The organism is Streptomyces sp. NPDC052064 (assembly GCF_055585925.1).
Genome location: NZ_JBVJJE010000006.1, coordinates 55,643 through 113,313, shown reverse-complemented (window position 1 = coordinate 113,313; position 57,671 = coordinate 55,643). Strand labels below are relative to the sequence as shown.

The following is a 57,671-nucleotide window of genomic DNA, read 5'->3' as shown; positions in this document are numbered from 1 at the left end:
GATGGCTGACGCCGGGATCGCCCTGGACGACATCCGTGACGCCTTTACCACCGGCACGGCTTCCGCCGGTGCGGACAGCGGAGACGGTATCGCGGGCATCCTGGAGCGGCTGGAGGAAACCCTCGCCGAGCAGGAGGCGGAATTGCGGCGGCAGCGGACCGCCGTGCAGCGGATGCGCACCGAAGGCAGCCGGATGGGCTTGCTCTCCGACTTCGTCACCGAACGCCTCAAGAGCCTGACTGAGGGCTCCCTGCGTCAGGCGGACCTGGACAGTCTGCTGGTCACTGAGCGGATCTTCGGCCCGCTCGGCGCGGCCGTCCAGGCCACCCGCTTCGTCGTCCTGGCCACGCATCCCACTCTGCGGGAGGATTCCGACCGCATCGATGACGCCGAGGAGGCACTCGATGACAGCGTCGCCGTCGATGATCCACGGGTGGCTCAATTGGCCGTCGAGCGGCACGCCTTCGAAAGCGCCCTGCAGGCCGTCATCGAGGAGTCCGGCCTAGGGAAGGACGACGATGCCCTCCTCGACGCCTGGGACACTTTGCACCCTGCTACCGCCGATGACGGCGAGGACGAGGCCGACCTCGGCTCTGGCAGGCGGGAGGCTGACTCCATGAGCGTGTTCGAAGCCATCGGCAAGATGCCCTACGACTTCTCCCCAGCCCGCCTGCGCTGTATGGAACTGGCCGAAGAACTATCCGCCCAAGAGCCACCCGCTACCTAAACACGGCCTAGTGGCTCTGTGCCGCGCTGCACCTTTGACCCCGGGCTCCCTTGACCCTAGAGGACGACCGCGGGCTGGCCCTCCGTTTTGTCATGCTCCTTGGGCATGGCGGAGAGGGGAAATGACACGGAAGCGCTCGGTCGTGCGGGAGAGGAGCGTGCTGGTCGGCCCTGGTCCTGTACCTACCGCCGCTGGCCCCAGTTCGCAACTTTGGCCCTGGGACTTTCGACTTGCCTGATGGCTCATCAGGTAAGTCAGCATCCAATCAGCATTGGACCGGGGCAGTCTTTCGTACATGCTCCCGGTTGACGGCTTCGCGGCAGCCTGCTTTGCGCAGATCGCGCAGATGAGAAGCCTGCTCGCCACGGCGCACGATGTTCCTAGGAGTCTTCGAGTCGAAGACATGCCGATGTACAGTGAAGGACGCCCCCGACCTGCAGAAAGCCGGCGGGGAGCCGTCTTCTAGGATCCAAGATCTAGCGTTTGGGTGTTTCCGCAGGTCAGAGCCCTGATTTTGGCATCCGGGTCAGCAAATGGTCAGCATCAAGCCGGACGGTGTCCGGCTCTCTGCGGTACGGGGTTCGGGGCGGGGGCGAGGCGAGGAGATCGTGCTGCACGCGCTGGAGCCGCTGGTGTAGAAGCCGGATCCGCTCCAGATGGCGGACACGGGGGAGTGGCGCCTGAAGTCGAAGGCTCTGCTTCTCGTCTGAGGGTTGCGGACATCGCGATGGGCCGGGCTGCGTTCCGGTGGCGGCATGCCCTTACCTGGCGGACCGCCTGATCGAGGCGTGGGGAGGCTGAGGGCCGCGCGGACGCGACGGCGTACCGGGCAGCCGGGCCGTGGACGCGGTGACGGCTGCGGACGCGGAGCAGGATTCGGTGGTCGTTGATGCACGGCGCCAGACCATTGAGCACTGCCTGGACCCCGGGCGGCCGTTCACGTTCCTGGAAGACCGGTTGGTTGCGGGTGATTCGCTACTGGGTGTGCGCAACTTGGAGCAGATCCAGTCCGTTCAGATGAAGCCGGGGCAGCAGGCCGACATTCCGCCGACATCAAGCGCGCCCGCGAGATCCTCGCCGAGGCCCGCCGCCAGCGCAACGACGCCGGCCGTACCGCCGCCACGTCGGTCCAGGCCGCACTCGCCCACGCACCCGCAGAACCGCCCGCCCTGGACCGCCTCCGGGCCAACGCCGAGGACGGGTACGTGGCGGTCAACACCGAGATCCTCCACGTCGCTGGTGGTGTGGTCAAAGGCGGGGCGGGCCTGGTCAACTTCGCCCGAGGGCTCAACCCCCTCGACGGGTACAACATCACCCACCCCGCCCAGTATCTCCAGAACGTCAGCATGACGCTTTCCGGTCTTGTCTCCACTGCCGCGCATCCCGAGCGCGTGGTGAAGTCCGCGTGGGAGGGCTTCAAGAAGGATCCGTCCGAGGGTATCGGCCGCCTGATCCCCGAGCTGATCGGCACCAAGGGCCTGGGGCTGGCGAGGGGCGGGCTGCGGAACGCGGTGAGGGAGGGGATGGAGGGGGCAGCGAGCCGAGAAGCCAAGGGCGCGGCGGACGCCGCCAGAAAGCACCCGGAGCAGCACGACACCCCGAACCCGCGGGAGAAGGCCGAGCGCGATCCCACAGACCCGGTCGACCTCACCACCGGCAAGATGTACCTGCCGCAGACCGACGTGGCGTTGCCCGGCGCCCTCCCCGTCGTCTTCAAACGGCGGGTGGAGTCGGGGTACCACTACGGCCGGTGGTTCGGCCCCTCCTGGTCTTCCACGCTCGACCAGCGTCTGGAAATCGACTCCGAGGGCGTCGTCCTCGTCACCGAGGACGGCCTACTCCTCGTCTACCCGCACCCGGCACCGGGCTTGCCCACCCTCCCCACGCACGGCCCGCGCTGGCCCCTGGAGCGCGAGGAGAGCGGCTACACGGTCACCGACCCCGCCACCCACCGCGTCTGGCACTTCGCCGACCGCACCGGCGACCTGGCGGTCCTGGAACAGATCGACGACGGCAACGGCAACTGGATCACGTTCGAGTACGACGCCGAAGGCACCCCTCTGGCCGTGATCTCCAGCGGCGGATACCACCTCCGGATCACCACAGAGGCGGGCCGCGTGACGGCCCTCCACCTCGCCGCCACGGGCGAGGAGCTGAAGCGCTACGCCTACACGGACGGCCACCTCACCGAAGTCATCAACTCCTCGGGCCGACCTCTCCGTTCACCTACGACGAGTTCGGCCGCATCACCTCCTGGACGGACACGAACAACCGCGGCTACACGTACGAGTACGACGACCAGGACCGCTGCGTCGCCGAGGGCGGCACGCACGGCCACATGACCCTGCGCCTGTCCTATGACGACAGGGACCCGGACACCGGCCTGCGTATGACGACCACGACCACCACCGAAGGTCACACCCGGCGCTACGTCGTCAACGACGCCTGCCAGATCGTCGCCGAGACCGACCCCCTCGGCCACCGCACCACATTCCACTACGACGAGTCGGGCAACCTCCTTACCCTGACCCGCCCCGACGGCCGAGGGGCAAGAGCCGAGTACAACGAGCTCGGCCTCCCGGTAAAGGTGGTGAACGCGGACGGCACGGTGGTCCGCCAGACGTACGACGACCGGGGCAACCGCACGTCGGTGACCGCCCCGTCGGGCCGGACCACGTACTTCACCCACGACGAGGCGGGCCATGTCACCTCCGTGACCGACCCGCTGGGCCACACGACCACTATCGTGTGCGACCGCGCGGGCCTCCCCCTGGAGATCACGGACCCGCTCGGCGCGACCACCCGCTACGAACGCGACGCCTTCGGCCGCCCGGTCACCGTCACCGACCCCACGGGCGCCGTGACCCGCCTGGAGTGGACGGTGGAGGGCCACCTGGCCCGCCGTACGGCAGCAGACGGCTCGACCGAGTCATGGACGTACGACGGCGAGGGCAACTGCACCACCCACACGGACCCGATCGGCGGGGTCTCCCGCTTCGAGTACACACATTTCGACCTGCTGACCGCCCGCACGGGTCCGGACGGCGTGCGCTACGAGTTCGACCACGACCTTGAACTGCGGCTGACGAGGGTCACCAACCCACAAGGCCTGATGTGGGACTATGAGTACGACGCGGCCGGACGCCTCATCACGGAGACGGACTTCGACGACCGCACACTCACCTACACGTATGACCCGGCCGACCGCCTGACCTCCCGGAGGAACGCGCTCGGCGAGGAGACGCGGTTCGAGCGCAACGAGCTGGGCCTGGTGATCCGCAAGGACGCGGCGGGCCGGATCACGACGTACGCGTACGACATGACGGACCAACTGGCGGAGGCCATAGGCCCGGACGACATACGTCTGACCCTCCTGCGCGACCGCTTCGGCCGCCTGTGCTCGGAGACGGTCGACGGCCGCACGCTGACCTACACCTACGACGAGATGGGCCGCCGCACGGGCCGTACGACTCCGACCGGCGCGACGACGACATGGTCGTACGACGCCGCGGGCCGCCGCACCGGCATGGTGGCCTCAGGCCGCTCGATCGACATCACCTACGACCCGGCAGGCCGCGAACTGACCCGCCGCATCGGCGAGACGGTCACCCTGGAGCACACCTTCGACCCCCTGGGCCGTCTGACCACCCAGTCGGTGACGGGCACCGGCGACCGTGCCGTGCAACACCGCTCATACACCTACGGTGCCGACGGCAACCTGATCGGCATCGACGACCGCCTCTCGGGCTCCCGCCGCTTCGACCTGGACGCGACGGGCCGGGTGACGGCGGTTTACGCGGCGAACTGGTCGGAGACGTACGCGTACGACGCGGCTGGCAACCAGACGACGGCACACTGGCCGTCCTCACACCCCGGCGCGGACGCAACCGGCCCCCGCGACTACGTGGGCACCCGCATCACTCGAGCCGGCAACGTCCGGTACGAACACGACGCCCTCGGCCGCATCATCCTGCGCCAGAAGACCCGCCTGTCCCGCAAGCCGGACACGTGGCGCTACGAATGGGACGCGGAGGATCGCCTCACGTCGGTGACGACTCCGGACGGCACGCGCTGGCGCTACACGTACGACCCCCTGGGCCGCCGCACGGCGAAACTCCGCCTGGGGCAGGACGGCGAAACGGTCGTCGAGCGCGTGGACTTCACCTGGGACGTCACGACCCTGTGCGAACAGACCACCACGTCCATCGACCTACCCAACCCAGTCACCCTGACGTGGGACCACCGGGGCCTGCACCCCGTCGCCCAGACCGAGCGCATCACGGCCGCAGACGCACCACAGGAGGAGATCGACTCTCGCTTCTTCTCCATCGTCACCGATCTGATCGGCACGCCGACCGAGCTGGTCGACGAACACGGAGACTTGGCTTGGCGAACACGCAGCACTCTGTGGGGCACCACCTCATGGTCCGCGAACAGCACCACCTACACACCCCTCCGCTTCCCCGGCCAGTACTACGACCCGGAAACGGGCCTGCACTACAACTACTTCCGCCACTACGACCCCGAAAGCGCCCGGTACCTTACCCCCGATCCGCTCGGGCTCGTCCCAGCGCCCAACCCAACCACCTACGTTCGTAATCCACACGGACAATCTGATTCACTCGGACTTGCTCCCGAATGTCCTCGTGGCAAGAATGGGCGCGGGACTTACGACTTCAGGGAGCCGAACCCGAACCATCCGCCCGACGAAGGAGCGGTCGCAGCCATGAGGTCTGCTCCGATTGGTGGAAATATCGACTGTTCGGAAATTGCAGAGTACATCCTAAGAGAAGGTGGAGGGCGAGGGAATATCATCAATTTCACGATGCGTGAAAGTTCAGCCATTAACATTCCTGAAGATGCAGGTCGCATTGTGACGGAATATCGCTATCATGATGTTTATACGGACGGGCGATACGTGTACGATCCCGCGATGAGCTCGAAACCGATTCCATACGGTGACTATGAGCGAGCCATTCGTTTGGAGAATCCGGGAAAGAAACTTATCGTCCAAGATGGGGGATACTCCGGCCCTCTCTGGTGACGAATGAATGGATGATTGTGTCGAGTCGTGGCGAGCAGGCAGTGCAGGCGTTGAGCAGGTTTGGAGAACTTGCATGGTTCAAACTGCCCACGGAATTCAATGCTGCATATGGCTACGCTCAGGTTCCTTACATGGGGTGGCGCTACGCGTTCCCCGAAGAAGGGGTGGCGCAGCTCATTGAAGCTGCCGTAAGGGATCTGCCGACGCAAGTTGACTGGGAAATCGACAGAACGCGCAGAAACTGGGTTCTGGTACCGACGCGGGTCATGCGTGAGGCGCACGGGCTCGCCGACCCCAGCTTCAGAGACGTTGTTCACTCTATCAACGTTCAAGATCAAGAATTTTGCCTCAAAGCGCTGTCGGATTTCGAAATCATCATCCAGCATCTGCTGCAGGTGCGCATCTCGGAAGACTGACGCAGTAAGCTTTCCCGATCTCATTTTGGGCTGGTCAGTTGCAAGGACAGCACCGCTCGGGGTGAGGTCGTGTCTGTGCGGGAAGCCGCCAGTACTTGCAGGGCCTTGCGCCCGAAGGCGCGCTGTCCCCAAAACCGGACACCAGGCGCTACGAGTGGGATGCGGAAGACCGCATCGTTGGGATGACGACACCGGACGGCACGTGCTGGCGCTAGGTACGGCCCGCTTGGTGCCGCACGGCGAGACGCACAGACCTCCGGACGTCAGGAGGTCGTCCATGGTGAGCAGCCCGTGCAGGAAGGAAGCGAACGGGTCGGCGGGCTTCGCGGGCGGCTGCCGGCCTCCGGCTGGACGTTGTTGCACTCGGCGATGCGCATGACCGCCGTGCCTGCCTCGGCGGAGGAGAGTTCGCCGCCGAGATGCATGAAGCCGTACGACTGTCCGGGCTCGCTGATCGGCCAGAGTGTGTAACTGGCGGGTGCGTAGCCCCTTGAGGACGGGCTGCAACACGATCATCCGCGAATGGTGCGGCACGCCCTTCCCACTCCGCGCCCCGCATGACGCGACGGCAGCCCGCGCATCCGCTGCGGACGTGAGGCCATCTGCTCCAGTGAGTAGCCGATGGCATCCCCGAGCTGCTGCTGGTTCAACCGGCCCACGTCCGCAGGTACTGCAAGAGCACTGCAGACGCCGACCACACGCCCGACAGAATCGGGCCCCGGTCTTCGCGCTCCGCCCCGTCCGTGCCCCGTACCGTCCTCACAGTCCCACGCCCTTCCCATCCCGCTCCGCGCCCGCCCACGGCCGCGCTCGCCACCGGTCCATGTCCAACGCGACGCGGGAAACGGGACACGCGCCGGACCCGTACAACGCCCGTACGCCCAAGCACACAGCCGACCATTCAAGCCGTACGACGAGGGCGACGTGCGGTCCGCCCGGCGGGAGTGGGGCGCCGTGCTTCTTCAGCAGGTCGGCCGCGCGGAGTTCGGCGACCGCGAACGGGCCCATCTGGAGCTCGAAACCGTACGGTCAGCCGCTGCGCTGGCGGAGGCTGTCGTCGAAGACGGAAAGGGACGACTCGTAGAGGCGGAGGTAGGCGTCCCGGTTGCCCTGCCGGTGGGTCTCCCAGTCGACGGCCGCCACGGTACGGGCGAGGCGGTTCAAGGTCACTTCGAATGTTTCCGTACGGCCTCGCGCAGCAGGCGACACTGCGGAGCGATGTGCTGGGCGAGGACCGAAACACGACGGATCTCCGACGGTTCACAGCAGAGCATGCTTCCAGGGGGAAGCATCTCGCCCTATGCCCCTGATGCGCCTGATGTGTCGTTAGGTAAGTCAGCAATTGGTCAGCGTCAACCCCGAGACACTCCGAGAAGGCTGCCCGAGCAGATGCCTGGTGGGTGGCGTCACAACGGGCCTGGTGCCTGCGGAAATGCAGGCAGGGAGCCTTTTTAGGGTGAAGCGATGTTCCTCACAATCTTCGAGTCCGGCGCGTGCCAGTTGTAGAGTGAAGACCGCCCTTGACCTGCACAAAGCAGGCAGGGAGCCGTCTTCCAGGAGTCCAAAGTGCTGCGTACTCTGTTCAAGTCCAAGATCTAGGGGTTTGGTGTTTCCGCAGGTCAGAGACCTGATCACCGCCTTCGGGTCAGCAAATGGTCAGCATCGGATCGGACGGTGTCCGGCCTGCTGACCTGCACTGAGGCAAAGGGCCTGCTGCCTCGCCCGGCGCTTCACTCGGAAGCCTTGCTGCGTGGCTCGACAGCTTGCCCGTGGGATGGGGTCGTTCTTCAAGGAGTGCGGTTGTTCCAAGCCCACGTATGCCCGCACCCGTACACGATTCGGTTCAGGGATGCTCTCGGTATAGAGCGTGAGGAGGCTGGTTTCGGCACGCAGGACGATGCGATCGAGCGCCTGACGCAGATCTGCGCGGAGAAAAGGAAGCTGGCCTCGTCCGTTGCCGAGGTCCGCCGGGAACTCGGTCAGCAGACGGTCGCGGAATACGCGAAGCAGTGGCGCCCCGGGCGGCGCAGGATGACGGAGCTACTCCACGGGCTGGCATGTGGATGGGTCACAAGTCCATTGAGGAGTGTCGCACTACCGCCATCTGATGCCGGGAAGCGTCGCCAAGGCGGCACGCATCCTGGACGCCGCCTTGTAAGGCATGCCATCCGGAGCGGTGGGAGCGGGACGCGTGGGACATCGAGCCCGACTCGATCAATCTCGCTCTGCGCTCCCTCAGTCCGCGGACCACGGGTGTGATCATCAGGGGGGCCTTCTACGGCACCCGCCGCTTCGACGACTTCGAGCGCCACTGCGGCATCAGCGCGAGCGTGCTGTCCGCCCGCCTCCGGGCCCTCGTGGCCGACGGCATCCTGGAGAAGACCCGGTATCGGGCTCCCGGTGCGCGCGGGCGCGACTAGTACCGCCTCGCCGACAAGGGCTGCAGCCTGGTGCCCATCCTGATCGCCCTGAACGACTGGGCCGAGCGCTGGATCGTCCCGGTCGGCGGCGCCACGATCTCCTTGCTCCACCGGGACTGCGGCAGCGCGGTCGGGACGGTGGTGACCTGCTCCTCCGGGCACGAGATCACCACTCCGAGTCAGGTCGCGGCGGTCCCGGGCCCGGGAGCGAAGCCCGCGTCCGCGTCTGACTGACGTCAGTTGCGAGCCGGGGCTCTGAGGAGCAACTGTCACGGACGTCGCCTGCGTTCCACGCTGTGACGGCTCGCCCGTCCTCCGGTACCTGGGGATATCCGTTTGTTCCGTGATGTAGGCGTCAGCGAGCAGCCCACCGCCCGCCCACGAAACATCGGCCCACTCCAGCCCGAACAACCGGCCCTGCTGAAGCCGTAAGCGGTGTCTGGGCAGCGTATGGCTGGAGTCGACCTGGACGCCCTCTCGCTCGAACAGAGGGCATCGTTGTTCACCGGCGGTGCCATCTGGTCCACAGGGGCCATTCCCCCGTCCAGCACGCTCCGCCCCGGCACAGCTGACACTCACACGCCTCACGACCGTATTCCCTTGTTCTCAAGGAGTGTGTGCCTGCCGCGATGGCCCTTGCGCAGCGCAGATGCCGACGCTCTCCCACGCCGACGTCCCGCGCAAGGACCGTTCGCGGGAGACCTTGCGTCGGAGATACGCCTGGCACCGCACTCGCTACGCGACGGAGTTCAACGGAGTTCAACGGCCCTGTCCGGCGCCCGTCGGCTCGGGGTCCGCGCTCTCCTGCAGCTCACGAAGTATGCGGGCCTTGTCGGCCCGGTAGCGCTCGACGTTCGCGAGTTTGACGCCTTCGTATCCGCGAACGGCATCCGGCAGCTCCGCGAGTCGGCGGACCTCGGCCAGGTTTCTTTCGTTCAAGAGCCCGAGCGCGGCGTTGATCGACTCGCGGTACTCGTCGACGAGCTGACGCTCGATCCGTCGCATGTGCTGAAGTCCGAACACATCAAGGGGGGTCCCTCGAACGCGCCGCAGTGCTCGCAGCAGGCTGAGGATCGGACGGAACCAGCTCCCCAGAGCGACTTTCCTCTTCATGCCCGCGGCGCGCAGAACAGGCGGATGCAGCCGGTAGGAGCGTCGGCTCGCGCTTCCGAATGTTGCGGTGATGTGGTCGTCCACGACGGGATCGAGGGCGAGCCGTGCCACCTCGTACTCGTCCTTGTACGCCATGAGCTTGTGGAGATGACGGGCGACCGCCTCTGTCAACTCGGTGGAACCACGGACGGCAGCGTGTTCCGCGACCGCCACCGCCTTGACGAAGTCGACGTACGTGCGGGCGTAGCGCCTGTCCTGGTAGTCGATGAGGTCGGCCACGCGCACGGTGAGGAGACGATGCAGCTCCGACTCCTCGTCATCGGTGACCGAGGCCACGAGCTCGGTGGTTCCGGCGGCGAGTCGTGGCCCCGCCTCCGGGAATGCCGAGCCCGTCAGCGCGGCACGCAGCGCTTCCGGGTCGGCAACCGCCTGGCGGCCCCGCCGGAAGGCCTGCACGTTGCGGTCGACGGCGACGCCGTTCAGTGCGATGGCCTCTTCGATGGCCGAACCCGACATCGGCAGCAGCCCGGTCTGGTACGCGGCTCCCACCAGCAGCATGTTGGCGTACTGCTCGTCGTCGAAGAGCTGGCTGGCCAGTGAGCCGGAGTCCAGAGCCACGAGCTGGCGCGTCGCACCGCCGACGGCATGGCGCACGGCATCGGGAGCCGGAAAGCTGACTGCCGTGTCGACCACCATCTCCCCGGTGGGTATCTCGGTCGTGGTCATGACGGCGACGGTGCGGTCCGGGGCGGCGACGGACAGGTGCTTCCGATCGGCCGCGACGAGCGGGTCGCACGCGAGGTAGAGGTCGCACTGCCCCTCGCCGATCTTGGCCCCTTGCTCCACGACACCCTCTGTGATCTTGATGTCGGAGACGACGGCTCCGCCCTTCTGGGCGAGACCGGTCTGGTCGAGGCTGCGCGCGTGGCGGCCGTCGATCACGGCCGCGGTGGCCAGCACCTGGGAGACGGTGACGATGCCCGTTCCCCCGATCCCGGTGATCCGCATGCCGAAGGAGCCGGCACCGGCCGTGCGGGCCGGCTCGGCCACATCGGTGGCATCGAGGGCGGGAGGTTCCGCGTGCTTCGGCTTGCCGGCGGGCGTGATGGTCATGAACGCCGGGCAGTCGCCGTCGAGGCACGAGTAGTCCAGGTTGCACGAGGACTGGTCGATCCTGGTCTTGCGGCCGAACTCGGTCGGGACCGGGTGAACCGACAGACAGTTCGACTTGCGGCCGCAGTCACCGCAGCCCTCGCAGATACGCTCGTTGATCCAGACTCGCGTCGTCGGGGCCTGGGCCTTGCCGCGCCGACGGGCACGCCGCTTCTCGGCGGCACATTCCTGGTCGTGGATGAGGACCGTGACACCGGCGGTGGCCTTGAGCTCCGCCAGTGCGTCCTCGATCGCGGCCCGGTCGAGAACCTTCACCGACTTCGGAAGCCGGGCCCGCGGGATGCGGGCCCGGTCCTCGGTCGTGATGATCACCTTGGTGACGCCTTCGTCGAGGAGCGTGGCGGCGAGCCGGTCGACCGGCAGGGCGCCGGCGGCGTCCTGGCCGCCGGTCATGGCGACCGTCCCGTTGTAGAGCAGCTTGAACGTGACGTTCACCCCCGCGGCGATCGCCGCCCGGACGGCCAGGCTGCCCGAATGCACGAAAGTGCCATCCCCGATGTTCTGCACGAAGTGGTCTGCGTCGACGAACGGCTCCATCCCGATCCACTGAGCTCCTTCCCCGCCCATCTGAGTCATGCCGACGACCGGGCCGACCTGTTCGGGATCCATGAACACGACCATGGAGTGGCAGCCGATCCCCGCGCCGACCAGCGAGTCCCCGCCGGCGGTGGTCGAGGTGTTGTGCGGGCACCCCGAGCAGTAGTACGGGCTGCGGGCCAGGAGCGGCAGCGCCGACGCCGTACGGGCCTTGGGCCGCTGACGCCATGCGCGGGCGGCTTCGACACCGAGCTGCGCGAGCACCCTGGACAGCCCGGCGGCGATGCTGTCCGCGTCGAGCTCTCCCGAGCGACTGAACAGCGACCGCCCGTCCTTGTCCTGTTTGCCGTGGACGAACGGGGCATGGGGGCGGCCGAAGAGGGTCTCCTTGACGGCGGCTTCGAGAAACGGCCGCTTCTCCTCGACGACCACCACCTGGTCAAGGCCGTCCGCGAACTCGATGACGGCGTCACGTTCGAGTGGGAAGATCATGCCGAGTTTGAGGATCCTGATCCCGTACCGTGCGAGGTCCTCGTCGGTGAGACCGATGATGCGGAGGGCCTCGCGGACGTCGAGGTAGGTCTTGCCGGACGTCAGGATGCCGATCCTGTCCGACGGCCCGCGCTGGACCAGGCGGTTGAGGCGGTTGAGCCGGGCGTACTCCACGGCGCGGGGGAGCCGGATGTCGTGCAGGCTGCGCTCGAGCGCCATGAGATCGGAGCCCAGGAGCATCGAACTCGGCTTGTGCGGGCCGGCGCCCATGTCGCCCTCCACGACCGAGATCCGGTCGCGCGCCACAACGGCTGTGGACGCCGCGTCCGCGACCGCGGTGGTGATCTTCAGGCCCGACCACAGGCCGCTGACCCGGGAGAGGAACTGCGCGTGCAGCCCGAAGTCGAGGACGTCCTGCGCATCGGCCGGGTACAGCGTCGGGATCGCCAGGTCCGCGAGCGTCGCCTCGCTGGCGCACGGCACGCTGGACGACTTGGCTCCCGGATCGTCGCCGACCAGCGCGACAGCGCCGCCTGAGGGGCCTGTGCCCACCAGGTTCGCGTGGCGCAGGGCATCGGAGGCGCGGTCGAGGCCGGGGGACTTGCCGTACCAGATGCCCACGACGCCGTCGCACCGTGAGGTTCCGATCTGGCCGGCCAACTGGCTGCCCATGACGGCGGTCGCGGCGAGTTCCTCGTTGAGCCCAGGTTTGTGGATGATGTCGTGCTCGTGCAGCAACGCCTCGCGCCGTGCCAACTCGATGTCGTACCCGGCGAGTGGTGATCCCTCGTACCCGGATACGAACGTCGCGGTGTGCAGTCCGTTCAGACGGTCATGCCTGGATCGGTCCAGGAGGACGCGGACGAGGGCCTGGATCCCGGAGAGGTGCAGGACGCCTTCTTCACGCAGGTAGCGGTCTTCCAGGCGGAAGCGTCGGCCGCCCGGCTGCTTCGCCTCGGTGATGGATGCGGTCATCGTCCTCTTCCTGACAACGATTCGAGGCCGCTGCCGGCCCTCTGACGGCCGGTGAACGGCGAGTTCCGCCGGCTGCCTCAGGGCCGGGCAGGGCCGGGATCTGCAACGGAGTTCCTCACCGGGGCACCGGTTCGGTCAGCCGCGCAGTCGCCCAGCCGAGCAGCGCGCCGCGGAACGCCGATACCAGTCGGTGCGTGATCTGCGCGGGCGACAGAGCGAGCGTGTCTCGGAGATCGAAGATCTCCCGGGGGTCGAAGAGGACGTTCCACAGGAAGGCGGCCTCGTCCTCGACGCCGACGAGCTCGCCGACCCCGAGAATCGCCACTAGTTCGCGGATGGGGCGGGCGAGGGCCTCCGCCTGGCCTTCCAGGTACGGCTCATCGGCCTTGTACCGCGCGAGGAACCCTTCCGACGACCGGCGGTGCACCAGCGCCGCGCCTTCGGCGAGGATGAGATCCACCCAGAAGCCGCACACACTCTCGAGCAGGGCCAGACCGTTGCTCGGCTGCTCGAGACTGTGATCGCGGAACTTGCTCACGATGTCCCGTCGGTAGGCACTGAGGGCGTCGTCCGCGGACTCGAAGTGCCGGTAAGCCGTCGCGACCGACACATCCGCCTGCCGAGCGATGTCGGCGAGGCTGATCGGCTGCTCGCAACGCTCGAAAAGCTCTGCGGCGGCCTGGATCAGCTTGGCGTTGTTCATCCGCTGATCCCTGCGCATGCGCGTCCTCTTCATGTACGCGGCTCATTTCGTGGGCGCTTGCTGGGCCTGCGTGCGCATGCCCTGCTCGGATTCCGCGATCTGCGTCAGCTCGGCGGCGATGTCGTACGCCTTCTTCAGGGGCACGGCGACGATGCCGTCGGCGTCGGCCACGACCACGTCACCGGGGTTGACGACGACACCGCCGATGGCGACGGGCGTCCCGACGGCTCCCGGGCCGTGTTTCCACGGCCCTGCCGGCGTGACCGAACGCGACCACACGGGGAATTGCTGCTGCCGGATCTCGTCGCGGTCCCTGACCGCTCCGTCGACGATCGCTCCCACGGCTCCCCGCGAGGAGAAGTACTGGGTGAGGATGTCGCCCATCACCGCCCGGCCCGGGTAGCCGAATCCGTTGATGACGAGGAAGTCGCCGGGTTCGATGTGCGCGACGGCGTCGATCACGGCCAGATCGTCTCCGGCGACCGTCAGCACCGTCAGGGCGCTGCCCACGGCACGGCAGCCGTCCCAGAGGGGTGTGATGCCACCGTCGGGCATGCCGAGGCGCCCGAGTGCGTCACCGATGTTCGCGACCGAGTGCCGCTGGAACTGCGCGAGCAACTCCCCGTCAGGACGCTGCCACTTCGGGCCGACCTCGATGTTGGGCGAGCCGGCCGATGTCGGCGCGTAGGTCATTTCTGTCCTTCCCCTGTCACGTGATGAGTGGGTGCCTGGACGACGTCGATCTCGAGGGAGGCGTCCGGAAGTCCGTGCGCCCGGGCTGTGACGGTGATCCGTCCCGTTTCCCCGGTGGCCCGGACGATCGCCAGGGCACGCCCCTTGAACGAAGTGGCGGAATCGTCGAGGAAGCTCTCCTCGGTGAACGGAGCTCCCGTCCCGAATCCTTGGAGGACCCCGGGACCGTCGACCTGGATCGTGATCTTTGTGTCCCGGTTCGGGTTGAGCACACCGTTGTCGTCGATCAGGGTGATGTCGATGTGGACCAACCGCTGCGGATCGGCGCGGAGTTCGGTGCGGTCCGTCTCCAGGCTCAGGTGCGTGGGTTCGCCGGCAGTGCGCAGCGCCGAGCGTCCCACCTCCGCCCCGTCGCGGTACGCCACGACCTCCAGGACACCGGGCTCGTAGGGTACGTCGGCTTCGGCGACGAAGTTCCGCTCGGTGCCGACGGGCACGGTCGCGACGGTGGTGCCGTTGAGCCGGAACTCGACCTCCTCCGCCGCCGCGTAGGCCTCGACATGGAGCGGCGAGCCGACAGGAACGTCGAAGGTCCAGCTGGGGAAGACATCGGTCCAGGTCCATGCCCTGGGCTTGATGACATAGCCGTCCTCGCGGGGGCGTCTCACGGCGAGGTAGGGCGTCTGTGTGAGCCCGTAGACGATCTCGCGGTAGAACGAGATCGGGTGACGCTGCCCGATGATGTCGATGTCCCCGCACTCGGCGGTGAGCCACGGGTAGGGGGCGCGGTGCACCTGCTGGTCCTCGGGATAGACGTGCCGGCCGGTTCCCACCTCGCCGAGGAAGTCCCATGCGGTCCAGGTGAAGTCGCCGATGACGTGGGAGTTCTCGGTGACGAGCTGCCACAGCCGGTCGATCTTCGTCGGGAACGTCTCCGAGCCCACGACCACGCGGTTGGGGTGGGCCTCCTTGTCCAGCACGTACCGGCTCTCGCCGTAGTTGAGACCCACGACGTCGAGAACCGAGGCGGGTTCGGTGAGCCGCTCACCGACGACTGGCGAGGCCATCAGGGCGTCGATCAGATGCGTCACCTGGCCCAGGTAGTCGTTCAGACCCCGGACAGGGGCGGCGTCCTGCCCCAGTTCCGCCTTCAGCGCGGGGATCTTGTCTCGGGCGATGTACATGCCCTGGAGGGCATGGGTGACCAGGCGGGTGGGGTCCTGCGCGCGTACCCGGTCGGCGATGCGGCGGCCCAGGCGCGTACCGTGCGGGGTTCCGGCTTCGATGATCTCGTTGCCGATCGAGTACATGATCACGCTGGGGTGGTTGAAGTCCTTCGCCACGAGCGAGTCCACGTCGCGTTCCCACCACTGCGGGAATCTGCGCGAGTAGTCGTCACCGGACTTCGCGACCGTCCACACGTCGAACAGCTCGTCCATGACGAGCATGCCGAGACGGTCGCACGCGTCGAGTAGGGCGACGCTCATCGGGTTGTGCGCGGAGCGTACGGCGTTGAAGCCCGCGGCCTTGAGCATCCGCACCCGCCGCTCGGCGGCGTCGGCGAAGTCGGCGGCGCCGAGGATGCCGTTGTCGTGGTGGATCGCACCGCCACGGAGCTTGACGGTCTCGCCGTTGATCCGCAGGCCGCGGATCGGGTCGGCGGTGACGGTGCGGATACCGAAGTGTGTGGCTGCCTCGTCGAGCGGACCGCTGTCGTCGTGGAGGCGCACGGACGCGTGGTAAAGGTGGGGCGATTCGACGCTCCACAGTGACGGCCGCTGGACGTAGGCCCGCTGATGGGTGGTGATCGTGTCGCCGGCCGGCAGCGTGACCCGGGACCGGTCGGATGCCACGACCTCGCCCGCGGTGTCCTGGATCTCGAGAAGCACCTCCACCACATGGGCCGAGACGTCCTCGTTGACGATCTCGGTCGCCGCCACCACGGTGGCGAGATCGGCGTCGATGTCCGGTGTGGTCACTCGCAGGCCGGTCGGCGTGACGTGGACGAGATCGCCGACGAGGATGCTGACGGGACGATGGAGGCCGCCCCCCGAGTACCAGCGGGAGTCCTGGTGTGCCTGTGCGTCCACCCGGACGGTGTTGGCCTGGCCGTACTTCAGGAACGGGTCCGCGCTGACGTGGAAGCGGGAGTATCCGCCTGCCCACTGTCCGGCGAGAGCACCGTTGAGATAGACCATCGCATCGCGGTAGACACCTTCGAACTCGAAGGTGACTCGCTTCGTCGCCCATTCCTCCGGAACGTCGAACTGCTTCTCGTAGGTCCACTTTCCGTCGCGGAAGTAGCCCGTCTGCGGTCCACCGGAGTTCTCCGCGGACCGCCCTCCCCCCAGCATGGCGTCGTGCGGCAGGGTGACTTCTTCCTCACCGGCACCGGCGACCACGATCGCCTCGTGAACGGACACGAGAGGGCCGACGCGCCACGCGTCGTTGAACGGGATGCGGATCATTGAAACTTCCTTGCTCGATCGTTCTAGAGGGTCGCGGCAGTGGGGTCCCAGTTCTCGTCCAGGGGGGCCGGCGATGCCACGGTGGATTCGAGGGTCAGCGGTGTCCCGGCCCGTGCCGCCTCCTCTATGGCGAGGAGCACGTCGAGAACGTGGCAGGCGAGAGCGCCGGAGGCGCGTTCCGGTACGTCGTCGCGTATCGAGCGAGCGAGTTCCAGCACCCCCACTCCCCGGCCCCACGTGGACCCGACAGCGGGTACGTCCTCCGGTTCCGCATGGAGAGGGACGAACCTGCCTGTTCCAGCGAAGCGGTTGGGGCCCGGGACCTCGAGTGAGGCTTCCGTGCCGTGTAGTTCGAGGAGGTCGCGGCGGATGCCCGAATCGAAGCTCGTGACGAGCGTCGCCCTTGCGCCGGAGGCGAACTCCAGCAGGGCCATGTGCTGACTCCGTACGCGCACGTCGAACTCGGTCCCGGCGCCCGCGCCGACGAGGACGCGCCTGACGGCTCGTGCGGTTGAGGAAACCGAGCTCACGCGCCGGACGGCACCCATGGTCTGCACGAGCGCGGTGACGTGGTACGGCCCCATGTCCAGCAGCGGGCCGGCTCCCTGGTCGTAGTAGAAAGCGGGATTCGGGTGGCTGCCTTCCGGCCCCGGGGACTGCATGATCGCCAGCGCGCTCTTCGGTTCGCCGATGCGGCCCGCGAGGACCGCTCGCTGTGCCGTCTGCAGGGCACCACCGAGGAACGTGTCGGGCGCGCAGGCCACGCGAAGTCCTCGCCGACCGGCCTTGTCCAGCAGCAACCGTGCGTCGCGGCGGCTGATGGCGAAGGGCTTCTCACTCCAGACGTGCTTGCCGCTCGCGAGGATCCGGGCCGACACGTCGAAGTGGGCGGCGGGGACGGTGAGGTTCAGCACGATCTCGATGTCGTCGTGGGCCAGGAGCTCGTGGACGAGCAGGTGCCGCAACCCGAACTCCCGCGCACGAGCACGGGCGCGCTCCTGGTCGAGGTCCGCTATCGCGACCACGTTCAGATCAGGGAACCGCGTCAGGTTCTCGAGGTAGTGGCTGCTGATGACGCCGGCACCGATCACCCCGACACCCACCCGCTTCGAGCTCATCGGTCGACCTCCACCAGGTGACGCAGGCTCTGCTGCACGGCTTCGAACGGGTCGCCCGCGTAGTCGTCCAGTTCCACGATGCGGACCGCGTCCGGTGCGGCCTTCAGGATGTCCGCCACCGGCATCGCACCCTGGCCGACCGGCTGCTGCTCCAGGAGGGTCGTGGTGTACGGGCCGTCCTTGAGGTGCAGGAACCTGACGCGCGCCCCGAGCCGGGAGATCAACTCCACGGCGGAAGCGCCACCGACCTCGGCCCAGAAGGTGTCGAGTTCCAGGACGACGTCCTCGTCCAGCGCCTCCGCGAAGACTTCGAGGCCGGTCCTGCCGCCGAAGTCCTGACGGACCTCGTGGTCATGGTTGTGGTATCCGATGGTGACGCCTTCGTCCCGGGCGAGCCTCGCGACGGCGTTCAGACTCGCAGCTGCCGCTTCGATGTCCGCCCGCGTGGTCCAGCGCTGAGCGACGATGTTCGGTTCGATGAGCGTGCCGATTCCGAGCCCTGCTGCCACGCGGACAGCTGCGGAAGCATTCCCATCGACAAGGCTCGCGTGCGCGCTGAGCGGACACAGCGGTGTCTCGGCCAGCGCACGCCGGTACGCGTCCCGGTACTGCTCGAACCTCCACAGCTCCACGTTCTCGAATCCCATCGCGGCAACACGCGCGAGCGTCCCCGGAAGGTCGGTCTCGATGGCGTTGCGCAGCGTATAGAGCTGTACTGAGTACAGGCGCTCCGTCATTCGCGTTCTCCCTGGTCCAGCGCGAGTTCTCCCGCATGAGCCGTTGTCACCGTCTCGGCCAGGGCGGCGAGCGCGTGGTCCACCGGTTCAACTGAGGAGGGCAGGTTCAGGAAGCCGTGCAGTACGCCGGGCACCGTGACGTGCCGCTCGGGTACGCCCGCCTCCACGAGAGCGGCCGCGAACGCCTCGCTGCTCGCGCGCAGATCGTCGTACTCGGCGTCGAGCAGCAAGGTGGGGCAGAGGCCGTCGAGGACGCCGTTGGCGGGGAGGGCGTAGCCGTGCGGATCCGGCGTGCCGCCCAGGTAGTTGCCCGTCATCTCGGCCACGTCCTCGGGCAGGATCCGGACCATGCGCGGCAACCGCGCAAACGCTTCGGTCAGCGGCGGGGACAGGGGCGGCAGGACGGAGTGCATGGCTGCATAGGCCAGTACCAGGGCGGCGGGCAGCCAGTTGTCGTCGTCTCGCAGGCGGAGTACGGCTCCTGAGGCGAGGTTCGCGCCCGCGCTCGCGCCGCCGACGGTGATCCGGCCGGGGTCGATCCCGAGCACCGCGGCGTTGTCGCGCACCCATCGGACGGCCGCCACGACGTCGTCGTGCGGCACCGGATAGGTCACGCCGTCGACCGCGAGCCGGTAGTCCACGCTCACGACCACGGCGTCGGCCCTGGCGCACACCTCGCGGGCGGTCCAGTCGGCCTCGTGCATGTCGAGATTGCCGAAGACCCATCCGCCGCCGTGCACCCACACCAGGCCAGGGCGAGGCCGCTGCGGTGCTGACGGCGGCCGGTAGACGCGGACGGGAATCGGGCCGTGCGGGCCGGAAATGATCTCGTCGCTGATTCCGACGGAGGGCAGTGCCGGTGCCGCCTTCCAGCTCCGGTATTCGTGGAGGCGCAGTTGCACAGCCGGATCGGCGAGTGCCTCGCGCCAGGACGGGAGGTCCTCGATCAGGCTGAGCCGGGCGGAAATGCTGGGATGCAGGGCCATCAGATCAGGTCTCCAAGGGAGAGGGGGAAGCGGGTTGTAGCGCGCGTAGGCGGGAGGCGGCGGGGGATGTCCGCTCCGCTCAGCCGCGTGGCCGGCCGGAATGCCGGGCGGGCAGGCCTACTTCACGCTCCCGGCGGCCAGTCCGGAGCGCCAGAACCGCTGCAGGACGAGAAACGCGACGATCAGAGGGATCACCGAGAGGAACGCGCCGGTGATGGTGATGTTGTAGGGGATGCCTTGGTTCACCCCTTCTCTCCAGTTGGCCAGCCCGACGGTGACCGGCTGAAGTTCGTCGCTGTTGAGCATGAGCAGGGGCAGCAGGTAGTTGTTCCAGATGCTGACGAACTGGAACAGGAAGATGGTGACCAGTGCGGGGGACATGATCGGCATGGCGACCCGCCAGAAGATCCGGGCCTCGCCGGCACCGTCGAGTCGCGCGGCTTCGATCAGTTCGTCCGGTACCGACGCTCCGGCGTAGATGCGCGACAGGTAGACCCCGAACGGGCTGACGATGCTGGGCAGGAAGACGGCCCAGTAGGTGTTGACGAGGTGGACCTGGCTGAACATCAGGTACAGGGGCAGCGCGAACATGACGTCCGGGATCAGGACGGCTCCGAGGATGACGTTGAAGGTCAGGTCGCGACCGCGGAAGGAGTACTTGGCCAGCGCGTACCCGGCCATGGCCGACAGCGTTGTGCTCACCGCCGCGCCGCCGATGCTGTAGAGGGCGCTGTTCAGCAGCCACCGGGCGAAGATGCCGTCCTGTTCCTGGAAGACGTCACGGATGTTGGTCCACAGGTCGAAGTGGGAGAACCACAGCCCGTTCGTGGTGAACAGGTAGCCCTTGTTCTTCGTCGCGGTGACCAGCAGCCACCAGACCGGGATGAGCGTGTACAGGGCGAAGAGCGCCATGACCGCGAACACGCCCACCCGGCCGGTCAGCGATGACGTACGCAGTCGCCCGGGAGGCCCGGCGGCGGTACGTGCTGCTGAGGGAGTGACGGTCGTCATGCGAAGGTGCCCTTCCGCTGGGTGAACTTGAGGAAGCCGAACGACAGCACGAAGGTCAGCAGGGCGAGGATGACCGACTGGGTGGCCGCGTAGTTGTAGTTGTTGATGTCCGCCGACTGCTGTGTGGCCAGGATCGGCGTGTAGGTCGGGGAGACGGTCGGGGCGACCTGACTCAGAACCGCGGGCTCGTTGAACAGCTGGGCGGTGCCGATGATGGAGAACACCGTGGTGAGGATCAGTGCCGGCCGTACCGCGGGAATCTTCACGTGCCAGGCGACCCGCCACCCGGAACAGCCGTCCATCACAGCGGCTTCGGTGAGTTCGCCGGGGATCGCCTGCAAGGCCGAGTAGATGATCAGCATGTTGAAGCCGGTCCAGGCCCACGTCATCATGTTGCCGATCGAGGCGAGCACGAGGTCGTCGGACAGGAAGTTCACTTCGAGCCCGACGTGCCGCAGGGCAGCGGTGTACGGGCTGACGCTCGGTGCGTACAGGAACGACCACATGATCGCGGCGATCACGCCCGGTAGCGCGTAGGGCAGGAAGTAGATCTGCCGGAAGACCTTCTTGAACACGGCGCCACGCGAGTCCAGCAGCAGCGCCAGGAGGAGCGCCAGGCCCAGCATCACCGGCACCTGCACGATGCCGAGCGTGAACACCCGCAGGAACGACGACATGAACCGGCTGTCGTGCAGAGCCGTCACGTAGTTGTCGAACCCGGCGAAGACAGTCGTCGACGGTCCCAGTCCGAGGCCGCTGCGGTGCATCCTGAAGAAGCTCTGGTACACCGCGTAGCCGATCGGTGCGAGCAACATCGCCGTGAACAGCAGCCCGAACGGTGCCAGGAAGAGCACCGCGGAACGAGTGTGGCCACGGCCGTGGATACGCTTCGCTGCCGAGCCGGCGATGGGGTGGGCGAGAGCGTCGCGCGTTCTTGTCGCCATGCCTGCTCCTTGCTCGTGAAGTGGTCCCGTGAAGTGAGGGACCGGCTGGTCATTGGTGCTGGTCGGGCTGGTCGTCGCCCTGCGGGGGCGCGGGCGGTGGCACGGGGGAGGACGGGCCCCTGCATGTCGGGGCCGAGGGAGCGAAGCCGCGGCGCCGACGCCCGGCAGGTCAGGAAGGCCGCCGGGCGCCAGCCGTCGTTCTCCGCGCGCGTCACTTCCCGACGCTCAGCCCCTGGCCCTTCATGGCCGCGACGGTGCTGTCCTGGACGGAGGCCACGGCCTTCGGGATGGTGCCCTGCCCGGCTCCGGCCTTCTTGAGCCCGTCCTTCATGTCGGACTGAACCTGGCTCATCGTCGGGCCCCACACCCAGCCCGTGCTCGTGTTCGCGGCCGCTGTCTTGAACACGTCGTAGATGTTCTGTCCGCCGAAGTACTTCGACGGCTGGTCCACGGCAGGCAGCTGCTGTCCGCTCGTCGCGGCCGGGTAGATGCCCGTGTTCTTGATCAGATTGGTGACACTGTCGCTGTCGGTGCTCATCCAGGTCGCGAACTCCGTGGCTTCCTTCGGGTGCTCGCAGCCCTTGAGCACCACGGTCGCCGAGCCTCCGCGGTTACCGGCCGCCTGCTGCCCGGCGGACCACTGGGGCATGGGCGCCACGGCCCACTTGCCGGACAGCTCGGGCAGATTCTTGGAGATCAGCGGAGCCGCCCACACGGCGCTGACGAGTGACAGCAGCTGCCCGTCCTGCACCTTCTTGAACCAGGCCGTGTCCAGCATCGGGTCGCTGGTGACCAGCTTCTTGTCCAGCAGGCCCTGCCAGTACTGCGCGACCTTGCTCGTCTGCGGGTTGTCGATGGTCACCTGCCACCGGTCGTTGGCGGTACCGAACCACTTGCCTCCGGCCTGCCAGGTCAGCGCCCCCAGGTCATAGGCGTCCTGCGGCGTGGTCGTCAGGTAGGCCGAGGGGTTGGCGCTGTGCACCTTCTTCGCGGCCGCGGCGAAATCGTCCCAGGTCTTCGGTGGCGAGATCTTGTACTTCTTGAACAGGTCGGTGCGGTAGTACATCGCCATGGGCCCGGTGTCGACCGGGATGCCGAACACCTGGTCGCCGACGCTGGACATCTGCCAGGTCCACGGCACGAACTTGTCCTTGCTGGCATCGGCGTACTCGTGGATGTCCTCCAGCGCGCCGGTGGCGATGAAGTTCGACAGGGTGTCGTAGCCCACCTGACCGAGACAGGGTGCGTTGCCGGCCTTCACCGCGTTCTGCATCTTGGCGTAGCCACCGATGCTGCCCGCCGGGATCTGGCTGTACTTGACCTTGATGTCCTTGTGCGTCTTGTTGAACAGCGCCACGGACTTGTCGAGGCCGACCGCCGCCCCCCAGAACTCCACCGTCACCGGCTTGCCGCCGGAACTCGAACCGCCCGAGTCGCCGGAACCGCTACAGGCGCTGAGCGTGACGAGCGAGGCAACGGCCAACATGACCCCAGCCTCCTTCACCCACCGTGAAGCCATGGGAACTCCTTCCGTCGGCCGTCCGCCTTGCGGAGCCTGCCGGTTGATCTGCGAGCGGCGTGTCGCGCACGGAGTCGTTGAGAGCTTCCCGTCATCGGGGACTCATCCCTACGAACACTGCCGAACGGCTTGCGATTGGGGTTTCACTTGAGGTGTGCGCCAGCCCTTGTTGGCCCGTCTGGCCTACGTGATGCGCCGGCCCCGCTGAGCAGCGTCCGAGGCTCGGAGTGCTTGCGCTCGAACCGAGCGGCTCACTCTGAAGTGCGAAGCGAATCTCAGTTGCGTCGACTATGGGGTCGGGTGTGCCGCCTGTCAACGCTTTCTCGTCGACTTTTGGTAAAAAGCTTGGCTCTTCACTGAAAGGGTCGCTGGGCATCACGGACTTCGGGACCTCTGTGACGCACTCGAGATCTCCGGGGTCCATGTGTATACGCGCTGTCGGCCGAGCCGATATGTGATCCAAATCGAGGGGGCAGTGCTAAAGCGCGTTGATGACGTGCGTAAAGCGGCGCAGACCCTCTTCGAGTGCCGTCTCGTCCGTGGCGAAGGAAAGGCGTACGTGTCCCTCGCCCGACGGGCCGAATTCGGACCCGGCGCGCACGAGCACGCCTCCGTCGGCGAACAGTTGCACGAGTTCGACGGAGGACAGGGCGCTGTCGATACGGGGGAATGCGTAGAACGCTCCAAGAGGCCGAACGACGCTCACTCCATCGAGACCGTCGAGGTGCCGCATGACCAGATCACGGCGGCGCTGGAAGCGCGCCGAGAGTGCGTGCAGATCTTTGTCGGGAATGCGCAGCGCCTCGACGGCCGCGTCCTGGACGAAGGTGTTCAAAGGCCCGTTGATCGTCCGGTGAACGAGGTTGATCTTCTCGGCGACCGCGGCGGCGGCGCAGATGAAACCGATGCGCCAACCGGTCATCGAGTACGACTTGGAGAACGTGCCGGAGAGCACCACCCGGTCCCGCACGGAGATCAGTTCAGCTGCGGAGGTGAACGCGATCTCGTCGAAGACGATGTCGCTGTATGCCTCGTCCGACAGGAGGTAGAGGTCGGGGTGATCGCGGAGAATGGCGCCGACTCCTTCGATATCGGCCTTGGAGAACACCATTCCGGTGGGGTTCACGGGATTGCACAGGATGAGCATGCGAGCACCCGCTGCGGCCGCCGCGAGTTTGTGCAGGTCGATCGAGCCGTCCGGCCGAGTGGAGATCCACTCGACCTTGGCCCCTGCCATGGCCGCGTGGTCCGCGTACAGGGAGTAGGTCGGTTCGGGGAGCAGCACTCGATCGCCCGGGTTCAGCAAAGCGAGGACGGTGGCTGCGAGGCCGGCGCTGCCTCCGTGAGTGACGACGACATTCGCCGGTTCGGCCTTGGTGCCCTGGAAACGCGCCAGGTGGGAGGCGATCTCCTGGCGGAGATCCGGAGACCCCGTGATCTGCGAGTAACGAGTGCGACCGGCGCGCAACGCCCGGACGGCAGCCTCCACCACTGGCTGCGGCGTGTTGCTGTCTGGTTCACCCATGGCCAGAGAGACGGCGCCCGGCACCGCACCGCCCAGCGTTGCGGGCCGCCTCGACGCTGCTCTGATGCGTTCCGGGAGAGAACCGGCCGTTCGGGAGGGGAGGGCGCTCATCCGATCTCCATGGGGTCACGACGGATGTAAAGTGCGAGCACATTCTCACATCGGGATGAGCGGTTCAAGGGTGGGGGCGCGGCTGGATCGGCCGGAGGCAGGTGGTTGCACATGCCCGAGCGGGTGCGCGGTGGGCGCGCTGTGGTCCGGTGGGCATGCCTGAAGCCCACCGCAGACGCCGTGGGTGGTTGGTTCCTGGTGCTGAGCCAAGGCCCCCGCAGGGAGCCGCCCCTCACCGGCTGCCGGTCGTGTGCCTCAGGCGCCGGCCCAGCCCTGGAGAGCCCCGTAGTAGGCCGCCGTCAAACGGCTGATCGCTTCCTCCTCCGGGAGGCCGGTGCTGATCAGGTCCAGGATCTCGCGTGGATCGAACATGGCGTTGTACAGGAACAACGCGTGATCGAAATGATCGTCCGGCACGTCCAGGTGCCGCATCACACTGCGAATGGGGCGCTCCCAGGCGTCCCGGACCGGGGTGATCACCTCGTCGTTGTCGCGCAGGCGGGTGAGGAAGCCCGTGCGCGACCGGATCTGGACCATGGCAGGGCCGTAGCTGCGGACCAGGCGAGCCCACTCGCGGACGACCTCCTCGAACAGGTCCGGGCCGGTCTTCAGGCAGTCATGGCTGTAATTGCGCAGCTGGACGATAACGCCGAGCAGGTAGGCCTTGAGGAGCTCCTCGACCGACGGGAAGTACCGGTAGGCCGTGGCCAGCGACAGGTTGGCTCGCTCCGCGACGACCGCCATGGTCATCGCGCCGGGCTCGGTCCTGAGCGCTTCCCCCACGGCCTCCAGGAGCTTGCGCCGGTTGCGGACCGCGTCGCGGCGCATACCGCGCCCAGCACCCTGTTCCTCGTTCTTGACCGTCAGGGGGAGCCTCCCGGGATGCCTCATCGGAGAGAGGTGTCTCACCTCTGGGCAAGACGATAGTGACGTCTGTCCGAGTCGCTCAAGCGGCCGGGCCTTGCCCGATGCCGCGATCTGCATGTATGGCTCTGCCGAGCTGGTACCAAGGCTGCACCATTCGGACTGTCATCGCCTCGGAGGAGCTGGTACGAGCCTGACCCGGCGCGGCGGGTGGTCCGTCGTGCGGGGCGACTGCCCGAGCGCGATCTCCCGCCGTCTTCCTCGGTGTCCGTCCGGGCCTCTGACCCGAGGGCTGGGCGAGCGGATCTCAACGCGGGAGGATCGTCACCTCGGCCCGGTTGAAGCGGGAGCTGTTACCCATGGCGTGGAACGGCACGTCGTCAGGGCTGGGGCCCGTACTCGACGTCTCGGCCTGCGGCGAGTACTGCTGGTACGGGTTGCCGGGGCCCAGCGCGAGGGGAATCGTCAAGCGCCCCTGGGCGTCGGCGGTGGCCGACCGCGCTGAAGCGCCCTCGTGGTCGCGGACGGTGACGTGATACCGCGTGCCCGGGCGAGCCAGCGAGGGCGTCCGTACCGTGGCCGAGCCGTTCCCGACCACCGTGAAGCGGCGCTGGCGCGCAACGTTCAGCGCACTGAACTCGGTGACGTCCCGCCGCATCCGTACGGTCCAGCCGTAGGCGCTGTACTGCTGCCTGATCGACGAGAAGGTGAACGACCGGGGAGTGGCGCGGTGCTGCGCGTGGCGGGCGAAGTAGGACTTCAGGTGCGGTATCCAGGCCCGGAGGTCGGCCTGCCAGTAGGGCCATGTGTGGCTGCCGGGTCCGTAGTCGTGCCAGCGGTGCCGGATGCCGAGATCCAGCAGGCGCTCGTGGAAGGACACGTTCTCCTGCCGGATTCTTTGTTCCGTGGGGTCCACGGTCTCGCCGTCGTGCCGGGGCCGGCCGTTGCCCGTGTACAGGGACACGTCCGTGTGGGCCAGATTGGCTGCCAGGTCCCAGGGGTTGTCCCCGCGCCAGCGGACTTCCTGCGTCGCCCACGGGCCCCAGAGGGAGGGGTGGAGCTGCTCGATGATGGTGCGCATCTGGACGTTCTGGTGGTCGACGTCTCCGGAGAACGAGCCGACGGCACCGAAGAGGTCGGGGTGCCGGGCGGAGTACGAGACGGCCCCGAACCCGCCCATCGACAGTCCGGCTGCGGCCCGGGCCCCGCGCTCGGGGATCGTGCGGTAGTGCTCGTCCACCCAGGGGAGGAGCCTGTTGATGTGGAAGGTCTCCCACATCGGCCGGCCGTGGTGGCCGTTGTTCCACCAGTCGGCGTACCACTCCGTGGAGCCGGCGTCCGGCATCACCACGATCGCGGGCAGGCCGGCCGTGATCTCCTCCGCGGCACCGTCCTGTGTCCAGCTCGAAGCGCTCTGCCCTCCACCGTGGTAGAGGTACAGCACGGGGTAACGGCGCCCCTTCTGCGCGTCGTAGCCGCGGGGGAGCAGTACGCGCACCTTGGTCGTGCCGTCGAGCGCGGACGAGGTGAAGGTCAGGTCGCTGAGCCGCGGCGAGAGTCGCTTCTGATTCACCGGCGTGATGCCGGTTTCGGTGCGGGCTGCCGCGGCCGCCTCGGCTGTCCGGGCGGGAGGGTGACTGCATCCGAAGACCATCGCCGCCCCCAGAGCGAGTGCCGCGGGAATCCCCACGCGCCTGCCGTTCAAGATGGTCCGTCTCCTTGTGGTCATGTTTCGCTTCTCTGTCCGTGCCGGGCTCGCGGCGCCCGGCGGGCACGCGACGGCGGCTGTCTCCGGGGTCGGCGTGCCGCCGTCTCGGTGTCCGGCGATGATCGGGGGGCGCGGCGTCCGTGGATGTCGTAGCCGCGGGCTGCGACCGTCTCTGTGACCCGCCGCCGTCGATGCCGCCGCGGGCTTCTGGCATCGTGCGCTCAAGCCGCTTCGAGACGGGTCGGCCGACCAGGCGCGCGCACGCTCGTGGCTCGCTCATCGCCGACGAGGAGCCGGATCCCGGTCTCGCCGGTGCGCGGGCGCGCAGGTCGGCCGCGCCTCGGCGGTTTCAGCGGGGGCGTCGCCAGGGTCTTCGATTCGTGTCGGCAAGGTGCTCGTCGACGAAGGCACGTCGCCCGATCCGATCGATGGCTTGGTCGCCTGCGCCTTCGGATGTGCCGTGGCCGTAGAAGTGTTCGCCGGCGGCCGCCACGCCGGATGCGGCCGGGGTTGCGCGTCGACGAACCCGGCGGAGAGCGGGGCGGCCGGTTCGGGGCCTTCGCCGCAGACCGGTACCGGACGAGGTCACAACGTGGACCGCGCTCGGGGCGGGCGCGGCAGTATCGGCCAACGGCGCAGACGCAGCGGAGGTCTCGGCCGGGGTGCGAGTCTCGGATGGCCGAGAGCGAGGCATGTGAGGTCTCCTCGACTGCGCGTGCGCGATCGGCGAACCGACCACCTCAATCTCGAAATTGGATTCGTATTTTGAGATTGAGGTGGACGCTAGCACACGGTTTCAGCCGCACGGAAGTTCTCAGGCCTCGTCGTCGACCACCCCTGCGAGGAAGGCCTCGATGCCGGTCGGCACGTCCACCGCGCCCGGGTTGTACAGCCATTGCATCTGGAGTCCGTCGATGGCTGCGATGAGCAGGTTCGCGAGGACCTCCGGCCTGGTGTCGACCTTCAGGCGTCCGCGACCGCGCAACTCGGCGAAGATCCGGGTCAGGTGCAGGCGCAGGCTGTCGTAGCGGGCCCGGTACAGCTCGTGGGCGGGATGCCCGTCGGTCGTGGCCTCGCTCGAGATGATGCTATGCAGCTGGATCAGCCCGGGTCGGGCCTTGTTGGCCCGCACGACCCGCAGTTGAGTCTGCAGAACATCCAGGTCATCGGCTTCCCGGACGATCGCGGCCGTCTCCCGCTCGTGTGCGGCGAGAACCTCGACCAGCAGTTCCGCCTTGCTGCCGAAGTGGTGCAGCAGGCCGGTCTGGCTGATGCCGGCCCGCTCTGCGATGTCCTTCATGGTGGCGCCGTGGAAGCCTCCGGCGCCGAATGCCTCGACGCAGGCGTCGAGAATCTTCTGCCGCACCTCGGCGGTCTTCGCGTAGGACCCCCGGGGGCCGCGGGCCCCGCTGTTCGCTGTCTTCGCCTGCTTTGTCACGGGTCGAGCATAGAGCGGTACCTTGCGCCTGACTCAATTTGTCAACGTGCTTCTGTTTTAGCGTGGCGAGGCGGCGAAGTCGTCGCCCGGACGGCCTCCTGATAGGTGACCACCGCGCGGAAGCGGACGGCGCCCTTGGCGACCCTGTCGACCACCGTGACCACCTCCTCCTTCGGGAACGTCTCGACCATGGGGGTGACCTTTCCCGCGGCAGCGGGGTCGAGGGCCTCCCGGAGGTACTGCGGCCCGTTGTGGGTGGAACCGACTCACCCGCATTCGCGTGCCGATGAACGGAAGGCCCCTGCCCGCTTGATGCACCGTCAGGTGAGTCAGCGTCTGGTCAGCATCAGTCCCGCCCTTTATGGTGCGGCTGTCCGCACAGACACCTGGTGGCGGCGTCATAACCGCCTCGATCGCGTGGAAGCGCAGGTAGGCAGCCCTCTCCTCGGAGTGAAGCGATGTTCCTCACAATCTTCGAGTCCGGCGCGTGCCAGTTGTAGAGTGAAGACCGCCCTTGACCTGCAAAAAGCTGGCAGGGAGCCGTCTTCCAGGAGTCCAAAGTGCTGCGTACTCTGTTCAAGTCCAAGATCCACCGCGCCACCGTCACCCAGGCCGACCTGCACTACGTGGGATCGGTGACCATCGACGCCGACCTGCTCGACGCCGCCGACCTGCTGCCGGGCGAACTCGTGCACATCGTGGACATCACCAACGGCGCCCGGCTGGAGACATACGTCATCGAGGGCGAGCGCGGGTCCGGGGTCGTCGGGATCAACGGGGCCGCCGCCCATCTCGTCCACCCCGGCGATCTGGTGATCATCATCAGCTACGCGCAGGTGACGGACGCCGAGGCGCGGGCACTCACCCCCCGGGTCGTGCACGTGGACCGCGACAACCGGATCGTGGACCTCGGCGCCGACCCGTCCGAGCCGGTACCGGGCTCGGACCAGCAGCGCAGCCCGCAGGCCGTCAGGGCCTGACCAGACGCAGACGGGACAGGAGCATGTCCATATGAAGGACCTGGAGATCCGCGACGCCCGGGCGGCGGGCCGCCTGGAGGCGGTGTCCAGCGGTGAAGTCGTCGGCCGCATCGAGTACTTCGTGCTCGACAGCCCCGAACGCGCGCTCGTGCCCGTGCACACGATCGTCGAACCGGCCCACGAGGGCCAGGGCATCGCGGGCGCGCTGGCACGAGAGCTCTACGGCATCGCCGCCCGCGAGGACAGCGCCGTCGCCCCGCTCTGCCCCTACGTCGCCAAGTGGTCCGAACGCCACCCCGACGAGGCCCCACCGGCAGACCAGAGCCTGCTGACAGCGGCGAAGGACTGGCTGACCGAACACCCCGGCCGCTTCTGACTCGCGAGCCGGGACATACAGTGTCCGACCCCGACCCCGACCTCGTTTACCTCCACCTGGCCCCTCCGCGTCCTGCGCGGGGGTGACTGGGGAAGCAGTCGACGGGTAGGCGGGGGAGTAGTCCAGAGCCGGAGTCGAGCGACTGGCTGGAGGACCTCATGACGAATCCGTATCCCGACCCCGTGCCACCGGGACCGACACCGGGCCCGGAGCCGCACCCCGATCCGGTACCGAACCCGCAGCCACCGCCGGGACCGGAGCCCACCCCGCCGCCCCCGGCGCCGACCCCACCCCCGGGGCCGACCCCGCCGGGGCCCCCGGGCCCCGACCCGGTGCCGGGACCCGACCCGTCCCCGATCCCGCCGGGACCGGAACCCGTACCGAACCCCGAGCCGGGCCCGCCACTGTCCTGAACGGCGGCAGGAGAACCGGCAGGAGAACCGACAGGAGAACCGGCAGAGAACCGGCAAGAGAACGGGGCCGGTGGACAGCCGATGCAGCCGTCCACCGGCCCCGTTCCGGGCCATCAGCGCGGAGCGCCTACGCGGAGACCTCCGACCGGTCCCCACCCCACAGCGTGTGGAACGACCCGTCCCGGTCCACCCTCCGGTAGGTGTGCGCACCGAAGTAGTCCCGCTGCCCCTGCGTCAGCGCCGCCGGCAGCCGCTCCGCGCGCAGGGCGTCGTAGTAGGCGAGCGCCGCGGCGAAACCGGGCGTCGGCACGCCCTGGCGGGTCGCGGCGATCAGCACCTCGCGCCAGTCGTCCTGGGCGTCCGCGATCTCCTGCGCGAACGTCGCGTCCGACAGCAGGCTCGGCAGATCCGGCCGGGCGTCGTAGGCCGCGCGGATGCGGTCCAGGAAGGCCGCGCGGATGATGCAGCCGCCCCGCCAGAGCGCGGACACCGCACCCAGGTCGATGTCCCAGCCGTACTCACCGCGCGCCGCGTCGATCTCGTGGAAGCCCTGCGTGTACGACACGATCTTCGACGCGTACAGCGCCTGCTCCACCCGGTCGGCGAAGGCCCGGGCCTCCGCCTCGCCCATCGGCTGCGCCTTCGGGCCGGCCAGCCCGCGCGAGGCCTCCCGCAGTTCCGCGTGGCCCGACAGCGAACGGGCGAAGACCGCCTCGGCGATGCCGGACACCGGCACGCCCAGGTCGAGTGCGATCTGCACGGTCCAGCGGCCGGTGCCCTTCTGTTCGGCCTGGTCGACCACCACGTCCACGAACGGCTTGCCCGTCTCCGTGTCCACGTGCGAGAGCACCTCGGCCGTGATCTCGATCAGGTACGAGTCCAGGCGGCCCTGGTTCCAGGTGCGGAAGATCTCCGCGATCTGGGCGGGCGAGTACCCGGCGACGTCGCGCAGCAGTTGGTAGGCCTCGCCGATGAGCTGCATGTCCGCGTACTCGATGCCGTTGTGCACCATCTTCACGAAGTGCCCGGCACCGTCCGGGCCGACGTGGGAGACGCACGGCGAACCGTCGGCCGCCTTGGCGGAGATCTTCTCCAGCATCGGGCCAAGCGAGTCGTACGACTCCTTCGGGCCGCCCGGCATGATGCTCGGCCCGTTGAGCGCGCCCTCCTCGCCGCCGGACACGCCCATGCCGACGAAGTGGATGCCCTGCTCGCGCAGGTCGCGCTCCCGGCGCCGGGTGTCCGCGAAGTGCGCGTTGCCGCCGTCGATGATCATGTCGCCGGGCTCCAGCAGCGGCGCGAACTCCTCGATCACCGCGTCCGTCGGCTCACCGGCCTTCACCATCACGACCAGCCGCCGCGGCCGCTCCAGCGCGGCCACGAACTCCTTGGTGGTCTCGCACGCGACGAAGTCCCCCTCGCCGCCGAACTCCTCTACCAGGGCGCGCGTGCGCGCGGGCGTCCGGTTGTGCACCGCCACCGCGTAGCCGTTGCGGGCGAAGTTGCGGGCGAGGTTGCGGCCCATGACCGCGAGACCCGTGACGCCGATCTGCGCTGTACTGCTCATTCGGTTGGCTCCTAAAGACCTCGGTATCGGTGCTGCGGATGGTGTCCACCAGCATGCCCCAGTCGCCCATCCTGACGTGCCGAGACGTCGTCCGCACGCGCGGGTCGTACGACGTCGCGCAGGCAGATACGCACAAGAGCCCCCGTCGCACTCACCCGACGTACGCGTCCCCGCGCGCGCCGCACACGCGCACCGGGTGACGTACACGGTGCACCGCCGTGGCGCACGTCGCGCAACAGGGGCCTCATCCCGGCCATTTGGGCAACCGGGCGGCCGATAGCCGCCTTGTCCTGGCCGGTTCGCAGCGCTTACTTTTGCCCCTCCTGACGCATGTCTAGGGGGGCTCTCGATGGCCGTACGCGGCCGGCATCGCCGGTATCAGCCGAACAGGATCAACCGCGCCTCACTCACCGTCACGGCGGGCGGCGCGGGCATCGCGCTCCCGTTCATGGGCGCCGGCACCGCCCAGGCGGCGGACGTGGACACCTGGAACAAGGTCGCCGCCTGCGAGTCGAGCAACGACTGGAACGTCAACACCGGCAACGGCTTCTACGGCGGGCTCCAGTTCACCCACTCCACCTGGGAGGCGTACGGCGGCCGGGCCTACGCGGCACGCGCGGACCTGGCCACCAAGGACCAGCAGATCGCCGTCGCCGAGAAGGTGCTCGACGGGCAGGGCCCGGGCGCCTGGCCGGTGTGCTCCGTACGGGCCGGACTGACCCGGGGCGGAGCCGAGCCAGACATCCGGCCGGCCGCGGAGAGCACGAGGAAGGGCGAGAAGGCAGACCGGAAGCAGAGGCCCAGGACCTCCATCGAGGACGTGCGGCCGCAGTCCACGCCGCAGTCCCGGGCGGGCAGCGCCGAGATGTACACGGTGGTGCGGGGCGACACACTCTCCGGCATCGCGGAGGAGCGGGAGGTGCGGGGCGGCTGGCGAGGTCTGTACGCGGCCAACCGCTCGTCCATAGGGGCCGATCCCGACCTGATCGTGCCCGGCCAGCGGCTCGCGCTGCGCGGCGAGGGCGCCACGAAGACGCGTCCCGCCCCCGAGCGGGCCCCGTCGGCCAAGCCGTCGACGAAGAAACCGTCTTCGAAGAAGCCGTCGTCGAAGTCCCCGGACCGCGCCGAGGAGCGTGCCGAGGACCGGTCCGAGAACGAGAGCAAGGAGCGCGCAGCACGGTCCACGGCCACCCGGCAGGGCTTGGTCGCCCCCGTCAGCGCCTCGCTGGGGACGCCCTACCGCAAGGCCGGCTCGTCCTGGTCGAAGGGGTACCACACCGGCGTCGACTTCCCCGTGCCCACGGGCACGTCCGTCAAGTCCGTCGCTTCGGGCAGCGTCGTCAGCGCCGGGTGGGGCGGCTCGTACGGCTACCAGGTCGTCATCCGGCACAGCGACGGCCGCTACAGCCAGTACGCCCATCTGTCGGCCATCTCCGTGCGGGACGGGCAGACGGTGAGCGCGGGCCAGCGCATCGGCCGCTCCGGCTCCACCGGAAACAGCTCGGGCCCGCATCTGCACTTCGAGGTGCGGACGGGGCCCGGTTTCGGCTCGGACGTCGACCCCATCGCGTACCTGAGGGCCGGCGGCGTCAGGATCTGATGCGCGTGCGGTGCCGGTCCACCGTGGGCATCGGCACGTACGGGATGCCGTAGAAGGCTGCGTAGGAGAGCGGGCGTTCCTCGGAGGACACCGACGGTTCCCCGCTCTCGTACGCGATGTCCGCGTCGGCCCCGGACGCGTCGGCCCCGGACGCACCGGCAACGGACGCACCGGCAACGGACGCACCGGCAACGGACGCACCCGCAACGGCGACCGCGGGCACGGTCACCGGCACGTTCCCTGACACCTCGCGACCGACTCCGCCACGATCACCAGCCCCGGCGCCCAGCGCCTTGGGCAGCGCACCCACGGCGACGGGCGGCGCGCCCACCCTCCGGGGCAGACCCTCTGCCGGCCCGGGCAGCTCGGCCGCAGGCCCGGGCAAGGAGACCGGCGCCCCCAGCCCCGTGTCCGAAGGAACCAGACCCGTCCCGGCGACCTCCAGCCCGGTCCCCGCGCTCTCCGGCTGGGCCTGTGTGAGCCGCTCCGTCGTCAGCAGGATCAGGCCGCCCGCCGCCACCACGCCGCAGCTCAGGGCGAGCGCCGTGCCCGTCGTGCCGTAGCGGAAGGTTTCTCCGAACATCGTGATGCCGACGGCGGCCGCGACCACCGGGTTCACGACCGTCAGCGTGGCCAGCGGGGCCGCGAGGCCGGCACCCCGGTAGGAGGCCTGCGACAGCAGCATGCCGGCCGTGGCGAGGACGCCGATCACGGCGAGGGACGGAACATCGGCCGCCGACACACCGCCGGTCCAGTCGACCGCGACGGTCTTGGTGAACACCGAGGACATGCCGAACGCGATACCGGAGGCGGTCGCCAGCAGCATGCTGCGGACCGCCGGGTGCCGGTGCGCGGTGCGGCCGGCGATCATCAGCGCCACGACCACACCCGCGGTGACCAGGGCCACGGCCACCCGCTCCGCCGCGTCCAGCGACCGCGCGTCGGACGCGGCGACCAGGGACAGCAGACCCGCGAGCCCCACCGTCGCCATGATCGCGCCCCGCCACGCCGTGGCACCCGCCTTGCGGCCGACGAACAGCGCCGCCATCGGCAGGGCCACCACGATGGTCAGCGCGCCGAGCGGTTGCACCAGACTGAGCGGGCCGTACGCCAGCGCCACCACGTGCAGCAGACCGCCGAGGCCGTTGAGCGCGACCGCCGCCCACCAGCCCGGCCGCCGCAGCGGCGCGTACTGCTCGCCCGGCGAGGACGCCGCGACCCGCTCCTGCACGATCGCCCCGCCCGCGTAGGCGAACGCGGAGACGAGGGACAGCAGGACGGACAACGCGAGGGCGCTCATCGGCTGCTCCTCTGCGTCAGGCGGGGGCGATCAGCCCGGCGCGGCGATTGGTCGGCTTTCATGACCAACACCCTGCCGTGTCCAGGTCTTCCCGTCGTCGTCCCTGAGCACTCATTGGGTCCTACTGCCGATGGAGTACGAGGGGATCCCCATCATCCCCTGGGTGGGCGACCTTGGTCGGGGGCACCGGGTCGCATCCCCTAGGGGCCTTGGTACTACTGCTCTTCGTGGACCTCGACCCCGGCCTTGCCGCGCTCCGCCCGCTCGGCGGCTACTTCGTGCTGCGCACGGGAGAAGCGGCGGCGGGGCCTCTTCCCACTCTCGCACAGGCCTACGCCGCCGCGTCACCGGATGTGTGCGGAAATTCCCTGATTTTCCGTGTCGGCAACGTCGCGAACGCCTTGCGTACTCCGGAGTTGCGCGTCGCGGCGTCCGTGGCCCACCTGGGACTGGCGGCCCGCCTCTGGTCCGTGGCGGTCGGCTGCGCCGCGCTCTACGGCCGTGTCCCCGACCTCGACGCCCGGCTGCTGCACTGGGACGCCGGCGCCGGCGCCCCCGACGACCTGTGGCTCTCGGACGTACGGCCGCTCGCCGGGAACGCGCGGACCGTCGCGGACGTCGTCCTGCACGGCCACCTCGAACCCCTCTCGGCGGCCCTGCGTGCCCACCACCGCCTCGCCCCGGGCCTGCTGCGGGGCAACGCCGCCTCCGCGCTGGCGGGTGCCGCGCGGGAACTCGACCGCTGGGCCCGGCGGCACGGCCGTACGGACACAGCCGCCCGGGCCCGTTCCCTGGCCGCGGAACTCCTCGCGCACCCCCTGCTCACCGGCACCGGAACCCTCGCCGGTACCGCCTTCCGGCGCCGCAGCTGCTGTCTGTATTACCGCGTGCCCGGAGGGGGTGTCTGCGGTGACTGTTGCTTCACACGGCCGCCTCGCTCTTCCCCACACGCCCCATCTGGGTGACCATGAAAGGGAACGGCCGCTGAGAGCAGGGAGTTGCGGGTGCGAGTGGGACTGCTGACCCGGGAGTACCCGCCGGATGTGTACGGCGGTGCAGGTGTCCACGTGGAGTTCCTCGCCCGGGAGCTCAGACCTCTGGTCGACCTGGACGTGCACTGCTGGGGCGAGGGCCGCGCCGACGGCGTGCTGCGCCACCGGCCCTGGTCCACGCTCGACGGCGCCAACGACGCGCTGCGCACCTTCTCCGTCGACCTGGCCATGGCCGCCGCCCTCGAAGGCCGCGAGCTGGTCCACTCCCACACCTGGTACGCCAACCTCGGCGGCCACCTCGCCAAGCTCCTGTACGGCATCCCGCACGTGATGACCGCGCACTCCCTGGAGCCGCTGCGCCCCTGGAAGGCCGAGCAGCTAGGCGGCGGCTACGAGCTGTCGAGCTGGGCCGAGCGCACCGCGATCGAGGCCGCCGACGCGGTGATCGCCGTGTCGGCGGCCATGCGTGAGGACATCCTCGGCTGCTACCCCGTACTGGACCCGGAGAAGGTCCACGTCGTGCACAACGGCATCGACACGAGCCTGTACCGGCCCGACCACGGCACGGACGCCCTGGACCGGATCGGCCTCGACCGCTCCCGCCCGTACGTGCTGTTCGTCGGCCGCATCACCCGCCAGAAGGGCGTGCCCCACCTGCTGCGCGCGGTGCGGGACATAGACCCGGCCGCGCAGGTCGTGCTGTGCGCGGGCGCACCGGACACGCCGGAGATCGACCAGGAGTTCCGCGAGCTGTTCGGGGAGCTGAGCCGGGTCCGTGACGGCGTGTTCTGGATTCCGAGGATGCTGCCGCGCCCGGAGGTGATCCAGCTCCTCACGCATGCCGCCCTGTTCGTCTGCCCCTCGGTGTACGAGCCGCTCGGCATCGTGAACCTGGAGGCGATGGCCTGCGGCACGCCCGTGGTGGCCTCGGCGGTCGGCGGGATCCCCGAGGTCGTGGACGACGGCAGGACGGGCCTGCTCGTCCCGGCCGGCGACGGCTTCGAGGCGGGTCTCGCCCGGGCCATGGACTCCGTTCTGGGCGACCCGGAGGCCGCCCGGCGGATGGGCGAGGCCGGGCGGGAACGCGCGGTCGGCGAGTTCGGCTGGGACGCGGTGGCCCGCCGCACGGTCCGGCTCTACGAGGAGATCCTGAAACAGGCTTAGTACGAGCTGCTCAGGGGCAGGCATCCGGAAATCGGCGTGAGGGGAGCGGCCATGCGTCGTGGTGGTCCTTCGGTCCTGGGAATCGTGCTGGCCGGCGGAGAGGGCAAGCGTCTGATGCCCCTGACCGCGGACCGGGCGAAACCCGCGGTGACCTTCGGCGGTACCTACCGCCTGGTCGACTTCGTCCTGTCCAACCTGGTGAACGCGGACGTGCTGCGCATCTGCGTCCTGACGCAGTACAAGTCGCACTCGCTGGACCGGCACATCACCACCACGTGGCGGATGTCCAGCCTGCTCGGCAACTACGTCACACCCGTGCCCGCCCAGCAGCGCCTCGGCCCGCGCTGGTACCTGGGCAGCGCCGACGCGATCCTCCAGTCGCTGAACCTGATCTACGACGAGCGGCCCGAGTACGTCGCCGTCTTCGGCGCCGACCACGTCTACCGCATGGACCCCCGCCAGATGCTCGCCCAGCACATCGACAGCGGAGCGGGCGTCACGGTGGCCGGGATCCGGGTGCCGCGCACCGAGTCCTCGGCGTTCGGCGTGATCACGCCGGGCTCGGACGGCCAGACGGTGGAGCGCTTCCTGGAGAAGCCGACGGATCCGCCCGGCCTGGCGGACGACCCGGAGATGGTCTTCGCCTCCATGGGCAACTACATCTTCACCACGAAGGCCCTCATCGAGGCGCTCCAGCGGGACGCGGAGGACGAGCACTCCGTGCACGACATGGGCGGCTCGATCCTGCCCCAGCTCACCGACCGGGGCGAGGCCGCGCTGTACGACTTCAGCGCCAACCACGTGCCCGGCGAGACCACCCGCGACCAGGGCTACTGGCGGGACGTCGGCACGCTGGACGCCTACTACGAGGCGCACATGGACCTGATCGCCGAGCGCCCGGCCTTCAACCTGTACAACCGCAGCTGGCCCATCTACACGCACTCGTACCAGCTCTCGCCGGCCCGCTTCAACGCCGGGGGCATCGCCAGCGAGTCCATCATCAGCGCCGGCTGCCTCATCCGCGGGCAGGTCACGCGGTCCGTGCTGTCGCCGGGTGTGGTGGTCGACCCCGGAGCCGTCGTGCAGGGGTCGGTGCTGCACGACAACGTGCACATCGGCCGGGGCGCGGTGGTGCGCGGCGCCGTCCTCGACAAGAACGTCGAGGTGCCGCCGGGCGCGACGATCGGCGTCAACCCGGAGCGCGACGCGGAGCTGTACACGGTGTCCGAGGGCGGGGTCATCGCGCTCGGCAAGGGGCAGCTGGTCACCTGAGCAGGGGTGCGGCCGGGCGACCGGGGGTGCGGCGGGACACGCCGGCCCCGACGGTCGGCGTGCTCTGGTCAGCGGCGAGTACGGCTGCCTGGGGCCGACGGTGCCCGGCCACGACTGGTCGGTGGGGCAGTCGTACGTCGACGTCGACCCCACCTACGACCGGGCCGGTACTCGGACACGGCCCGGCTGAGGGCCGGCACCAGGCGTCGATCCGTGACGCCTCCCGGGTGACTCCCACCGGGTGCCCGGCGCCGCAACCTGTGCTGAACTGGCCGCACATGCACCATAAGTCCCGCCCCTCTCATCGGGGCGGGGCTTAATCTGCTGTTAACTGTACGTAGCCTGATCGTACTTGACCGTAATCGGCTGGGGGCGATTGACTGCTGACCCACCCGTCGTCGACGCGAGGCAAGCCCTTGACTGCTGACCTGCTCGCTCCTCTCGACCTGGCGTTCTGGAACATCGAGTCCGCTGACCACCCCATGCACCTCGGCGCGCTCGGGATCTTCTCGGCCCACTCGCCCGCCGCCGGCGCCCACGCGGCCGACCTGCTCGCGGCCCGCGCCGCCGGCGTGCCGGGACTGCGGATGCGGATCCGCGACGTGTGGCAGCCGCTGCCCTCCGCGCTGCGCCGGCCCCTCGCCTTCGGCGGCGCGGCCCGCGAGCCCGACCCGGACTTCGACGCCCTGAACCATGTGCGGCTGCACGCGCCGACCGCCGACTTCCACACGGTCGCGGGCCGGCTCATGGGACGTCCGCTGGAGCGTGGCCGGCCACCGTGGGAGGCCCATGTGCTGCCCGGCGAGGACGGGGTCTCCTTCGCGGTGCTGTTCAAGTTCCACCACGCCCTGGCCGACGGGCTGCGGGCGCTGACCCTCGCCGCGGGCGTCATGGACCCGATGGACATGCCCGCCTCCCGGCCCCGCCCCGCCGAGCCCCCGCGCGGCGTGCTGCCGGACGTACGCGAGCTGCCGGAGATGGTGCGCGGCGCCCTGTCCGACGTGGGCCGGGCCCTGGACATCGGCGCCTCCGTCGCCCGCTCCTCCCTCGACGTGCGCTCCACCCCGGCGCTCACCTGCGAGCCGAGCGGTACCCGCCGCACCGCCGGAGTGCTGCTCGACCTCGACGACGTGCACCGCGTCCGCAAGACCGTCGGCGGCACCGTCAACGACGTCCTGATCGCGGTCGTCGCGGGCGCGCTGCGCCGCTGGCTCGACGAGCGCGGCGACGGCAGCGAGGACGTCGCGCCCCGCGCCCTGATCCCCGTCTCCAAACGCCGCCCGCGCACCGCGTACCCGCAGGGCAACCGGCTCTCCGGGTACCTGATACGGCTTCCGGTGGACGACCCGGACCCGCTGGCCCGCCTCGCCTCGGTCCGCACCGCCATGGACCGCAACAAGGACGCCGGCCCCAACCGGGGCGCGGGCGCCGTCGCCCTGCTCGCCGACCACGTCCCGGCCCTGGCCCACCGGCTGGGCGGGCCGCTGGTCGGCCAGGCGGCGCGGCTCTGGTTCGACCTCCTGGTCACCAGCGTGCCCCTGCCCGGCTTCGGCCTGAGGCTCGGCGGCAACCCGCTCACCGCCGTCTTCCCGTTCGCCCCGCTGGCCCCCGGCCACTCCCTGGCGGTGGCGGTCTCGACGTACCGGGGGAGCGTCCACTACGGGCTCGTCGCCGACGGCCATGCCGTGCCGGACCTAGACCGGCTCGCGGCGGCCGTCACGGAGGAGGTGCGCACGCTGATCATCGCCTGCCGGTCCTGAATCGGGCGGGTTTGGCGGTGCGGCCCGCCGCTGCCGTAAAATTCGCCCTTCGAAAGCGGGCGCGACCGGCGCGCCACCACAGCAGAGCAGGGAACGACAGCGGCGATGACGGTGACAGAGGACGGCCCGCAGGCCATGGACGAGGCGAGCGGGCTCCCGTACGGGCCCGGCATCGACCCGGAGCGGCTGGCCGTCTGCCTCAGCGTGCTCGAGGAACTCGACAAGCTGGAGATCGACCACCCGGACGCCGTCGCCGTGCGCCGGGCCACCGCGGGCGTCTACCGCACGGTCAAGCAGCGCCGCCGCCAGGAGCGCCGGGCCGCCAAGACCGCCCACGACAAGGCGGTCACGGAGGCCACGGCGACCGGCTCCGCCCAGCGCATCGACGACGAGACGGAGGGCCTGCTGCCGTCGTCGGCCACCGAGGAGGGCAGGATCGCGGGGATACTCCAGCGCCCGCGCTCCTGCTACACCTGCAAGACCCGGTACGTGGAAGTCGACTACTTCTACCACCAGCTCTGTCCCGACTGCGCCGCCGTGAACCGGACCAAGCGCGACGTCCGCGCCGACCTCACCGGCAAGCGCGCCCTGCTCACCGGCGGCCGCGCCAAGATCGGCATGTACATCGCGCTCAGGCTGCTGCGCGACGGCGCGCACACCACGATCACCACGCGCTTCCCGAAGGACGCCATCCGCCGCTTCAAGGCGATGGACGACTCGGCGGACTGGATGCACCGCCTGGAGGTCGTCGGCATCGACCTGCGCGACCCGGCCCAGGCCGTGGCCCTCGCGGAGCAGGTCGCCGAGGCGGGCCCGCTCGACATCCTCGTCAACAACGCGACCCAGACCGTACGCCGGCTGCCCTCCGCCTACGCCGCGCTGGTCGAGGGCGAGAGCGCCCCGCTGCCCGCCGGTGAGCTCCCCGCCCACCACGTCATCGGCGCCTTCAACTCCGGCGCGGTCGACGGCCTGGCCGCGCTGCCCCTCGGCACCAGCGGCCTCGACGCCCAGCAGGTCGCCGACCTCGCCCTGGTCGCGGGCAACGCCAGCGTCGAGCGTCACCTCGACGGCACGGCGATCGACGCGGGCGGGCTGGTCCCCGACGTCGTCGACAGCAACACCTGGGTGCAGACGATCGAGCAGATCTCCCCGGTGGAGCTGCTGGAGACCCAGCTGTGCAACTACACGGCGCCGTTCATCCTGATCAGCAGGCTCCGTCCGGTCATGGCCGAGGCCGCGAAGAAGGCGGCGAGCGGACGCGCGTACGTCGTGAACGTCTCGGCGATGGAGGGCGTGTTCGGCCGTGGCTACAAGGGTGCGGGGCATCCGAACACGAACGCCGCCAAGGCCGCGATGAACATGGTGACGCGGACCAGTGCGCAGGAGATGTTCCAGAGCGATGGGATCCTGATGACCTCGGTCGACACGGGGTGGATCACGGATGAGCGGCCTCACTACGACAAGCTGCGGCTGGCGGAGGCCGGGTTCCATGCGCCGCTTGATCTGGTCGACGGTGCGGCACGTGTGTATGACCCGATCGTGCGGGGTGAGGCGGGGGAGGATCTGTACGGGGTCTTTCTGAAGGACTACGCGCCGGGGAAGTGGTAGGGGCTGCCCGGTCGGCGTCAGCGGGTTGAGTGTGGCTCGTCGCGCCCACGTGGCGGAGCCGCACGTCGGTACAGCCCCGCGCCCTCAAGGGGGCGGGGTGCGCGCTGCCCCTACCCGGGTGCCGCCGTCCGCCACAAGGTCGGCCCCTGTCACCTCTACATTGGGGCCGACATAGCCGGCGCCCTCCGTGCACACGTTGATCACCGTGCCGTCGTCCTCCGACATCCACGCCCGCCACGCGCAGTGCACCAGCCGCAGCTGTGCCTCGACGTTGACGGTGAAGGCCTCGCGCCAGCCGTACCTCGTCGGCGTCCCGCGCGGTGACGCACACCGGTGCCCCCGCCGAGGCGAGCGCTTCCGCGACGGCGCGTCCCATGCCGCGCGTGGCCCCCGTGACCATGGCGGCCCTGCCCTCCAGGCCGTACGACGGTGACGTCATCGACGGACCGTCTCATGACGGTCCGTCAGTCGGCAGCCCCTGAGGCGGCGGGAGTCGCGGGCCGCCAGCAGCAGCGCGGCGGACCGCGGCGCGTGGCAGGTCATGGGGGAGCTTTCGACTCACCCAACGGCACTTGAACTGCGCAACCGTCTGGAAACCGCCGGTGCGGACTTACGCCGTTCGAGTGATCATAAAACGCCCTTCCTGTGGCAAATCAGTGCGTAAACCCGAGTTGAACACGGGATGACGCGCGATCGTTACCGCTAGTTTTCAGCCCCATCGAGCGGGGGGCCGCTCATTTGGTTAATCTGGGGCGGACGGACAGCAGGACGGGACCCACACCCACGGTCCGTCATGGGACAAGCCGGTACACCACGGCCTGCGCTCCCGCGAGTTACCGGCGCCACCGCGTCCGAACTGCATTTGGCATCAGACCCGAGCGGGCGTCAGGCGCAGAGCAGGACCGGCGCGCACGTCCCGAGGGTGACCGACACATAAGGAGTGCGCGGTGACACCGGAGAAGACGAATCGCGAGCAACGCCCCAAGGAACACACTGAGCGCAAGGGCCGCCGGTCCGACGAGCTCGGCAGCCTCGACGTGTGGGCCCGGTCGGCCCCGATCCGCCTCGCGGGCTACGAGGACGACCTCGCCGAGCCGCACATCCTGCCCAGCGTGGACTGACCGGGCGCCAACCCCTCCGCGATCGCCTAGCGCATGGGCGTGCCAGACTCGCGCCCATGCTGATCAGGGAAGCAACGGCTGACGACTGGCCGCGCATCTGGCCGTTCTGGCACCGCATCGTCGCCGCGGGCGAGACCTACGCATGGGACCCGGGCACCTCCGAGGACGAGGCCCGGGTCCTGTGGATGAATCCGGCGAAACGCGTCTACGTCGTCGAGGACGACAGCGGCAACGTCGTCGCCTCCGCCTACCTCACCCCCAACTACGGCGGCCCCGCCGCCCGCATCGCCAACGCCGGCTTCATGGTCGACCCGGAACAGGGCGGCCGAGGCTATGGCCGTGCCCTCGCCGGACACCTCCTGACCGAGGCCCGGGCCGCCGGCTACCGGGGCATGGTGTTCAACGCCGTCGTCGAGACCAACCCGGCCGTGAAGCTGTGGACCTCCCTCGGCTTCACGATCCTCGGTACGGTGCCCGACGCGTTCGAGCACCCCCGGCACGGCCTCGTCGGGCTGCACATCATGTACCGGGTGCTCTAGAACACCAGGACATCGGAGGGTTCCGCACCACGGGTGGCCGGCAGGAGACGGTCCTCCAGGCGGCTGTCAGGGACGGACGTACGGCCGGGTCATGATCTCCATGTTGTGGCCGTCCGGGTCGTCGAAGTACGCGCCGCGGCCGCCGAAGAGGTCGTTGACCCGGCCGGGCTCGGTGTGACGCGGGTCGGCGTAGTAGGTGACTCCCAGCGCCTCCAGCCGGGCGATCATGATGCCGAACTGCTCCTCGGGCACGAGGAAGGCGTAGTGCTGCGCCTGGATCGCCTCGTCGGTCTTCTCGTAGTGGTCGAGGGTCACGCCGTTGCCCAGGTCGACGGGCAGGAAGGGCCCGAAGGGGGCGCCCACCTCCAGGCCCAGGACCGCCGCCAGGAACTCCGCCGACAGCCGGCGGTCCGAGGCGAAGACGACGGTGTGGTTGAGGTGGGCGACGGTGGCCGGCCGTTCGGGTGCGTGCTGTGCGTGGGACATGAGTGTGAATCGTCTCCGGGTTCCGGGATCCGTGGTGAAGCGCCGCAGTGGCGCGAGGAGATGAGGAAACACGGAGAAGGGAGGCGGGGCTCGTGCCCTCTCCGGCTCTCGGGCGGGCCCGGGCGGGGTCACTCCCGCCGCGCTCACTCCGAGGCCGGGCGCCTCACTCGTGCATGGCCTACGGCCGACCCGGCAGTCACCCGGCCGACTCTAGTTCATCGGCGCCGTACGCCGCCACGGATTACGTTCCTGCAACTGCCCGGCCAGTTCCAGGAGTTGGTACTCCGTGCCGGGGCGCCCCACCAGCTGCACGGCACACGGGGCACCGGAGGGAAGGGTTCCGCAGGGGATCGACATGGCGGGCCAGCCGGTCAGGTTCCACGGGGGCGTCAGGGGCGAGTAGTTCGTGTTCGCCAGGACGTTGCTCAGCCAGCCCCGCTCGTGCCAGGGCGCGGCCTTGGGGGAACGGCGGGCGAGCGCGGGCGTGAGCAGCACGTCGTACTCGGCGAAGAACGGCTCCAGCCGCCGGCGCAGCTGCTCCCGGGCCGTCCCGGAGCGCACCCTGTCCATGAAGGGCCTGCCGAGTCTCGCGTGGACCCGGGTGCGCCGGGTCAGCAGACGAGCTTCGAGGTGCTGGGCGTCCGCGGCGGTGCCCGCCGTCCAGTGGGCCAGTGAGGTCACGGCGAGCGACATCGGGTAGGGCGGGTCGGCGCGCCGCACCTGGTGGCCCGCCTTCATCAGGATCCCGGCCGTCTCCCGGGCGGCCGCCGTGTACGGCCGGCTGATGGTGACGCCGGCCAGCGGACTGCGCATCGACACGGCGACCCTGAGGGGGCCGGGCTCGGCGCGGAGTGCGGGCTCGTCGCCCGCGAGCACCGAGAGCATCAGGCGGGCGTCCTCGACGGTCGTGGCGAGCGGTCCGTTCTCCGACATGCCGAACCAGTCGCTGCCCCCGGCACCCGTCGGGACCACTCCGTGTCCCGGCTTGATGGTGACGAGGCCGCAGTTGGCGGCCGGTATGCGCAGGGAACCCATGCCGTCGTTGCCGAGGGCGATCGGCACCATCCCGGCGGCGACCGCGGCGGCACTGCCGCCCGACGAACCGCCCGCCGAGCGCGTCGGGTCCCAGGGGTTGCGGGCGATGCCCAGCACGCCGTCCGTCGTGCCGAAGACACACAGTTCGGGCACATTCGTCAGTCCCACGACGACCGCGCCCGCCGCCCGCAGCCGGGCCACCGTCACATGGTCCCGGGCGGCCGGGGTGTCCGGCGTCGCGGCCGAGCCGACGCGGGTCGACTCGCCGTGCACGGCGAGGTTGTCCTTGACGGCCACGGGCACCCCGGCCAGGGGCAGACGGTCGAAGTCGCCGCGTGCGGCCACCTCGTCGGCCTCGGTCAGCGCCGCCTCGGCGCGCACCGTGCGGAAGGCCCCGACGCGGCCGTCGAGCCGCTCGATCCGCGCGAGGTGCTCGGCGACCACCTCGCGGGGGGTGACCCGCTTCTCGCGTACGGCGGCGGATATCTCGGTGGCGGTGCGGCCGGCCCAGGTGGTCACAGAGGCTCCTCGGCGTGGAAGGACGGGCTTACTGGCGAGTACGTAGGGAGAACTGTGCACCGGCTGGGGGCGCACGTCGAGGCTCTCGGCAGATCAATGTGCCTTGGCACGCACCGCACACCGTGCCGCTCGTACACGGCCGGGACGCGCTGGTCGCGGTCCGGCCGGTGGCGGACCACCTCCAGTGGTGGACCGCCGAGTGCGACGTCGTCGGCCGGAACTCCGTACCGCTTCTCGACCTCCCGCCGGACACCGACGGTCGCTGCCCGCCGCCGATGTGACGCGGCCGTGGGAGTGCACCGGTCCCGGGTCTGAGCGGCTCAGCGCAGGTGGCGTGCGAAGAAGGCCTCGGTGATGTCCATCGAGGCCGGCCACCGCGGCCCGAAGGTGTGTCCCTCGCCGGCGTGGGTGCGCAGTTCGACGTCCTTGCCCGCCTTCTCGAACGCGGCGGCGACCTGCCGTGACCAGGAGAGCGGGCAGGTGTCGTCCGCCGTGCCGTGCTGGATCAGCAGCGGTTCGGTGACACGGTCGACGTACGTCAGGGGCGACACGGCGCGCCAGAAGGCAGGGTTCTCCTCGGGAGTGCCGTGCTTCTCCTCGATCTCGGCCACGACGGGGTCGCCGTCGGGCCGCTGGAAGTGGTCGATGTTCTCCTCAGGGCGGGCGCTCGCCGGCGCGTACACCACCGCGGCGTCGAACAGGCCGGGCGCCACGACCAGCGTGTTGTACACCACCCCGCCGCCCATCGACCGGCCGAACAGGCCGATCCGGTCGCCGTCGATCTCCGGCCGCCCGGAGTCGCGCAGGGCCAGGGCGGCGCCGATGACGTCCTCGGTGTAGCCGAGGCGCAGGCCTACGTCGTTGTCGGGGTCGTCGTCGGAGCGGGCGTGGTTGCGGTAGTCGGTGTGCAGGACGACGTAGCCGCTGCGGGCCAGGCGGTCCTGCTCCCGGGGCATGCCCTGGCCGCTGGAGTAGACGTTCGGGTCGATGTACCCGTGCGCCAGCACGAGCGCCGGGAACGGGCCCTCGCCCTCCGGGATGTTCATGATCCCCGAGATGGTCAGACCGTTCGCCTCGTAGGTGACGGCGTAGCGGGTGTAGGCGGAGGTGCGGTCGAGCACGTCCCCCAGCCGCAGCCCGGAGCCGGTGTGCTTGCGCTGTATCAGGGCCGGTAGGGAGACGGGGTCGGCCGGGGCGGGGGTGGGAGAGGACGTCGTGCCAGGTCTCTCGCTCGTGGCCCGGGTCGATGGCGGAGAGGTCTCGGGCGTGCCTTCGCTCCCACCGCCGGTACAGCCGCCCGCGACGGCCAGCAGCATTCCGGCGCTGACCCAGGCTGTGCCCCGTAGCCGCATGGGGCCCATTGTCGCCCGGCGGGCCCGCGAGGCGCGGCCCGAAGCCCCGCTCCGTCGACGTGGCCCACGGTGTCCATCCGTTCAGCAGATACGCGTGGCCGGCCGTTGGTCACGTTGGAGGAGCAGGCCGATGTCGCTCACTCCTTGCGGCGCGGACAGCGGGGGCGCCGGGACGGCGGGAGACGCACGTCACATTTCTCGATGTCACATCGGGCCGAGCCACCGACTCATAGGGGCGTAAGCATCGACAACGACAGAGGAGCTCACCATGAACGCGCGACTGGACGTCTTCGCCATCCCGAGCGCCGGCAAGGTCATCAAGCAGTTCATGTCCCTGGGGCGGCTGGTCGTGGACTCACCACTGCCGGCCACCACCCGGGAACTGGTCTCGCTCCGCGTGAGCCAGATCAACGGCTGCGCGGTCTGCATCGACATGCACACCAAGGAGGCCGCGGCGGCGGGTGAGACCTCCGTACGCATCAACCTGGTCGCCGCATGGCGGGAGGCCACGGTCTACACCGAGGCCGAGCGCGCCGCACTCGAACTGGCCGAGCAGGGGACCCGTATCGCGGACGGCGCCGGTGGGGTGCCGGACGAGGTGTGGGAGCGGGCCGCCAAGCACTATGACGAGGACCAGCTCGTCGCCCTGGTGACCCTGATCGCCTTCATGAACACGGCGAACCGGCTGAACGTCATCCTTCAGCAGCCGGCGGGCGACTACCAGCCCGGTCAGTTCAAGTAGCGGCGGCACCTCGGGCCCTGGGGACTGACTGTTCCTAGGGCCCGAGCTGTGCCCGGAGCCACTCCTCCACCTCGCCCACGTGCGCGGCGGCCGCCGCGCGGGCCGCCTCCGGGTCGTGGGCGGCCAGGGCGCGGTGGATCGCTGCGTGTTCGCGGCGGGTGCGGGCGAAGGCGCCCTCCTCCTGGTAGCCGCGCCAGACACGGGCGCGGAACGTCCGCGACGACAGGCCCTCCAGGATCGCGGCCATGGTCTCGTTGCCCGCGGCCGCCGCGATCTCACGGTGGAAGGCCAGGTCGTGGGCGAGTATCTCCTCCGGGTCGTCCGTGGCGTTCATCGCCGCCAGGTGCTTCTCGACCTCGGCCAGCTGGTCCGCGGTGATCCGGGCGGCGGCCAGCGCGGTCGCCGTCGACTCCAGGATCCGCCGGATCTCCAGCAGCTCCACCAGACGCGGGCCGCGCGACAGGTCCGCCACGACGCCGAAGGTCTCCAGCAGGTCGCCGGCCTCCAGTTGCGTGACGTAAATGCCCGACCCGTGCCGGGCCTCCAGCACGCCCAGCACCGTGAGCGCGCGGATCGCCTCCCGCATCGAACTGCGGGAGATGCCGAGCTGCGCGGCCAGGTCACGTTCGGTCGGCAGCCGCTGGCCCGGCTCCAGCCGGCCCTCGCCGATCATCGCCTTGATCCGCTCGATGGCGCGCTGCGTCACGGTGCCCTTCTGCGGGGCTGTCTCGTCGTCCACGCCATTCCTCCGATCACCGGCTGCGGCGCAGTCTAATCGGCAAGGTGGTCGGACCACTATGCGCCATAAGCGCGAAAATCTGGTGTCGCAGGGTGTTCTGGCGGGCGAGTGGTCTGATAAGTATGCGGACATCTGCTGGAACACCGGTCGATGGGAGCACCCTCGGATGCCCGGAAGCACAGTGCGCAAGCGGAACAGGTCCCGGATCGTCGGCACGGTGGCCCTGGCCGCCGCTGCCTCCCTCGTGCTCGCCGCGTGCGGCAGCACCAAGGACACCGGCGTCTCCGGTGCCGGCGGCGGTGACGGCAGCGGCAAGGTCGGGGTCGTCCTGCCCCTGCTGACCTCGCCGTTCTGGCAGTCGTACAACGACTACGTGCCGAAGATGGCGAAGTCCGAGGGTGTGGACGCGATGAAGACCGTCAACTCCAACAGCGATCCCTCGCAGCAGATCACCGACATCAACAACCAGCTCAACCAGGGCGTCGAGGGCCTGGTCGTCGCGCCGCTGGACAGCGCCGCCATCGAGGCGGGCCTCGACCGGGCCGAGCGCAAGGGCGTGCCGGTCGTCGCCGTGGACGTGGCTCCCGACAAGGGCAAGGTCGCCATGGTCGTCCGGGCGAACAACGTGGCGTACGGCGAGAAGGCCTGCCAGTACCTCGGCGAGCACATCACCTCCGGCAAGGTCGTGCAGATCATGGGCGACCTCGCTTCGGTCAACGGCCGCGACCGCTCCGAGGCGTTCCGCGCCTGCGTGAAGAAGAACTTCCCGAAGCTGAAGGTCCTGGAGATCCCCGCCAAGTGGGAGTCCGACGCGGCGGCCTCGAAGCTCGACACCCTCCTCAACGCCAACCCCGACATCAAGGGCATCTACATGCAGGCGGGCGGCGTCTACCTCGCGCCCACACTCCAGACCCTCAAGTCCAAGGGGATGCTGAAGAAGGCCGGGCAGCAGGGCCACATCACCATCGTCTCCAACGACGGCATCCCGCAGGAGTTCGACGCGATCCGCAAGGGCGAGATCGACGCGACCGTCTCCCAGCCCGCCGACGCCTACGCCAAGTACGGCATGTACTACATCAAGGCGGCGATGGCGGGGAAGACGTTCGAGCCGGGCCCGACCGACCACGGCTCGACCATCGTCAAACTGCCCAGCGGCATCCTGGAGGACCAGCTGCCCGCGCCGCTGGTGACGAAGGACAACGTCGACGACCCCAAGCTCTGGGGCAACACGGTCAAATGAGCACCCCACTGGCTGAAGCGCGGGGCGTCGTCAAGCGGTACGGCCCCACCACCGCCCTCGCCGACGGGCAGCTCACCGTCCTGCCGGGCGAGTCCCACGCCCTCGTCGGGCGCAACGGCGCAGGCAAGTCGACCCTCGTCAGGATCCTCACCGGCCTGGAGGCCCCCGACGAGGGCACCGTCCGCTTCGACGGCGACCCCGCGCCCCCGCTCACCGACCGCGACGCCTGGCGCCGCAAGGTCGCCTGTGTCTACCAGCACCCGACGGTCGTCCCCGAACTGACCGTCGCCGAGAACCTGTTCATCAACCGGCAGCCGCTCCGGCGCGGGTTCATCAGCTGGCGCCGCCTGCAGACCGAGGCGGCCCGGCTCCTCGACACCTGGGACGTGCGCGTCGACCCCGGCGCCCGCACCGCCGACCTCAAGGTCGAGGACCGGCAGATGGTGGAGATCGCCCGGGCCCTCAGCTTCGGCGCCCGCTTCATCATCCTCGACGAACCCACCGCCCAGCTCGACAACCGCGAGATCGAGCGGCTGTTCACGCGCATGCGGGCCCTCCAGGACTCGGGCGTCACCTTCCTGTTCATCTCGCACCACCTCCAGGAGGTCTACGAGGTCTGCCAGACCGTCACGGTTTTGCGCGACGCCCGCTGGATCGCCACCGCGCCGGTCGCCGACCTGCCCCGCCAGGCCCTGGTGGAGGCCATGGCGGGGGAGACGATCGCCGAACAGGCCGAGCGGCTGCGGACCGTCGCGGCCGCCGGGCCCGTCCTCCTCGACGTGCACGGCCTCACCTCGCCCGCGTACGAGAACGTCGGCCTCACCGTCCGCCGCGGCGAGGTCGTCGGACTCGCCGGATCCAGCGCCAGCGGCAAGATCGAGCTCGCCGAGTCGTTCACCGGACTGCACACCCCCACCAGCGGGACGGCCCGTATCGACGGCGCTCCGCTGCCGTTCGGCGACGTCCGGGCCGCGCTGAAGGCAGGCGTCGGCTTCGTCCCCCGCGACCGGCACGACGAGGGCCTGGTCTTCGGCATGTCCATCGGGGACAACGCCACCCTCAGCGTCCTGGAGCGGCTCGGCCGCTTCGGCTTCGTCGGCACCGACCGCAAGCGTGGTGTCGCCACGGCGCTGATCGAACGCCTCGACATCCACGCGGAGGGCCCCGAGCAGCCCGTCTCGGACCTGTCCGGCGGCAACGCGCAGAAGGTCGTCATGGCCCGGGCCCTCGCCTCCGACCCACGGCTCCTGGTCCTCGTCAACCCCACCGCGGGCGTCGACGTGAAGTCCAAGGAGTCCCTGCTCGCCCGGGTGGACAGCGCCCGCGAGGACGGCACCGCCGTGCTCGTCGTCTCCGACGAGCTCGACGACCTCAGGCGCTGCGACCGGGTCCTCGTCCTCTTCCACGGCCGTGTCGTCGCCGAGCACCCGGCGGGCTGGCGCGACCACGAGCTCATCGCCTCCATCGAAGGAGTGGACCATGGCTGACACCAAGGCCGCCCCGCCGCTTGCGCCCGCGCGAGCCACCGACCCGCGCGCCGCCAAGGCCGTCCTCCTCCGCCGCGCCCGCGAACTCGCCCTCGTGCCCGCCCTGCTGCTGCTCCTCGTGCTCGGCGCGGTGGTCAACGACTCGTTCCTCACCGAGCGGAACATCGTCTCGATCCTCGGTGCCTCGGCCGCCCTCGCGATGGTCGTGCTCGCCGAGTCCCTCGTGCTCATCACCGGCAAGTTCGACCTGTCCCTGGAGTCGGTCGTCGGCATCGCGCCCGCCGTGGGCGCCCTGCTCGTACTGCCCGCCGCCCAGTCCGGCTGGGGCACCGAACTCCCGGCGGCACTCGCCCTGTTGGCGATCCTGGCCGCGGGTGCGACCGTGGGCGCCTTCAACGGCCTTCTCGTCGTGAAGTTCAAACTCAACGCGTTCATCGTGACGCTCGCGATGCTGATCGTGCTGCGCGGTCTGCTGGTCGGCGCGACCAAGGGCAAGACCCTGTTCGGGATGCCCGAGAGCTTCTACTCGCTGGCGACCACCACCTTCCTCACCGTCCCGCTGTCCGTGTGGCTCGCCGCGATCGCCTTCGCCGTCGCCGGGCTGGTCCTGAAGTACCACCGGGTCGGCCGCGCCCTGTACGCCATCGGCGGCAACGCGGACGCGGCCCGGGCGGCGGGCATCCGCGTGGAGCGCGTCATGCTCGGCGTGTTCGTCGTCGCGGGCGTCCTCGCCGCCGTCGGCGGCATCATGCAGACCGGGTACGTCGGCGCGATCAGCGCCAACCAGGGCCAGAACATGATCTTCACCGTGTTCGCGGCCGCGGTGATCGGCGGCATCGCCCTCGACGGCGGCAAGGGCACCATGTTCGGCGCTCTGACCGGCGTCCTCCTTCTGGGCGTCGTGCAGAACCTGCTCACCCTCGCCCAGGTGCCGTCGTTCTGGATCCAGGCCATCTACGGCGGGATCATCCTGGTCGCCCTCATGATCGCCCGGGTCACCACGGGCCGTGCCCAGGACTGACCCGCCCGCCCCCGCAACCGACCCGAAAGGCCCTCTGTGTCCCCGACGCCCGCCCGCATCATCGCGGTCGACACCCACGACGTCCGCTTCCCCACCTCGCGCGAGCTCGACGGCTCCGACGCGATGAACCCGGACCCCGACTACTCGGCGGCCTACGTCGTCCTGCGCACGGACGCGGCCGACGGGCACGAGGGGCACGGATTCGCCTTCACCATCGGGCGGGGCAACGAGGTGCAGGTCGCCGCGATCGACGCGCTGCGCGGCCACTTGATCGACCGCTCGGTCGACGACCTGTGCGCCGACCCGTCCACCCTGAACGGCGACCTGATCGGCGACAGCCAGCTGCGCTGGCTCGGCCCCGAGAAGGGCGTGATGCACATGGCGATCGGCGCGGTCGTCAACGCCGTGTGGGACCTGGCCGCCAAGCGCGCCGGACTGCCGCTGTGGCGGCTGCTCGCCGAGGCCGAGCCCGAATGGCTGGTCCGCCAGGTCGACTTCCGTTACCTCACCGACGCCCTCACCCCCGAGGAGGCCCTGACCCTCCTGCGCCGGGGCAGAGAGGGCGCCGAGGAGCGCACGGCCCGGCTGCTGGAGAGCGGCTACCCCGCCTACACCACCTCGCCCGGCTGGCTCGGCTACGACGACGACAAGCTCACCCGGCTCGCGGACCGGGCCGTCGCCGACGGCTTCCGGCAGATCAAGCTCAAGGTCGGCGCCGACCTCGACGACGACATCCGCCGCTGCCGCGTCGCCCGGTCCGTCATCGGCCCGGACGTCCGCATGGCCGTCGACGCCAACCAGCGCTGGGACGTCGACGAGGCGATCCGCTGGACCAAGGCCCTCGCCGAGTTCGCCCCCTACTGGATCGAGGAGCCCACCAGCCCCGACGACATCCTCGGCCACGCGACGATCCGCCGGGCCGTCGCCCCCGTGAAGGTCGCCACCGGCGAGCACGTGCACAACCGGATCGTCTTCAAACAGCTCCTCCAGGCCGGCGCGCTGGACGTCGTCCAGATCGACGCGGCCCGCGTCGGCGGCGTCCCCGAGAACCTCGCGATCCTGCTGCTCTCGGCCAAGTTCGGCGTCCCGGTCTGCCCGCACGCGGGCGGCGTCGGCCTGTGCGAACTCGTCCAGCACCTGTCGATGTTCGACTACGTGGCCCTGACCGGAACCACCGAGGACCGCGTCATCGAATACGTCGACCATCTGCACGACCACTTCCTCGACCCGGTGGTCATCCGCGAAGGTCATTACACGGCACCCACCGCGCCGGGCTTCTCGGCCGCCATGCGGCCCGAGTCGCTGGCGCGGTACACCTACCCGGGCGGCGAGTTCTGGGCCGCCGACCTCGACAAGCAGAAGAAGGGTCGGGTTGCATGAGCGACTTCGAGGGCATCAGGGCCCTGGTGACGGGCGGCGCCTCCGGCATCGGCCGGGCGACCGCGGAACTCCTGGCCGAGCGCGGCGCCCAGGTCGCCGTCCTCGACCTGGACCCGTCGTCGGTCGACAAGCCCCTGCTGGCCTACCGCGCGGACGTCACCGACGACGCGTCCGTGCGCGAGGCCGTGGCGGCGGCGGTCTCCGACCTCGGCGGGCTGGACGTCCTGGTCAACAACGCGGGCATCGGCGCCCAGGGCACCGTCGAGGACAACTCCGACGACGACTGGCACCGCGTCTACGACGTCAATGTCGTCGGCATGGTCCGCACCGCCCGCGCCTGCCTGCCCCACCTGCGCGCCTCCGCGCACGCGGCGATCGTCAACACCTGCTCCATCGCTGCCACCGCGGGCCTGCCCCAACGCGCCCTGTACAGCGCAACCAAGGGCGCCGTGTACTCACTGACCCTCGCCATGGCCGCCGACCACGTCCGCGAGGGCATCCGCGTCAACTGCGTCAACCCCGGCACGGTCGACACCCCCTGGGTCGGCCGTCTCCTCGACGCGGCCCCCGACCCGGCCGCCGAACGCGCCGCCCTGGAGGCCCGCCAGCCCACCGGCCGCCTGGTCGGCGCCGGCGAGGTCGCCGGCGCCATCGCCTACCTGGCGAGCCCCCTGTCCGGCGCCACCACCGGCACCTCGCTCGCCGTCGACGGCGGCATGCAGGGCCTGCGGCTGCGGCCGGTGACCCGGTGAACCGGCTCGGCGGCAGCGGTGTCGAGGTCAGCGCCCTGTCCTTCGGCGCGGCCGCGATCGGCAACCTGTACACCGAGGTCGGCGAGGAGCAGGCCCACGACGCCGTGGAGGCCGCCTGGCAGCGGGGCATCCGCTACTTCGACACCGCCCCGCACTACGGACTCGGCCTGTCCGAACGCCGCCTCGGCGCCGCCCTGCGCGACCACCCCCGCGACCGGTACACCGTCTCCACCAAGGCGGGCCGCCGCCTGGAGCCCTCGGACGGCACCGGCGACGACCTCGCCGGCGGCTTCGCCGTGCCCGCCACCCACCGGCGCGTCTGGGACTTCAGCGCCGACGGCATCCGACGCACCCTGGAGGCCAGCCTGGAACGCCTCGGTCTCGACCGGGTCGACATCGTCTACCTCCACGACCCGGACGAGCACGCCGAATGGGCCTTCCGCGAGGGATACCCGGCGCTGGAGAAACTCCGCCAGGAGGGCGTGGTCGGGGCGATCGGCGCCGGGATGAACCAGGCGGAGATGCTCACCCGCTTCGTCCGCGACACCGACGTCGACGTGGTGCTGTGCGCCGGCCGCTACACCCTGCTCGACCAGAGCGCCCTCACCGGCCTGCTGCCCGCCGCCCAGGAACGCGGCACGTCCGTCGTCATCGGCGGTGCCTTCAACTCCGGCCTGCTGGCCAATCCGCAGCCGGGCGCGAAATACAACTACACCGTCGCACCCTCCGACCTGGTCCAGCGGGCCCTGCGCCTGAAGTCCGTCGCCCACCGCCACGGCACCACGCTGCGCGCCGCCGCCCTGGCCTTCTGCGCCGCCCACCCGGCCGTCGCGAGCGTCCTCGTCGGGGCCCGCTCGGCACACGAAGTACGCGACTGCGCCCACCAGTTCGCCGCCCGTGTGCCCGACGCCTTCTGGCAGGACCTGCGCGCCAAGGGCCTGCTGCCCGCCGACGCCCCCGTGCCCACCGAGGAGCCGTCCGAGGAGCCGTCCGAGGCGCCGTCGAAGGAGCCGTCATGAGAGTCGCCCTGCACACCGGGGTCCGCGCCGACCGCATCGCCGCGTACGAGGCCGCCCACCGCGAGGTGCCCGGGGAACTCACCCACGCCGTTCGCGCCGGCGGCACCACAATGGCCGAACTGCTGGACGTGGTGCACGACTACTCCGGCGAGGGCGCGGACGCCGGCCTGCCCGTCGGCCGGGAGCTGCCGTCATGACCGTGATCGACGCCCACCACCACGTCTGGGACCTGTCCGTGCGGGACCAGGACTGGATCGCCGAAGACAGCCCGATCCGACGCGATTTCACCGTGAAGGATCTCGCGCCCGAGGCCCGCGCGGCGGGCGTCGACCGCACCGTCCTCGTACAGACCGTCACCGTGCCCGAGGAGACCCCGGAGTTCCTGGCCCTGGCCGACGAGCACGAGCTGATCGCCGGGGTCGTCGGCTGGACGGACCTCACCCGCCCCGACCTGGCCGACGAGCTGGCCCGGCTGCGTGAACTGCCCGGCGGGCGGTACCTCAAGGGCATCCGGCACCAGGTCCAGGGCGAGCCGGATCCCGAGTGGCTGCTGCGTCCGGTCGTACGCCGCGGCCTGGCCGCCGTGGCCGACGCGGGGCTGGTGTACGACCTGGTCGTGCTGCCCCACCAGCTCCCGGCCTGCACCGAGGCGGCGGCCTCCCTGCCCGGACTCACCTTCGTCCTCGACCACTTGGGTAAGCCTCCCATCGCCTCCGGCGCCCTCGAACCCTGGGCGTCCGACCTCCGCGCCCTCGCCGCGCTGCCCAACACCGTCTGCAAGCTCTCCGGCATGGTCACCGAAGCCGACCTCGCGTCCTGGACGATCGACGACCTGCGCCCGTACGCCGACACCGTGCTGGAGGCCTTCGGCGCGGACCGCCTGATGTTCGGCTCGGACTGGCCGGTGTGCACCCTCGCGGCGACCTACGGCGACGTGCTCGACACCGCACGCCGGTTGACCGGTCCACCCGAGCACGCCCAGATCTTCGGGGCCACCGCCACCCGCGTCTACGACCTCTGAGCGGTCTCCGCCAGCCGCGTCGGCGGCAGGTACTCCCGTACGTACGTCCGCTCCCAGCACGCGCCCGTCTCCCGCAGTTCGCGCCACGTCGTGCAGCGGTAGCGGAACAGGCGGGCGCGGACGTACCGCGGGGGCTCGTCCGGCGGGAACGGCGAGCGGCGCAGCAGCTTCAGCGTCTCGCGGTCGTTCTCCAGCAGCCGCTCCACCAGGGCGCCGAACCAGGACCCGGCGTACGCGGGGGAGAGGGCCGCGAACCACATCAGCCAGTCGAGCCGCAGATGGTACGGCGCGAACTGGCGCGGCCAGTGCCGGGGATCACCGGGCTTGCCCTTGAACTCGTACTCCCGCCAGTCCGAGTCCTCACGCGGTACGGCGTCGGCCGTGCCCTCGACGACCACTTCGTAGCGGACCCGGCTGACGCTGCCGAACGCGCCGTAGGTGTTGACCAGATGGAGCGGGTCGAAGGAGCGGTTCATCACCTGGCGGCGGGAGATCATGTTGCGGACCGGCTGATAGCTGAGCCCCAGCAGCAGCGCGGCGACCGAGAGGACCACGATCTCGTACCAGAGCGGCGCGTCGGGCACCGAAGGCGGATCGCTCGGGAACTTCACCGCCGACAGGGCCAGCACGATGGTGATCCAGTTCAGCCAGGCGAAGTTACCCGACAGCACCAGCCACAGCTGGGTGACGATCATCAACGCGGCAGCGGCCGTCGCGACCGGCTGCGGGGTGAACAGCACGAAGGGCACCACGAGTTGCGTGAAGTGGTTCGCGGCCACCTCGGCCCGGTGCAGGGGCCTGGGCAGATGGTGGAAGAACCAGCTGAGCGGGCCCGGCATCGGCTGCGTCTCGTGATGGTGGTCCAGGCACGTCAGCTTCCGCCAGCACTCGTCGCCCCGCATCTTGATCAGTCCCGCGCCGAACTCCACGCGGAACAGGATCCACCGCAGCAGGAACAGCACGACGACGGGCGGCGCCACCTCGTCGTTGCCGAGGAACACGGCGAGGAAACCGACCTCCAGCAGCAGCGACTCCCAGCCGAACGAGTACCAGGTCTGCCCGACGTTGACGATCGACAGGTACAGCACCCACGGCACCAGCCACAGCAGCATGCCGCCCCACAGGGGCAGCAGCGAGTCGAGCCCGGCCAGCAGAGCCGCCGACACCGCGCAGCCCGCCCACGCGCAGACGGCGAAGAAGCGGTCCGAGTAGTACAGCTGGAACAGACTCGGCGCCCGCCGGAACGGCACCTGCCCGACGAACCGCGGCACCGGCAGCATGCCGCGCTGCCCGATCAGCGCGCGGAACTGCAACGCCGCCGTCAGGAACGCGACCAGGTACACGGCGGCCAGCGCCCGCTGGAAGACCAGCCGGCTCAGCCAGTAGTCGGATGCGGTGAACCAGTCCACGGCCGTGCGCTCCTCCCAGTGCGGCGCCGGACCCCGGTGTCACGCTCCGTGTGCC

Annotated in this window: 47 protein-coding genes and 2 pseudogenes (1 of these 49 cut by a window edge); 25 read left to right on the top strand and 24 right to left on the bottom strand. The window is 69.6% G+C overall.

The genetic code is table 11. The features are described 5' to 3' along the window. The 3 genes and pseudogenes from ACZ6TU_RS17785 to ACZ6TU_RS17775 all read left to right on the top strand — a co-directional run. Positions 1-727 carry the 3' portion of a MerR family transcriptional regulator gene (locus ACZ6TU_RS17785; RefSeq protein ID WP_469549874.1) on the top strand. 185 nt of this gene lie to the left of the window's left edge, so 727 of the gene's 912 nt are visible here — the last part of the coding sequence; the start codon falls outside the window, past its left edge; the stop codon is at positions 725-727. Positions 728-1,773: 1,046 nt separating this feature from the next. Beyond that, a pseudogene (locus ACZ6TU_RS17780) lies at positions 1,774-5,381 on the top strand (DUF6531 domain-containing protein); the annotation flags it as partial. Between the two features lie 386 nt (positions 5,382-5,767). Beyond that, a complete protein-coding gene (locus ACZ6TU_RS17775; RefSeq protein WP_469549392.1) occupies positions 5,768-6,187 on the top strand; it encodes a hypothetical protein in 420 nt (139 codons plus the stop codon). A gap of 1,029 nt (positions 6,188-7,216) precedes the next feature. On the opposite strand, the gene ACZ6TU_RS17770 is transcribed toward ACZ6TU_RS17775, so the two are convergent. Continuing rightward, positions 7,217-7,357 (bottom strand): hypothetical protein, encoded by a 141-nt coding sequence (locus ACZ6TU_RS17770; RefSeq protein ID WP_469549389.1) that lies wholly within the window; start codon positions 7,355-7,357, stop codon positions 7,217-7,219. Positions 7,358-8,442: 1,085 nt separating this feature from the next. Between ACZ6TU_RS17770 and ACZ6TU_RS17765 the strand changes: the two genes are divergently transcribed. Continuing rightward, positions 8,443-8,607 carry a winged helix-turn-helix transcriptional regulator gene (locus ACZ6TU_RS17765; RefSeq protein ID WP_469549387.1) on the top strand — a complete coding sequence of 55 codons (165 nt, stop codon included), beginning with the start codon at positions 8,443-8,445 and terminating at the stop codon, positions 8,605-8,607. Positions 8,608-8,637: 30 nt separating this feature from the next. Further along, entirely contained in the window at positions 8,638-8,841 is a 204-nt protein-coding gene (locus tag ACZ6TU_RS17760; RefSeq protein WP_469549385.1) for a hypothetical protein, read from the top strand. A gap of 525 nt (positions 8,842-9,366) precedes the next feature. Here ACZ6TU_RS17760 and ACZ6TU_RS17755 read toward each other — a convergent pair. From ACZ6TU_RS17755 to ACZ6TU_RS17685, 15 genes are all read right to left on the bottom strand, one after another. Continuing rightward, positions 9,367-12,897, bottom strand: coding sequence for an indolepyruvate ferredoxin oxidoreductase family protein (locus ACZ6TU_RS17755; RefSeq protein WP_469549383.1), 3,531 nt, complete (start codon positions 12,895-12,897; stop codon positions 9,367-9,369). 115 nt (positions 12,898-13,012) lie between these two features. Continuing rightward, positions 13,013-13,600, bottom strand: coding sequence for a TetR/AcrR family transcriptional regulator (locus ACZ6TU_RS17750; protein ID WP_469549380.1), 588 nt, complete (start codon positions 13,598-13,600; stop codon positions 13,013-13,015). Positions 13,601-13,642: 42 nt separating this feature from the next. After that, positions 13,643-14,293 carry an RraA family protein gene (locus ACZ6TU_RS17745; protein WP_469549377.1) on the bottom strand — a complete coding sequence of 217 codons (651 nt, stop codon included), beginning with the start codon at positions 14,291-14,293 and terminating at the stop codon, positions 13,643-13,645. Continuing rightward, positions 14,290-16,761 (bottom strand): glycoside hydrolase family 2 TIM barrel-domain containing protein, encoded by a 2,472-nt coding sequence (locus ACZ6TU_RS17740; RefSeq protein WP_469549375.1) that lies wholly within the window; start codon positions 16,759-16,761, stop codon positions 14,290-14,292. The genes ACZ6TU_RS17745 and ACZ6TU_RS17740 overlap by 4 nt, the downstream gene beginning before the upstream one ends. Before the next feature lie 23 nt (positions 16,762-16,784). After that, on the bottom strand, positions 16,785-17,879 hold the full coding sequence (locus tag ACZ6TU_RS17735; RefSeq protein ID WP_469549373.1) for a Gfo/Idh/MocA family protein: 1,095 nt from the start codon (positions 17,877-17,879) through the stop codon (positions 16,785-16,787). Further along, the gene (locus ACZ6TU_RS17730) at positions 17,876-18,616 is read right to left on the bottom strand and encodes a sugar phosphate isomerase/epimerase family protein (protein WP_469549370.1); all 741 of its coding nucleotides are present in this window, start codon (positions 18,614-18,616) and stop codon (positions 17,876-17,878) included. The genes ACZ6TU_RS17735 and ACZ6TU_RS17730 overlap by 4 nt, the downstream gene beginning before the upstream one ends. Then, complete coding sequence (locus ACZ6TU_RS17725; protein WP_469549368.1) at positions 18,613-19,602, bottom strand: alpha/beta hydrolase; 990 nt, start codon at positions 19,600-19,602, stop codon at positions 18,613-18,615. Before ACZ6TU_RS17725 ends, ACZ6TU_RS17730 begins: the two co-directional genes overlap by 4 nt. A 117-nt stretch (positions 19,603-19,719) precedes the next feature. Then, positions 19,720-20,613, bottom strand: a complete 894-nt coding sequence (locus ACZ6TU_RS17720; RefSeq protein WP_469549366.1) for a carbohydrate ABC transporter permease — start codon at positions 20,611-20,613, stop codon at positions 19,720-19,722. After that, positions 20,610-21,557: a carbohydrate ABC transporter permease gene (locus ACZ6TU_RS17715; protein ID WP_469549364.1), complete on the bottom strand. Its 948-nt coding sequence runs from the start codon at positions 21,555-21,557 to the stop codon at positions 20,610-20,612. Before ACZ6TU_RS17715 ends, ACZ6TU_RS17720 begins: the two co-directional genes overlap by 4 nt. 211 nt (positions 21,558-21,768) lie before the next feature. Beyond that, positions 21,769-23,043 (bottom strand): ABC transporter substrate-binding protein, encoded by a 1,275-nt coding sequence (locus ACZ6TU_RS17710; protein WP_469549361.1) that lies wholly within the window; start codon positions 23,041-23,043, stop codon positions 21,769-21,771. 511 nt (positions 23,044-23,554) lie between these two features. After that, entirely contained in the window at positions 23,555-24,712 is a 1,158-nt protein-coding gene (locus tag ACZ6TU_RS17705) for a pyridoxal phosphate-dependent aminotransferase (protein WP_469549359.1), read from the bottom strand. A 255-nt stretch (positions 24,713-24,967) separates the two neighbouring features. Beyond that, positions 24,968-25,540 (bottom strand): TetR/AcrR family transcriptional regulator, encoded by a 573-nt coding sequence (locus tag ACZ6TU_RS17700; RefSeq protein ID WP_469549357.1) that lies wholly within the window; start codon positions 25,538-25,540, stop codon positions 24,968-24,970. Between the two features lie 343 nt (positions 25,541-25,883). Then, positions 25,884-27,281, bottom strand: a complete 1,398-nt coding sequence (locus ACZ6TU_RS17695) for an alpha/beta hydrolase (protein ID WP_469549354.1) — start codon at positions 27,279-27,281, stop codon at positions 25,884-25,886. An 817-nt stretch (positions 27,282-28,098) separates the two neighbouring features. Further along, positions 28,099-28,722 carry a TetR/AcrR family transcriptional regulator gene (locus ACZ6TU_RS17690; RefSeq protein ID WP_469549353.1) on the bottom strand — a complete coding sequence of 208 codons (624 nt, stop codon included), beginning with the start codon at positions 28,720-28,722 and terminating at the stop codon, positions 28,099-28,101. A gap of 41 nt (positions 28,723-28,763) precedes the next feature. Then, a complete protein-coding gene (locus tag ACZ6TU_RS17685) occupies positions 28,764-28,913 on the bottom strand; it encodes a hypothetical protein (RefSeq protein ID WP_469549350.1) in 150 nt (49 codons plus the stop codon). Positions 28,914-29,282: 369 nt separating this feature from the next. Here ACZ6TU_RS17685 and panD point away from each other — a divergent pair, with 369 nt between their 5' ends. After that, positions 29,283-29,702, top strand: a complete 420-nt coding sequence (gene panD, locus ACZ6TU_RS17680) for an aspartate 1-decarboxylase (RefSeq protein WP_193508397.1) — start codon at positions 29,283-29,285, stop codon at positions 29,700-29,702. A gap of 31 nt (positions 29,703-29,733) precedes the next feature. After that, a complete protein-coding gene (locus ACZ6TU_RS17675) occupies positions 29,734-30,078 on the top strand; it encodes a GNAT family N-acetyltransferase (protein WP_469549346.1) in 345 nt (114 codons plus the stop codon). Between the two features lie 540 nt (positions 30,079-30,618). On the opposite strand, the gene gndA is transcribed toward ACZ6TU_RS17675, so the two are convergent. Further along, a complete protein-coding gene (gene gndA, locus ACZ6TU_RS17670; RefSeq protein WP_469549343.1) occupies positions 30,619-32,058 on the bottom strand; it encodes an NADP-dependent phosphogluconate dehydrogenase in 1,440 nt (479 codons plus the stop codon). A gap of 349 nt (positions 32,059-32,407) precedes the next feature. Between gndA and ACZ6TU_RS17665 the strand changes: the two genes are divergently transcribed. Further along, the gene (locus ACZ6TU_RS17665) at positions 32,408-33,658 is read left to right on the top strand and encodes a peptidoglycan DD-metalloendopeptidase family protein (RefSeq protein WP_467670974.1); all 1,251 of its coding nucleotides are present in this window, start codon (positions 32,408-32,410) and stop codon (positions 33,656-33,658) included. Here ACZ6TU_RS17665 and ACZ6TU_RS17660 read toward each other — a convergent pair. Continuing rightward, positions 33,648-34,958, bottom strand: a complete 1,311-nt coding sequence (locus tag ACZ6TU_RS17660; protein ID WP_469549340.1) for a DMT family transporter — start codon at positions 34,956-34,958, stop codon at positions 33,648-33,650. The genes ACZ6TU_RS17665 and ACZ6TU_RS17660 overlap by 11 nt on opposite strands. Before the next feature lie 209 nt (positions 34,959-35,167). On the opposite strand from ACZ6TU_RS17660, the gene ACZ6TU_RS17655 reads away from it, so the two are divergent. From ACZ6TU_RS17655 to ACZ6TU_RS17635, 5 genes are all read left to right on the top strand, one after another. After that, the gene (locus ACZ6TU_RS17655) at positions 35,168-35,923 is read left to right on the top strand and encodes a (2Fe-2S)-binding protein (protein WP_469549337.1); all 756 of its coding nucleotides are present in this window, start codon (positions 35,168-35,170) and stop codon (positions 35,921-35,923) included. Positions 35,924-35,962: 39 nt separating this feature from the next. Continuing rightward, entirely contained in the window at positions 35,963-37,114 is a 1,152-nt protein-coding gene (glgA, locus tag ACZ6TU_RS17650; protein WP_467670980.1) for a glycogen synthase, read from the top strand. 51 nt (positions 37,115-37,165) lie between these two features. Beyond that, the gene (gene glgC / locus ACZ6TU_RS17645; RefSeq protein ID WP_467670982.1) at positions 37,166-38,386 is read left to right on the top strand and encodes a glucose-1-phosphate adenylyltransferase; all 1,221 of its coding nucleotides are present in this window, start codon (positions 37,166-37,168) and stop codon (positions 38,384-38,386) included. 416 nt (positions 38,387-38,802) lie between these two features. Next, positions 38,803-40,146 carry a wax ester/triacylglycerol synthase family O-acyltransferase gene (locus ACZ6TU_RS17640; protein WP_467670984.1) on the top strand — a complete coding sequence of 448 codons (1,344 nt, stop codon included), beginning with the start codon at positions 38,803-38,805 and terminating at the stop codon, positions 40,144-40,146. A gap of 105 nt (positions 40,147-40,251) precedes the next feature. Beyond that, complete coding sequence (locus tag ACZ6TU_RS17635; RefSeq protein ID WP_467670986.1) at positions 40,252-41,754, top strand: SDR family NAD(P)-dependent oxidoreductase; 1,503 nt, start codon at positions 40,252-40,254, stop codon at positions 41,752-41,754. Positions 41,755-41,883: 129 nt separating this feature from the next. Here the strand turns inward: ACZ6TU_RS17635 and ACZ6TU_RS17630 are convergent. Further along, positions 41,884-42,193 (bottom strand): annotated as a pseudogene (locus tag ACZ6TU_RS17630) (SDR family NAD(P)-dependent oxidoreductase); the annotation flags it as partial. 508 nt (positions 42,194-42,701) lie between these two features. Between ACZ6TU_RS17630 and ACZ6TU_RS17625 the strand changes: the two are divergent. Continuing rightward, a complete protein-coding gene (locus ACZ6TU_RS17625; RefSeq protein WP_467670988.1) occupies positions 42,702-42,875 on the top strand; it encodes a hypothetical protein in 174 nt (57 codons plus the stop codon). A 56-nt stretch (positions 42,876-42,931) separates the two neighbouring features. Then, positions 42,932-43,414 carry a GNAT family N-acetyltransferase gene (locus tag ACZ6TU_RS17620; protein WP_469549330.1) on the top strand — a complete coding sequence of 161 codons (483 nt, stop codon included), beginning with the start codon at positions 42,932-42,934 and terminating at the stop codon, positions 43,412-43,414. Positions 43,415-43,480: 66 nt separating this feature from the next. Here the strand turns inward: ACZ6TU_RS17620 and ACZ6TU_RS17615 are convergent, their stop codons facing one another. Together ACZ6TU_RS17615 and ACZ6TU_RS17610 are read right to left on the bottom strand one after the other, a co-directional pair. Beyond that, positions 43,481-43,900, bottom strand: coding sequence for a VOC family protein (locus ACZ6TU_RS17615; protein ID WP_469549327.1), 420 nt, complete (start codon positions 43,898-43,900; stop codon positions 43,481-43,483). A 210-nt stretch (positions 43,901-44,110) separates the two neighbouring features. Continuing rightward, positions 44,111-45,454 (bottom strand): amidase, encoded by a 1,344-nt coding sequence (locus tag ACZ6TU_RS17610; protein WP_469549324.1) that lies wholly within the window; start codon positions 45,452-45,454, stop codon positions 44,111-44,113. Positions 45,455-45,552: 98 nt separating this feature from the next. On the opposite strand from ACZ6TU_RS17610, the gene ACZ6TU_RS17605 reads away from it, so the two are divergent. Continuing rightward, positions 45,553-45,735, top strand: a complete 183-nt coding sequence (locus ACZ6TU_RS17605; RefSeq protein WP_469549322.1) for a hypothetical protein — start codon at positions 45,553-45,555, stop codon at positions 45,733-45,735. 39 nt (positions 45,736-45,774) lie between these two features. Here the strand turns inward: ACZ6TU_RS17605 and ACZ6TU_RS17600 are convergent, their stop codons facing one another. Then, positions 45,775-46,806: an alpha/beta hydrolase family protein gene (locus tag ACZ6TU_RS17600; protein ID WP_469549319.1), complete on the bottom strand. Its 1,032-nt coding sequence runs from the start codon at positions 46,804-46,806 to the stop codon at positions 45,775-45,777. A gap of 268 nt (positions 46,807-47,074) precedes the next feature. Between ACZ6TU_RS17600 and ACZ6TU_RS17595 the strand changes: the two genes are divergently transcribed. Continuing rightward, positions 47,075-47,548: a carboxymuconolactone decarboxylase family protein gene (locus tag ACZ6TU_RS17595; protein WP_467671000.1), complete on the top strand. Its 474-nt coding sequence runs from the start codon at positions 47,075-47,077 to the stop codon at positions 47,546-47,548. A 34-nt stretch (positions 47,549-47,582) separates the two neighbouring features. Here ACZ6TU_RS17595 and ACZ6TU_RS17590 read toward each other — a convergent pair whose 3' ends face one another. After that, on the bottom strand, positions 47,583-48,287 hold the full coding sequence (locus ACZ6TU_RS17590) for a FadR/GntR family transcriptional regulator (RefSeq protein ID WP_467671002.1): 705 nt from the start codon (positions 48,285-48,287) through the stop codon (positions 47,583-47,585). Positions 48,288-48,453: 166 nt separating this feature from the next. Here ACZ6TU_RS17590 and ACZ6TU_RS17585 point away from each other — a divergent pair, with 166 nt between their 5' ends. The 8 genes from ACZ6TU_RS17585 to ACZ6TU_RS17550 are packed head-to-tail and all read left to right on the top strand — an operon-like array spanning position 48,454 to position 56,207. Continuing rightward, positions 48,454-49,527: a sugar ABC transporter substrate-binding protein gene (locus tag ACZ6TU_RS17585; RefSeq protein ID WP_469549316.1), complete on the top strand. Its 1,074-nt coding sequence runs from the start codon at positions 48,454-48,456 to the stop codon at positions 49,525-49,527. Then, positions 49,524-51,014, top strand: coding sequence for a sugar ABC transporter ATP-binding protein (locus ACZ6TU_RS17580; RefSeq protein WP_469549314.1), 1,491 nt, complete (start codon positions 49,524-49,526; stop codon positions 51,012-51,014). Before ACZ6TU_RS17585 ends, ACZ6TU_RS17580 begins: the two co-directional genes overlap by 4 nt. After that, entirely contained in the window at positions 51,007-52,035 is a 1,029-nt protein-coding gene (locus tag ACZ6TU_RS17575) for an ABC transporter permease (protein WP_467671007.1), read from the top strand. Before ACZ6TU_RS17580 ends, ACZ6TU_RS17575 begins: the two co-directional genes overlap by 8 nt. A 36-nt stretch (positions 52,036-52,071) precedes the next feature. Next, positions 52,072-53,415, top strand: coding sequence for an L-fuconate dehydratase (locus tag ACZ6TU_RS17570; protein ID WP_469549310.1), 1,344 nt, complete (start codon positions 52,072-52,074; stop codon positions 53,413-53,415). Continuing rightward, positions 53,412-54,167: an SDR family NAD(P)-dependent oxidoreductase gene (locus ACZ6TU_RS17565; RefSeq protein WP_467671011.1), complete on the top strand. Its 756-nt coding sequence runs from the start codon at positions 53,412-53,414 to the stop codon at positions 54,165-54,167. Before ACZ6TU_RS17570 ends, ACZ6TU_RS17565 begins: the two co-directional genes overlap by 4 nt. Next, positions 54,164-55,186 carry an aldo/keto reductase gene (locus tag ACZ6TU_RS17560; protein WP_469549307.1) on the top strand — a complete coding sequence of 341 codons (1,023 nt, stop codon included), beginning with the start codon at positions 54,164-54,166 and terminating at the stop codon, positions 55,184-55,186. The genes ACZ6TU_RS17565 and ACZ6TU_RS17560 overlap by 4 nt, the downstream gene beginning before the upstream one ends. Continuing rightward, positions 55,183-55,383, top strand: a complete 201-nt coding sequence (locus tag ACZ6TU_RS17555; protein ID WP_467671015.1) for a hypothetical protein — start codon at positions 55,183-55,185, stop codon at positions 55,381-55,383. Before ACZ6TU_RS17560 ends, ACZ6TU_RS17555 begins: the two co-directional genes overlap by 4 nt. Next, positions 55,380-56,207: an amidohydrolase family protein gene (locus tag ACZ6TU_RS17550; RefSeq protein WP_469549303.1), complete on the top strand. Its 828-nt coding sequence runs from the start codon at positions 55,380-55,382 to the stop codon at positions 56,205-56,207. The genes ACZ6TU_RS17555 and ACZ6TU_RS17550 overlap by 4 nt, the downstream gene beginning before the upstream one ends. Here the strand turns inward: ACZ6TU_RS17550 and ACZ6TU_RS17545 are convergent. Next, positions 56,195-57,616 carry a lipase maturation factor family protein gene (locus ACZ6TU_RS17545; protein WP_467671019.1) on the bottom strand — a complete coding sequence of 474 codons (1,422 nt, stop codon included), beginning with the start codon at positions 57,614-57,616 and terminating at the stop codon, positions 56,195-56,197. The two genes, ACZ6TU_RS17550 and ACZ6TU_RS17545, sit on opposite strands and share 13 nt — an antisense overlap. Positions 57,617-57,671 lie beyond the last annotated feature (55 nt).

Bases quoted from the DNA above. Each gene is read 5' to 3' on its own strand.
- ACZ6TU_RS17585 (WP_469549316.1), top strand. From the start codon at position 48,454: ATGCCCGGAAGCACAGTGCGCAAGCGGAACAGGTCCCGGATCGTCGGC.
- ACZ6TU_RS17665 (WP_467670974.1), top strand. From the start codon at position 32,408: ATGGCCGTACGCGGCCGGCATCGCCGGTATCAGCCGAACAGGATCAAC.
- ACZ6TU_RS17635 (WP_467670986.1), top strand. From the start codon at position 40,252: ATGACGGTGACAGAGGACGGCCCGCAGGCCATGGACGAGGCGAGCGGG.
- ACZ6TU_RS17715 (WP_469549364.1), bottom strand. From the start codon at position 21,557: ATGGCGACAAGAACGCGCGACGCTCTCGCCCACCCCATCGCCGGCTCG.
- ACZ6TU_RS17660 (WP_469549340.1), bottom strand. From the start codon at position 34,958: ATGAGCGCCCTCGCGTTGTCCGTCCTGCTGTCCCTCGTCTCCGCGTTC.
- ACZ6TU_RS17580 (WP_469549314.1), top strand. From the start codon at position 49,524: ATGAGCACCCCACTGGCTGAAGCGCGGGGCGTCGTCAAGCGGTACGGC.
- ACZ6TU_RS17600 (WP_469549319.1), bottom strand. From the start codon at position 46,806: ATGCGGCTACGGGGCACAGCCTGGGTCAGCGCCGGAATGCTGCTGGCC.
- ACZ6TU_RS17755 (WP_469549383.1), bottom strand. From the start codon at position 12,897: ATGACCGCATCCATCACCGAGGCGAAGCAGCCGGGCGGCCGACGCTTC.
- ACZ6TU_RS17685 (WP_469549350.1), bottom strand. From the start codon at position 28,913: ATGGTCGAGACGTTCCCGAAGGAGGAGGTGGTCACGGTGGTCGACAGG.
- ACZ6TU_RS17735 (WP_469549373.1), bottom strand. From the start codon at position 17,879: ATGAGCTCGAAGCGGGTGGGTGTCGGGGTGATCGGTGCCGGCGTCATC.
- ACZ6TU_RS17595 (WP_467671000.1), top strand. From the start codon at position 47,075: ATGAACGCGCGACTGGACGTCTTCGCCATCCCGAGCGCCGGCAAGGTC.
- ACZ6TU_RS17555 (WP_467671015.1), top strand. From the start codon at position 55,183: ATGAGAGTCGCCCTGCACACCGGGGTCCGCGCCGACCGCATCGCCGCG.
- gndA (WP_469549343.1), bottom strand. From the start codon at position 32,058: ATGAGCAGTACAGCGCAGATCGGCGTCACGGGTCTCGCGGTCATGGGC.
- ACZ6TU_RS17720 (WP_469549366.1), bottom strand. From the start codon at position 20,613: ATGACGACCGTCACTCCCTCAGCAGCACGTACCGCCGCCGGGCCTCCC.
- ACZ6TU_RS17725 (WP_469549368.1), bottom strand. From the start codon at position 19,602: ATGGCCCTGCATCCCAGCATTTCCGCCCGGCTCAGCCTGATCGAGGAC.
- ACZ6TU_RS17550 (WP_469549303.1), top strand. From the start codon at position 55,380: ATGACCGTGATCGACGCCCACCACCACGTCTGGGACCTGTCCGTGCGG.
- ACZ6TU_RS17750 (WP_469549380.1), bottom strand. From the start codon at position 13,600: ATGAACAACGCCAAGCTGATCCAGGCCGCCGCAGAGCTTTTCGAGCGT.
- ACZ6TU_RS17575 (WP_467671007.1), top strand. From the start codon at position 51,007: ATGGCTGACACCAAGGCCGCCCCGCCGCTTGCGCCCGCGCGAGCCACC.
- ACZ6TU_RS17565 (WP_467671011.1), top strand. From the start codon at position 53,412: ATGAGCGACTTCGAGGGCATCAGGGCCCTGGTGACGGGCGGCGCCTCC.
- ACZ6TU_RS17615 (WP_469549327.1), bottom strand. From the start codon at position 43,900: ATGTCCCACGCACAGCACGCACCCGAACGGCCGGCCACCGTCGCCCAC.
- ACZ6TU_RS17620 (WP_469549330.1), top strand. From the start codon at position 42,932: ATGCTGATCAGGGAAGCAACGGCTGACGACTGGCCGCGCATCTGGCCG.
- ACZ6TU_RS17700 (WP_469549357.1), bottom strand. From the start codon at position 25,540: ATGCGCCGCGACGCGGTCCGCAACCGGCGCAAGCTCCTGGAGGCCGTG.
- ACZ6TU_RS17675 (WP_469549346.1), top strand. From the start codon at position 29,734: ATGAAGGACCTGGAGATCCGCGACGCCCGGGCGGCGGGCCGCCTGGAG.
- ACZ6TU_RS17705 (WP_469549359.1), bottom strand. From the start codon at position 24,712: ATGAGCGCCCTCCCCTCCCGAACGGCCGGTTCTCTCCCGGAACGCATC.
- glgC (WP_467670982.1), top strand. From the start codon at position 37,166: ATGCGTCGTGGTGGTCCTTCGGTCCTGGGAATCGTGCTGGCCGGCGGA.
- ACZ6TU_RS17745 (WP_469549377.1), bottom strand. From the start codon at position 14,293: ATGACCTACGCGCCGACATCGGCCGGCTCGCCCAACATCGAGGTCGGC.
- ACZ6TU_RS17710 (WP_469549361.1), bottom strand. From the start codon at position 23,043: ATGTTGGCCGTTGCCTCGCTCGTCACGCTCAGCGCCTGTAGCGGTTCC.
- ACZ6TU_RS17730 (WP_469549370.1), bottom strand. From the start codon at position 18,616: ATGACGGAGCGCCTGTACTCAGTACAGCTCTATACGCTGCGCAACGCC.
- ACZ6TU_RS17740 (WP_469549375.1), bottom strand. From the start codon at position 16,761: ATGATCCGCATCCCGTTCAACGACGCGTGGCGCGTCGGCCCTCTCGTG.